General features: G+C 63.9%; 60 protein-coding genes (2 of these 60 only partly in view). 45 read left to right on the top strand and 15 right to left on the bottom strand.

The window, feature by feature from the left end:
• The 4 genes from JGU71_RS07520 to JGU71_RS07505 form a co-directional block, all read right to left on the bottom strand.
• Positions 1-3, bottom strand: the 5' portion of a protein-coding gene (locus tag JGU71_RS07520) for an ABC transporter permease (RefSeq protein ID WP_199703385.1). Its footprint begins 846 nt before the window's first position; only the first 3 of its 849 coding nucleotides appear in the window; its start codon is at positions 1-3; its stop codon lies beyond the left edge, outside the window.
• A gap of 32 nt (positions 4-35) precedes the next feature.
• Positions 36-848 (bottom strand): ABC transporter permease, encoded by an 813-nt coding sequence (locus JGU71_RS07515; protein WP_199703384.1) that lies wholly within the window; start codon positions 846-848, stop codon positions 36-38.
• Positions 845-1807, bottom strand: coding sequence for an ATP-binding cassette domain-containing protein (locus JGU71_RS07510; RefSeq protein WP_199703632.1), 963 nt, complete (start codon positions 1805-1807; stop codon positions 845-847). Before JGU71_RS07510 ends, JGU71_RS07515 begins: the two co-directional genes overlap by 4 nt.
• 100 nt (positions 1808-1907) lie before the next feature.
• Positions 1908-2603 carry a GntR family transcriptional regulator gene (locus JGU71_RS07505; protein ID WP_199703383.1) on the bottom strand — a complete coding sequence of 232 codons (696 nt, stop codon included), beginning with the start codon at positions 2601-2603 and terminating at the stop codon, positions 1908-1910.
• 168 nt (positions 2604-2771) lie between these two features.
• Here JGU71_RS07505 and JGU71_RS07500 point away from each other — a divergent pair, with 168 nt between their 5' ends.
• Together JGU71_RS07500 and JGU71_RS07495 are read left to right on the top strand one after the other, a co-directional pair.
• A complete protein-coding gene (locus tag JGU71_RS07500; protein ID WP_199703382.1) occupies positions 2772-4364 on the top strand; it encodes an aldehyde dehydrogenase family protein in 1593 nt (530 codons plus the stop codon).
• 72 nt (positions 4365-4436) lie between these two features.
• Positions 4437-5213, top strand: coding sequence for an alpha/beta fold hydrolase (locus JGU71_RS07495; RefSeq protein ID WP_199703381.1), 777 nt, complete (start codon positions 4437-4439; stop codon positions 5211-5213).
• A gap of 12 nt (positions 5214-5225) precedes the next feature.
• On the opposite strand, the gene JGU71_RS07490 is transcribed toward JGU71_RS07495, so the two are convergent.
• Together JGU71_RS07490 and JGU71_RS07485 are read right to left on the bottom strand one after the other, a co-directional pair.
• The gene (locus JGU71_RS07490) at positions 5226-6740 is read right to left on the bottom strand and encodes an aldehyde dehydrogenase family protein (protein WP_199703380.1); all 1515 of its coding nucleotides are present in this window, start codon (positions 6738-6740) and stop codon (positions 5226-5228) included.
• Positions 6741-6771: 31 nt separating this feature from the next.
• Complete coding sequence (locus JGU71_RS07485; protein ID WP_199703379.1) at positions 6772-8025, bottom strand: TetR/AcrR family transcriptional regulator; 1254 nt, start codon at positions 8023-8025, stop codon at positions 6772-6774.
• 158 nt (positions 8026-8183) lie between these two features.
• Here JGU71_RS07485 and JGU71_RS07480 point away from each other — a divergent pair, with 158 nt between their 5' ends.
• The 4 genes from JGU71_RS07480 to JGU71_RS07465 are packed head-to-tail and all read left to right on the top strand — an operon-like array spanning position 8184 to position 12670.
• On the top strand, positions 8184-9176 hold the full coding sequence (locus JGU71_RS07480) for an NAD(P)H-dependent flavin oxidoreductase (RefSeq protein ID WP_199703378.1): 993 nt from the start codon (positions 8184-8186) through the stop codon (positions 9174-9176).
• A 5-nt stretch (positions 9177-9181) separates the two neighbouring features.
• Entirely contained in the window at positions 9182-9985 is an 804-nt protein-coding gene (locus JGU71_RS07475; protein WP_199703377.1) for an enoyl-CoA hydratase, read from the top strand.
• A gap of 5 nt (positions 9986-9990) precedes the next feature.
• Entirely contained in the window at positions 9991-11559 is a 1569-nt protein-coding gene (gene fadD5, locus JGU71_RS07470; protein ID WP_199703376.1) for a fatty-acid--CoA ligase FadD5, read from the top strand.
• 52 nt (positions 11560-11611) lie between these two features.
• Positions 11612-12670: an SDR family oxidoreductase gene (locus JGU71_RS07465; protein ID WP_199703375.1), complete on the top strand. Its 1059-nt coding sequence runs from the start codon at positions 11612-11614 to the stop codon at positions 12668-12670.
• Here the strand turns inward: JGU71_RS07465 and JGU71_RS07460 are convergent.
• From JGU71_RS07460 to JGU71_RS07450, 3 genes are all read right to left on the bottom strand, one after another.
• Entirely contained in the window at positions 12667-13965 is a 1299-nt protein-coding gene (locus tag JGU71_RS07460) for an RNA polymerase sigma factor (protein WP_199703374.1), read from the bottom strand. The genes JGU71_RS07465 and JGU71_RS07460 overlap by 4 nt on opposite strands.
• A gap of 18 nt (positions 13966-13983) precedes the next feature.
• Positions 13984-14403: a YciI family protein gene (locus JGU71_RS07455; protein ID WP_199703373.1), complete on the bottom strand. Its 420-nt coding sequence runs from the start codon at positions 14401-14403 to the stop codon at positions 13984-13986.
• A gap of 118 nt (positions 14404-14521) precedes the next feature.
• Entirely contained in the window at positions 14522-15712 is a 1191-nt protein-coding gene (locus JGU71_RS07450) for a lycopene cyclase family protein (protein WP_199703372.1), read from the bottom strand.
• 127 nt (positions 15713-15839) lie between these two features.
• Between JGU71_RS07450 and JGU71_RS07445 the strand changes: the two genes are divergently transcribed.
• On the top strand, positions 15840-16853 hold the full coding sequence (locus JGU71_RS07445; protein WP_199703371.1) for an alpha/beta hydrolase: 1014 nt from the start codon (positions 15840-15842) through the stop codon (positions 16851-16853).
• 26 nt (positions 16854-16879) lie between these two features.
• Positions 16880-17716, top strand: a complete 837-nt coding sequence (locus JGU71_RS07440) for an esterase/lipase family protein (RefSeq protein ID WP_307829542.1) — start codon at positions 16880-16882, stop codon at positions 17714-17716.
• A 4-nt stretch (positions 17717-17720) separates the two neighbouring features.
• Here JGU71_RS07440 and JGU71_RS07435 read toward each other — a convergent pair whose 3' ends face one another.
• The gene (locus JGU71_RS07435; RefSeq protein WP_199703370.1) at positions 17721-18197 is read right to left on the bottom strand and encodes a hotdog fold domain-containing protein; all 477 of its coding nucleotides are present in this window, start codon (positions 18195-18197) and stop codon (positions 17721-17723) included.
• Between the two features lie 496 nt (positions 18198-18693).
• Between JGU71_RS07435 and rpsJ the strand changes: the two genes are divergently transcribed.
• The 11 genes from rpsJ to rpsQ are packed head-to-tail and all read left to right on the top strand — an operon-like array spanning position 18694 to position 23995.
• Positions 18694-18999 carry a 30S ribosomal protein S10 gene (rpsJ, locus tag JGU71_RS07430; RefSeq protein WP_003938093.1) on the top strand — a complete coding sequence of 102 codons (306 nt, stop codon included), beginning with the start codon at positions 18694-18696 and terminating at the stop codon, positions 18997-18999.
• A gap of 17 nt (positions 19000-19016) precedes the next feature.
• Positions 19017-19682 (top strand): 50S ribosomal protein L3, encoded by a 666-nt coding sequence (gene rplC / locus JGU71_RS07425; protein WP_199703369.1) that lies wholly within the window; start codon positions 19017-19019, stop codon positions 19680-19682.
• Entirely contained in the window at positions 19679-20365 is a 687-nt protein-coding gene (gene rplD / locus JGU71_RS07420; RefSeq protein ID WP_199703368.1) for a 50S ribosomal protein L4, read from the top strand. The genes rplC and rplD overlap by 4 nt, the downstream gene beginning before the upstream one ends.
• Positions 20362-20667, top strand: a complete 306-nt coding sequence (gene rplW, locus JGU71_RS07415; RefSeq protein ID WP_199703367.1) for a 50S ribosomal protein L23 — start codon at positions 20362-20364, stop codon at positions 20665-20667. The genes rplD and rplW overlap by 4 nt, the downstream gene beginning before the upstream one ends.
• 30 nt (positions 20668-20697) lie before the next feature.
• On the top strand, positions 20698-21537 hold the full coding sequence (gene rplB / locus JGU71_RS07410) for a 50S ribosomal protein L2 (RefSeq protein WP_199703366.1): 840 nt from the start codon (positions 20698-20700) through the stop codon (positions 21535-21537).
• 17 nt (positions 21538-21554) lie between these two features.
• The gene (rpsS, locus tag JGU71_RS07405; RefSeq protein ID WP_169588057.1) at positions 21555-21836 is read left to right on the top strand and encodes a 30S ribosomal protein S19; all 282 of its coding nucleotides are present in this window, start codon (positions 21555-21557) and stop codon (positions 21834-21836) included.
• Positions 21833-22261 (top strand): 50S ribosomal protein L22, encoded by a 429-nt coding sequence (gene rplV / locus JGU71_RS07400; RefSeq protein WP_199703365.1) that lies wholly within the window; start codon positions 21833-21835, stop codon positions 22259-22261. Before rpsS ends, rplV begins: the two co-directional genes overlap by 4 nt.
• Entirely contained in the window at positions 22261-23055 is a 795-nt protein-coding gene (gene rpsC / locus JGU71_RS07395) for a 30S ribosomal protein S3 (protein ID WP_199703364.1), read from the top strand. The genes rplV and rpsC overlap by 1 nt, the downstream gene beginning before the upstream one ends.
• Before the next feature lie 3 nt (positions 23056-23058).
• Positions 23059-23475: a 50S ribosomal protein L16 gene (gene rplP, locus JGU71_RS07390; protein WP_199703363.1), complete on the top strand. Its 417-nt coding sequence runs from the start codon at positions 23059-23061 to the stop codon at positions 23473-23475.
• A complete protein-coding gene (gene rpmC / locus JGU71_RS07385; protein ID WP_199703362.1) occupies positions 23475-23714 on the top strand; it encodes a 50S ribosomal protein L29 in 240 nt (79 codons plus the stop codon). The genes rplP and rpmC overlap by 1 nt, the downstream gene beginning before the upstream one ends.
• Complete coding sequence (gene rpsQ, locus JGU71_RS07380; RefSeq protein WP_199703361.1) at positions 23711-23995, top strand: 30S ribosomal protein S17; 285 nt, start codon at positions 23711-23713, stop codon at positions 23993-23995. Before rpmC ends, rpsQ begins: the two co-directional genes overlap by 4 nt.
• A gap of 167 nt (positions 23996-24162) precedes the next feature.
• Here the strand turns inward: rpsQ and JGU71_RS07375 are convergent, their stop codons facing one another.
• Positions 24163-24627: an MTB12 C-terminal domain-containing protein gene (locus tag JGU71_RS07375; protein ID WP_199703360.1), complete on the bottom strand. Its 465-nt coding sequence runs from the start codon at positions 24625-24627 to the stop codon at positions 24163-24165.
• Positions 24628-24844: 217 nt separating this feature from the next.
• On the opposite strand from JGU71_RS07375, the gene JGU71_RS07370 reads away from it, so the two are divergent.
• From JGU71_RS07370 to JGU71_RS07350, 5 genes are read left to right on the top strand one after another with little or no spacing between them, the layout of a single operon-like run.
• Complete coding sequence (locus JGU71_RS07370; protein ID WP_199703359.1) at positions 24845-25600, top strand: thioesterase II family protein; 756 nt, start codon at positions 24845-24847, stop codon at positions 25598-25600.
• 25 nt (positions 25601-25625) lie between these two features.
• Complete coding sequence (locus JGU71_RS07365) at positions 25626-26981, top strand: beta-ketoacyl [acyl carrier protein] synthase domain-containing protein (RefSeq protein ID WP_199703358.1); 1356 nt, start codon at positions 25626-25628, stop codon at positions 26979-26981.
• Positions 26974-30081, top strand: coding sequence for a nocobactin polyketide synthase NbtC (nbtC, locus tag JGU71_RS07360; protein ID WP_199703357.1), 3108 nt, complete (start codon positions 26974-26976; stop codon positions 30079-30081). The genes JGU71_RS07365 and nbtC overlap by 8 nt, the downstream gene beginning before the upstream one ends.
• Positions 30078-34541: a non-ribosomal peptide synthetase gene (locus JGU71_RS07355; protein WP_199703356.1), complete on the top strand. Its 4464-nt coding sequence runs from the start codon at positions 30078-30080 to the stop codon at positions 34539-34541. Before nbtC ends, JGU71_RS07355 begins: the two co-directional genes overlap by 4 nt.
• Positions 34542-34595: 54 nt before the next feature.
• Complete coding sequence (locus JGU71_RS07350) at positions 34596-39662, top strand: non-ribosomal peptide synthetase (RefSeq protein ID WP_199703355.1); 5067 nt, start codon at positions 34596-34598, stop codon at positions 39660-39662.
• A gap of 107 nt (positions 39663-39769) precedes the next feature.
• Here the strand turns inward: JGU71_RS07350 and JGU71_RS07345 are convergent, their stop codons facing one another.
• Positions 39770-40747, bottom strand: a complete 978-nt coding sequence (locus tag JGU71_RS07345; RefSeq protein ID WP_233528820.1) for an ABC transporter substrate-binding protein — start codon at positions 40745-40747, stop codon at positions 39770-39772.
• Between the two features lie 285 nt (positions 40748-41032).
• Here JGU71_RS07345 and rplN point away from each other — a divergent pair, with 285 nt between their 5' ends.
• From rplN to map, 13 genes are all read left to right on the top strand, one after another.
• Positions 41033-41401, top strand: a complete 369-nt coding sequence (gene rplN, locus JGU71_RS07340) for a 50S ribosomal protein L14 (protein ID WP_199703354.1) — start codon at positions 41033-41035, stop codon at positions 41399-41401.
• On the top strand, positions 41402-41716 hold the full coding sequence (rplX, locus tag JGU71_RS07335; RefSeq protein WP_199703353.1) for a 50S ribosomal protein L24: 315 nt from the start codon (positions 41402-41404) through the stop codon (positions 41714-41716).
• Positions 41717-41718: 2 nt separating this feature from the next.
• Positions 41719-42285 (top strand): 50S ribosomal protein L5, encoded by a 567-nt coding sequence (gene rplE / locus JGU71_RS07330; protein ID WP_199703352.1) that lies wholly within the window; start codon positions 41719-41721, stop codon positions 42283-42285.
• A 4-nt stretch (positions 42286-42289) separates the two neighbouring features.
• Positions 42290-42475: a type Z 30S ribosomal protein S14 gene (locus tag JGU71_RS07325; protein WP_199703351.1), complete on the top strand. Its 186-nt coding sequence runs from the start codon at positions 42290-42292 to the stop codon at positions 42473-42475.
• Positions 42476-42799: 324 nt separating this feature from the next.
• Positions 42800-43198 carry a 30S ribosomal protein S8 gene (gene rpsH / locus JGU71_RS07320; protein WP_199703350.1) on the top strand — a complete coding sequence of 133 codons (399 nt, stop codon included), beginning with the start codon at positions 42800-42802 and terminating at the stop codon, positions 43196-43198.
• A 14-nt stretch (positions 43199-43212) separates the two neighbouring features.
• Entirely contained in the window at positions 43213-43752 is a 540-nt protein-coding gene (gene rplF, locus JGU71_RS07315) for a 50S ribosomal protein L6 (protein WP_199703349.1), read from the top strand.
• Complete coding sequence (gene rplR / locus JGU71_RS07310) at positions 43753-44166, top strand: 50S ribosomal protein L18 (protein WP_233528819.1); 414 nt, start codon at positions 43753-43755, stop codon at positions 44164-44166.
• A 52-nt stretch (positions 44167-44218) separates the two neighbouring features.
• Positions 44219-44887, top strand: coding sequence for a 30S ribosomal protein S5 (gene rpsE, locus JGU71_RS07305; RefSeq protein ID WP_199703348.1), 669 nt, complete (start codon positions 44219-44221; stop codon positions 44885-44887).
• Positions 44880-45059 (top strand): 50S ribosomal protein L30, encoded by a 180-nt coding sequence (gene rpmD, locus JGU71_RS07300; RefSeq protein WP_199703347.1) that lies wholly within the window; start codon positions 44880-44882, stop codon positions 45057-45059. The genes rpsE and rpmD overlap by 8 nt, the downstream gene beginning before the upstream one ends.
• Before the next feature lie 2 nt (positions 45060-45061).
• Positions 45062-45508: a 50S ribosomal protein L15 gene (rplO, locus tag JGU71_RS07295; RefSeq protein WP_199703346.1), complete on the top strand. Its 447-nt coding sequence runs from the start codon at positions 45062-45064 to the stop codon at positions 45506-45508.
• Between the two features lie 212 nt (positions 45509-45720).
• On the top strand, positions 45721-47043 hold the full coding sequence (gene secY / locus JGU71_RS07290) for a preprotein translocase subunit SecY (RefSeq protein WP_199703345.1): 1323 nt from the start codon (positions 45721-45723) through the stop codon (positions 47041-47043).
• The gene (locus JGU71_RS07285; RefSeq protein WP_199703344.1) at positions 47040-47585 is read left to right on the top strand and encodes an adenylate kinase; all 546 of its coding nucleotides are present in this window, start codon (positions 47040-47042) and stop codon (positions 47583-47585) included. The genes secY and JGU71_RS07285 overlap by 4 nt, the downstream gene beginning before the upstream one ends.
• Positions 47586-47601: 16 nt before the next feature.
• Positions 47602-48399, top strand: coding sequence for a type I methionyl aminopeptidase (map, locus tag JGU71_RS07280; protein WP_199703343.1), 798 nt, complete (start codon positions 47602-47604; stop codon positions 48397-48399).
• On the opposite strand, the gene JGU71_RS07275 is transcribed toward map, so the two are convergent.
• From JGU71_RS07275 to JGU71_RS07265, 3 genes are all read right to left on the bottom strand, one after another.
• The gene (locus JGU71_RS07275; protein WP_199703342.1) at positions 48380-49846 is read right to left on the bottom strand and encodes a hypothetical protein; all 1467 of its coding nucleotides are present in this window, start codon (positions 49844-49846) and stop codon (positions 48380-48382) included. The genes map and JGU71_RS07275 overlap by 20 nt on opposite strands.
• A gap of 110 nt (positions 49847-49956) precedes the next feature.
• Positions 49957-50388 (bottom strand): D-aminoacyl-tRNA deacylase, encoded by a 432-nt coding sequence (dtd, locus tag JGU71_RS07270; RefSeq protein ID WP_199703341.1) that lies wholly within the window; start codon positions 50386-50388, stop codon positions 49957-49959.
• Positions 50388-51071 carry a TetR/AcrR family transcriptional regulator gene (locus JGU71_RS07265; RefSeq protein ID WP_233528818.1) on the bottom strand — a complete coding sequence of 228 codons (684 nt, stop codon included), beginning with the start codon at positions 51069-51071 and terminating at the stop codon, positions 50388-50390. The genes dtd and JGU71_RS07265 overlap by 1 nt, the downstream gene beginning before the upstream one ends.
• A gap of 98 nt (positions 51072-51169) precedes the next feature.
• Here JGU71_RS07265 and JGU71_RS07260 point away from each other — a divergent pair, with 98 nt between their 5' ends.
• The 8 genes from JGU71_RS07260 to rplQ form a co-directional block, all read left to right on the top strand.
• On the top strand, positions 51170-52465 hold the full coding sequence (locus JGU71_RS07260) for a lipase family protein (RefSeq protein WP_199703340.1): 1296 nt from the start codon (positions 51170-51172) through the stop codon (positions 52463-52465).
• Between the two features lie 307 nt (positions 52466-52772).
• Positions 52773-52994, top strand: a complete 222-nt coding sequence (infA, locus tag JGU71_RS07255; RefSeq protein WP_005140011.1) for a translation initiation factor IF-1 — start codon at positions 52773-52775, stop codon at positions 52992-52994.
• A gap of 106 nt (positions 52995-53100) precedes the next feature.
• Positions 53101-53214: a 50S ribosomal protein L36 gene (gene rpmJ / locus JGU71_RS07250; protein WP_024332746.1), complete on the top strand. Its 114-nt coding sequence runs from the start codon at positions 53101-53103 to the stop codon at positions 53212-53214.
• Between the two features lie 196 nt (positions 53215-53410).
• A complete protein-coding gene (gene rpsM, locus JGU71_RS07245) occupies positions 53411-53785 on the top strand; it encodes a 30S ribosomal protein S13 (RefSeq protein WP_199703339.1) in 375 nt (124 codons plus the stop codon).
• Positions 53785-54198, top strand: coding sequence for a 30S ribosomal protein S11 (rpsK, locus tag JGU71_RS07240; RefSeq protein WP_199703338.1), 414 nt, complete (start codon positions 53785-53787; stop codon positions 54196-54198). Before rpsM ends, rpsK begins: the two co-directional genes overlap by 1 nt.
• A 23-nt stretch (positions 54199-54221) precedes the next feature.
• Positions 54222-54827, top strand: a complete 606-nt coding sequence (gene rpsD / locus JGU71_RS07235; protein ID WP_199703337.1) for a 30S ribosomal protein S4 — start codon at positions 54222-54224, stop codon at positions 54825-54827.
• A 117-nt stretch (positions 54828-54944) separates the two neighbouring features.
• The gene (locus JGU71_RS07230) at positions 54945-56009 is read left to right on the top strand and encodes a DNA-directed RNA polymerase subunit alpha (RefSeq protein WP_199703336.1); all 1065 of its coding nucleotides are present in this window, start codon (positions 54945-54947) and stop codon (positions 56007-56009) included.
• Positions 56010-56057: 48 nt separating this feature from the next.
• Positions 56058-56170 carry the beginning of a 50S ribosomal protein L17, sunset domain variant gene (gene rplQ, locus JGU71_RS07225; protein WP_199703335.1) on the top strand. It continues 655 nt past the right edge of the window, so 113 of the gene's 768 nt are visible here — the first part of the coding sequence; the start codon lies at positions 56058-56060; its stop codon lies beyond the right edge, outside the window.

The raw sequence follows: 56170 nt of genomic DNA, 5'->3' as shown, positions 1-56170 counted from the left end.
CATCGGTGTGGACGTTCCGGTCGTTCGGGTCTCGGTCATTCGCGTCTCGTCCCTGCCCAGAGGCCGAGCGGTACGAGTATCGCCGCCAAGGCCCCGAGCCACAGTAGTGCGGGCAACGCCACCTCGGCCGTCACTCCGCCTGCGGCAAGGTCACGTAGAACGTAGGCGAAATGTGTGATCGGCTGGTTGCGGACGAACGGCTCGATCCAGTCCGGAAACCTGTCGACCGGCGTGAAGCCGGACGACAGCATGCCGAGGATGAGATACGGCAACGTGATTGCCTGGCTCACCGCGGCGGGGCTCTTCGTCAACGTGCCGAGCGCATCCGCGCCGAGCGAAAGCACGATGCTGACTCCGAGCGCGAACGCGCAGAACAGCGCGCCCTGCGCCACGTCGTTGAACCGGAAGCCGATCCAATAGCCGTAACCGATCGAGGCACCGAGTGCGACGGACGATCTGACGAACCCACTGACGATGCGCGCGCCGATCATTGCGAGCGGTGCGACAGGCATCGTTTGGATCCGAGCAGTCAGACCGGTCATCGCCTCGGCAGCGGACCGCTGTGCGGTCGACATCGCGGTGAAGCCCATCGACTGCAGCACGATGATCGGCATGACGTACTGCGCGTAGTCGATACCCCCGAGCGACATGACGAACTTCAACGGCAGATAGAAGCTGAGGGTGAAGATCAGCGGAATGATGACCGCGATCAACAACTCGCCCTTGAAGAGCATCATCTTCAGCACGCGGGCGGTGAGCGTCCACCATTGCGACAGGCCGGTAGGTTTCGGACGGTGAGTGAGGTCGTCGCTCCAGATGGACGCCGACGCGAGTGTGGACGCCGTCACGAGTGGGTGCCCGCGTGGCCGGTGATCGACAGGAACACGTCGTCGAGCGAGGGGCGGCGAAGAGCGATGTCGGCGAGTGAAATGCCCGCGGCATCGAGTCTGCGCAGCGCTTCCGACAGGGTGTTTGCGCCGTCGGGAGCGGGGATCGACAGGCGATCCGACCCGTTCAGTTCGGCTCGAACCGTCGCGGGGACGAGTTCACCGAGTGCATCTGCTGCCGCGCCGACCTGCAGGGGATCGAGCGGGACGACCTCGCAGTAGGACCCGCCTGTGCGGGACTTCAACTGATCGGCGGTGCCTTCGGCGATGACGGTGCCCTTGTCGATGACGATGATGTTGTCGCTGAGCTGATCGGCTTCTTCCAGATACTGCGTGGTCAGCAGCACAGTGATGCCCTGCTCCTTCAGTGCGGTGACCAATGCCCACACACCCTGGCGACTACGCGGGTCCAGCCCGGTGGTCGGCTCGTCCAAGAAGACGACCTCGGGCCGAACGACGAGTCCGCACGCAAGATCGACGCGGCGACGCATGCCACCCGAGTAGTCGTGTACCGATCGTCGGCCGGCTTCGACGAGGTCGAATTCTTCGAGCAGATCGTCGGCGCGTTTGCGCGCCGCGCTCTTGCGTAGGCCCATGAGCCTGCCGAAGAGTTCGAGATTCTCGCGCCCGGACAGGTTCTCGTCGAGCGCGGCGTATTGGCCGGTCATCATGATCGAACGTCGCACGGCAGGCGCATCGGAGGTGACGTCGAATCCTGCGACGGTTGCACTGCCGGAATCGGGCCGCATCAGAGTCGACAAAATTTTGACCGTCGTCGTCTTGCCCGCGCCGTTGGGGCCGAGAATTCCCAGCACCTGACCGCGCGCGGCCGAGAAGCTGATGCCGTTGAGGGCAGAGACGTTCCCGAACGACTTGTATACGGAGTCGACGACGACCGCAGCATCCTGCAAGTAGGGCATCAACTCTCCACTGTCGGCCGATCTCGGGTGAATGGCGAGAGCCTCCCGTGTGCGCGGTGTGCTCACGTCGCGAGGCTTCGTCGCTCGATGCTACCCGGCGTCAATCCCACATTCCGGTGGTCTCCAGGTGTGCGACCAATCGTTGCGCGCCGTCGTCGAAATGCGAACGGGTTTCAGCGCCCACCGCGACCGCGTCGCCCGCGGTGATCGCCGCGAGTAGTCGTGTGTGACTCGCGACCGCTTCGACACCCCATTCGGGCGTTGCCGAGTAGAAGCGTGCCGGGGTGTATCTCGTCGCGCTGAGCAGGAACCAGGACAACTTGGACGCATTCGCGACCAGATTCAACTTGCGGTGGAAGGTGAACTCGAGCGTCTCGATTCGTTCGACGTCGCCGTCGGAGACTGCTCGTGCCAGTTGGTTGTTGATCTTCGTCAACTCGGCAATGGTTTCGGGGTCGGTTCGTCCGGTCGCTCGCACGGCCAGTTTCTGCGCGATCTCGCTTTGCAGCCAGAAGAGATCGGTGATGTCGGTGCGATCGAGCGGTGCAACGACATATCCCCTGTGCGGGACCAGTTCGACGAGTCCTTCGCCGCGCAGCGTCAGCAGTGCTTCGCGTACGGGAGTGACGCTGACGCCGAGTTCGGCCGCCGTCTCGTCGAGTCTGACGAAGTCGCCGGGTCGGATCGTCCCGGACATGATGAGGCCGCGAACGTGCGACGCGACGTCGTCGGAGAGTTGCGGACGCCGTCGTAACGCTCCGAGTCCTCGCGACGAAGACGGTACCGAGGCTGACATCGGTTTCTCCTTCGCTGAATTCGATTGGCGAACAAACGTTTTGCGTCGGTCGGGCATGATGGAGGTAGCGCGAAACCTTGGCGAGAGTCGAGAGCGCCACTAGTGTTGAACAGAGCAATCATTACATCACATCACATATATTTGATGTGATCGCCAGGGAGGGAGCCCATGACGGATTCGGCGCAGAATTCCCCGCCCCAGACAGCACCGACAGCGACAGCGACGTCGCCTACGGAGACCGAGCAGACGAAGACCGAGCAGACGAAAGCCACGCCGAACGGCGTCGAGCATCGGTCGCTCGTTCTGACGTCCTACGACCCGCGCACGAGCGAACTGCTCGGCGACTACGCGATGATGGGCGCCGACGAGGTCACCCGGACGATTCGGGAAGCCAAGTCGGCGCAGAGGTGGTGGGCGGGCCTCGGCTCGGCCGGACGCAAGCGCTGGTTGCTCGACTGGAAGAAGGCGATCGCCAAGCGCGCAGCCGATCTCGTCGAAGTTGTCGTTCAGGAAACCGGCAAGCCGCACGACGACGCCTGGCTCGAGGTGATGCTCGCCGTCGAGCACCTCGATTGGGCCGCAAAGAACGCGGGCAAGGTGCTCGACCGCCACAAGGTTCGCTCCGGTCTCGTTGCGATCAATCAGGCCAGCTCGGTCGGCTACGAGCCTCTCGGCGTTGTCGGTGTGATCGGGCCGTGGAACTACCCGGTCTACACGCCGATGGGATCGATCGCCTACGCGCTCGCGGCCGGAAACGCGGTGGTGTTCAAGCCGAGCGAGCTCACTCCGGGAACCGGAACCTGGCTTGCCGAAACGTGGCGCACGCTCGCGCCGAACCAGCCTGTCTTTCAAGTGGTTACGGGCGACGCCGACACCGGCGCAGCGCTGTGCCGATCACGCGTCGACAAGGTCGCCTTCACCGGATCGGCCGCCACGGCGCGCAAGGTCCTTGCAATCTGTGCGGAGTCGCTGACCCCTGCCGTCATCGAGGGCGGTGGCAAGGACGCCATGATCGTCGGCGCCGACGCCAAATTGGACGACGCCGCCGAGGCTGCCGTATTCGGCGGCATGGGCAACGCGGGTCAGACCTGCGTGGGAGTCGAGCGCGTGTACGCCGTCGAGACGGTTTTCGACGATTTCGTCGCATTGGTCGAGAAGAAGGCCCGCAAACTGAAGCCAGGTGCGGACCGTGGCGCGGCGTACGGCCCGATGACTCGCGAAGCGCAGGTCGAGGTGGTTCGCAATCACGTCCGCGACGCTCTCGACAAAGGCGGAACGGCGGTGGTCGGGGGCTTGGACTCGATACGTGAGCCCTACATCCAGCCGATAGTGCTCGTCGACGTTCCCGAAGACAGCATTGCCGTCACCGAGGAAACGTTCGGTCCGGTGCTCGTCATCAACAGGGTGCGTGATCTGTCGGAGGCGATCGCACGGGCGAACGCAACGTCCTACGCGCTGGGTGCCTCGGTGTTCACCCGTGATACCCGGACCGGTCAGTGGGTCGCCGAACGGCTGCGAGCCGGTGTGGTCACGATCAACTCCGTACTCGGCTTCGCCGGTGTTGCAGCGCTTCCGTTCGGTGGTGTCGGCGATTCCGGTTTCGGGCGTATTCACGGCGCCGACGGGTTGCGGGAGTTCTCGCGGGTCAAATCGATTGCCAGGCAGAAGCGTCGCGCGCCGCTGCACCTGTTGACGATGGACCGCAAAGCACGGCATCTGCGATTGTCGAAGTGGGTGTTCAAGACACGGCATGCTCGGTAACGCTGTTGACTGATTGCCAATAATCTCTTCGGCGGCATAGCCTTGGGCGGCCGATCCAGCAGAGGAGCTCACGTGCCGGAGTCGAACGGACTCGTATACAACCGCCGGGGTACCGGTGCACCGCTTGTTCTCGTGCACGGCCTCGGCAGCCGCAAAGAGGTGTGGAACCCCATCGCGCCCGCACTCGCCGAACGCCGCGACGTGATCGCCGTCGATCTACCCGGATTCGGGTCGTCCGCGGTGGACGGTCCGGGCGGGGTGTATCGATACGTCGATCGAGTCGCGAACTTCATCGACGACCTCGGTCTGGAGAAGCCGGAAGTCGCAGGCAACTCCATGGGTGGTGCCATCGCGCTGGAACTGGGTCGCCGTGGGGTTGTCAGCAAGGTGACTGCCGTGTCGCCGATCGGGTTCTGGACCAAGGCCGAACGGATCTGGTGCCAACAGGCCCTTTCGAAGACGCGCGCGCTCGGCAAGCTCGCACCGCTGCAGCTTTCTCGCGTGGTTCACACCCGCGCAGGCGGCAACATGCTGCGGCTCACCTACGGCAAGCCGCACCTCGTCGCCGAACAACAGAAGCAGGGCGACCTCGAAGGTCTGCTGCTGGCAACGGGATTCGACGATGCAGCGGCGTCGTTTGCGGGTTACGACTTCGAGCGTGGCAACGAACTCGACGACGTTGCGGTGACCGTTGCGTGGGGGACTCGCGACGCGCTGCTCTTCTACCGAACGCAAGCCGCGCGTGCCAGGGCGGCGTTGCCGAAGGCCTCCCACGTCGTACTGCGCGGATCAGGGCATGTTCCGTTCGCGGACGATCCGGCGGGATGTGTCGACGCGATCCTCGGCTGACACTCGACGAGCTCAGGTGTGCCGGCCGTGCCGGAAGCCGATGATCTTGCGGATCATCGACACCGTCGATGCCTTCCGCGAGAACGACAGCAGTTCCATTCCTGGTATCGCGAATCGCTGACGAGCGATCGAATGTGAACGAGTGAACTCGCGCATTCCCTCTTCGCCGTGGATCCGGCCGATACCCGATTCGCCGACGCCACCGAACGGCAACGTCGAGATGGCTCCGAATGCCAACACCGAGTTGACCGAGGTCGCGCCGACCCGAAGTTTGCGCGCGATCTCCATTCCGTTCTTACGTGAGTAGACAGTCGAGGCGAGCGCGTAGGCAGAATCGTTGGCGAGTTCGATCGCTTCGTCGATGCTCTTGCACGACCGGACCGTGACGGTCGGCCCGAACGTCTCCTCGGCAACGGCGAGCGAGTCCTCGGGCACGTCGACGAGGACGACCGGTTCGATGTAGGAGCCCTTGATCGAATCGAGTCCACCGACGATCGCGCGACCACCCTTGTCGAGTGCGTCGGCGATGTGGCGTCGAACGACCTCGATCTGGCTCGGCATCGTCATGGGTCCGTACGCGGCCTTGGCGTCGGATCCCGGCTTGATGTTGCGAAGATTCTTCGCGAGCTTCTCGACGAAGGCGTCGTACACACTCTCGACGACATAGATCCGCTCGGTGCCCGCACACGTCTGGCCGCTGTTCGACGCAACCGACCAGGCGATGGCGTCCGCTGCTGCCGTCAGGTCGGCGTCGTCGGCGACGATCGCTGCGTCCTTACCGCCGCATTCGAGTAGGACAGGGGTCAGGTTCGCTGCGGCGGCGGCCATGATGCGTTTGCCGGTCGCGGTCGATCCGGTGAAGGCAATCTTGTCGACCCCGGAGGTCACCAGCGCCGCACCGGTCTCGCCGTAGCCGTTGACTACCGACAGAATGCCAAGTGGCAGTTCGGGATTGGCTTCGGCAAAGGCGTCCGCGTAGAAGTGGCCGATAGAGACCGTGTACTCGCTCGGCTTGAACACGATCGCGTTACCCGCCGCGAGCGCATAGGCGATCGACCCGTTCGGCGTGTAGACGGGATAGTTCCATGGTCCGATGACGCCGACGACGCCGAGCGGACGTTGCTCGATGACCGCTTCGCAGTTCGCCATGAACAATCCCGGCGAGACCTTCTTCGGCGACAACGTTTTCTTGGCGTTCTTCGCGGCCCAGTCGATGTGTTCGAGGACGAGCACCAACTCGAGATAGGCGTCCTCGGCTGGCTTACCGTTTTCGCGGAGCACCAGTTCGCACAGCTCGTCGGCATGGTTGCTCAGATACGACGCCCAACGCAGCAACGCCCGCTTCCGGCCTTCGAAGTCGAGTTCCCGCCAGACGCTTGCGGCGACACGGGCGCGCGACACCGCAGCGGCGACGCCTTCGCTGTCGTGGATCGGCCATTCGGCTATGACGGCACCCGTCGCGGGGTCGATCGATTCGAGGATCGCGGGCCGGCTCGTCCGAGGTGGTGCGACTGGTGCTGAGGTCATCGTGTTCCTTACGTTTTCGTCGGTGTCGGTGTCAGAGCGTTGGTGTTGCTGCGTCGTCGGGATGTGCATCGCTTGCGGGTGCGCCTGCTCGCAGCACGGTCTTCATCAACGTCGCGACGCGTGCACGGCTCTGCGGGGAGTTGTCGAAGCGGATCAACCTGCCGACATCGAGCACGAGTCCGAGTGCAGCGTGCACGCGGAAGCGGGCAGCAACCGTGCCGAGGCCGGGGAACTGCGCCGTCAGCAGGTGCACCCATTCTTCGATGTGCTGGCTCTGTAGGGCACGAAGGTCGCTGCGTTCGCGGGCAGGCAGGTTGCCGAATTCTGCGAAGTAGACGGAGATCAGCGCTGGATTGACGAAGGCGAGGCGCACGTAACGAGTGACCAGATTGTCCATGGCCGCTGCTGGATCGGCTGCTTCGCCGAGGGCGTCCGAGGTCGCAACGGCGAGACGTTCGCTTGCGCGGTAGAACACCGCGGCGAGAATCTCGGCCTTGCCTGCGAAGTAGCGGTACACGCTCGACGCGGTGATGCCTGCAACGACGCCGATCTCCTCGATCGTCGCCTCGTGATACCCGCGTTTGTCGAAGATCTCGAGGGCGGCCGCAATCAGCGACTCGCGTTTCGCTGCGACTGCAAGACCGCCATCGTGTCGGGTCGAGGCCGCGAGTTCGGTTGGTGCAGTAGGGAGTTCGCATTCGAGCACCGAGCGTGCCAGGCCGTCGATCAGCGCTTCGGTGCGGCCGGCGCTCAGTGCGATGCGGTGCACGGTGATGCTCGCGATGACGCTGAGGGTTGCGGCCGCAAGCATGGCGATGTCGCTCTCGGGCAGCCGGGGCCGCAGTTCGTGCAGCGGACGCGCCACCCGCTGGTTCACCTCGTCCCACAGCACGCGAAATCGTTCACGATCGTGGTCGTCGAGGTAGCGCGATTCCCACCGGTAGATACCGCCGGACCGTCGGTTGTCGATCGTCACGGCAACAATTTCGTGCACGGTGGCCGCGAGTCGATCGCGCGCGTCGGGCAGGTGTTGCGGCGCCTCGGTGACGGCGAGCAGGCGGTCGACGATGGCATCCGCAGTCGCGACGAAGAGTGCGTACTTGTTCGGAAAATGCCGGTAGAGAGCTGGTCCCGAAATGCCGATCTCGGCGGCTATCTCGTCCACTCCGACCGCGTGATACCCGCGTTCGCCGAACGCGTTGGCTGCAACTCTGACGATCTGCGCCTTGCGGTCGCGAGGGCGCCGCCTTACCGGAGTTGTCGTCGTCGCACGATCGGTCGTCATCTGCCGCCTCCCTTGCGAATCGTCGAGTTTGCCACACCGCGGCACCTACCGTAGGCCCGGTATTGACAGCCTGCCAAGATGTCCATAAGTTAACCACGATTCGCAAAAAACGGAAGCGGTTCTTTTCGATCCCGCTTTCGACAGCAGAAAGAGATGCAATGTTGCGTACTCGGTTCACAGAGGTGTTCGGTGTCGAGCACCCGATCGTTCAGGGCGGAATGATGTGGGTCGGCCGCGCCGAACTCGTCGCTGCCGTCGCCAATGCGGGCGCACTCGGTTTCATCACCGCGTTGACGCAGCCGACCCCCGAAGACCTGACCAAGGAGATCGCGCGCACCCGTGAGCTGACCGACAAGCCGTTCGGCGTGAACCTCACGATCCTGCCGTCGATCACGCCGCCGCCGTACGAGGAATATCGTCAGGCCATCATCGACAGCGGCATCAAGATCGTCGAAATCGCAGGCGGAAATCCGGCGACTCATCTCTCCCATCTCAAAGACCACGGCATCAAGGTCCTGCACAAATGCACGAGCGTGAAGCACGCGCTGAAAGCGCAGCAGGTCGGAGTCGACGGCGTGAGCATCGACGGTTTCGAGTGCGCGGGCCATCCCGGTGAGAACGACATTCCCGGATTGATCCTGATCCCCGCCGCGGCGAGGCACCTGACGATTCCGATGATCGCATCGGGTGGAATCGCCGACGCCAAGGGTTTGGTCGCAGCACTCGCGCTCGGCGCCGACGGGGTCAACATGGGTACACGTTTTATGTGTACGCAGGAATCCGGTGTGGCACAGAAGGTCAAGGAGCAGATCGTCGCGAACAGCGAACTCGACACGAAACTCATCTTCCGAACGCTGAACAACACCGCCCGCGTCGCCGACAACGCGATCAGCCGCAAGGTCGTCGAGATCGAGAAGGCAGGCGGCTCTTTCGACGACATCCGCGATCTTGTTTCCGGTCAACGCGGCCGCAAGGTCTTCGAAGAGGGCGACCTCGACGCGGGCATCTGGACCACAGGGCAATCGCAGGGTCTCATTCACGACATTCCGACTGTTGCCGACCTGGTGACGCGGATGATCGATGAAGCTGAAGACATCATCACCGGCAGGCTGAACGAAATGGTCGCCGCACCCGTCACAGCGAGGAGCTGACCGTCATGACCGAGACGACAACAACAAAAGCGCCTCGATACACCGCGATCAACGACGACGGCGTACTTCGTGTCACCATCACCAATCCGAAGCGGATGAACGCACTCGACTACGACACCATGGTCGCGCTCGGTGACGTGTTCGTCGGTGTTGCCACCGACAGGTCGGTCCGCGTCGTCGTGCTCACCGGCGAAGGCGATCGTGCCTTCTGTACCGGCGCCGACCTGTCGTCGAGTGTCGCCGAGGCCGGCCGGGGTATCACCCCGGAAATGACCATGGACGCAGCGAATCGTGTTGTGCGAGCGATCATCGACGCCCCGGTACCCGTGATCGCGCGCGTCAAGGGGTCCGCAGCGGGCGTCGGTGTCGCGCTCGCGGTCGCCGCCGACCTCGTCTACGCGAGCGAGGACGCCTACCTGCTCCTTGCGTTCGTCAACATCGGGCTGATGCCGGACGGTGGCGCTGCGGCGATGATCGCGGCAAGCGCAGGCAGAGCACTCGCCGCCGAGATGGCGTTGCTCGGGCAACGATTGCCCGCCGCCGCCGCGAAGGAGGCGGGTTTGTTCGCTGGAGTGCTTCCGGCCGACGAACTCGACGCAACGGTGGACGCCGCGGCTCGCAAGCTCGCGAGTGGACCACGGCGGGCGCTCGAGCTGGCCAAGCAGGCGCTCAACAGTGCGACGCTCCCCGCGCTCGACGCGGCCCTCGAGCGAGAGAAGGTCGGGCAATCGGAACTGCTTACCTCGCCCGACTTCCAAGAAGGCGCGATGGCGATGTTGCAGAAGCGTCCAGCAAAGTTCGGGGCGTAGCCACAATGACCAAACCCGAACTGTCGGAGCCGCTGCGGTCGCGCCGCAATCATTGGAACAACCAGGTCGCGGTGCACGCCCAGATGCGTCCGGATGCAACAGCTTTCCGCTATCTGGGTCAAGACACGAGCTGGCGTCAGTTGCACGACCGCTCGGAGGCTCTCGCAGATGCGCTGTCGCGCCGGGGTGTCACCAAGGGCGACCGCGTCCTGATTCTGATGCTCAACCATCCCGAGTACATCGAATCGGTGCTCGCGATCAACGCCCTTGCCGCCATCGCGGTACCGGTGAACTTCCGGCTGACGCCGCCCGAAATCGGCTATATCGTCGCCGACAGCGGTGCGAAGACGATCATCACCGACACCCCGCTTGCACCATTGGTTGCTGCGGTCCGCGCGCAGGCGCCGGTCCTGTCGACCTGCATCGTCGTCGGTGGTGACACTGCAGAGGGCGTACTCGGCTACGAGGCGTTGGTCGCCGAACAGGGCGAGAGTCACGAACCGCTCGACATCCCCGAAGACACCCCTGCGCTCATCATGTACACCTCGGGGACAACCGGCAGCCCCAAGGGCGCGGTGCTCTCGCATGTCAACATGCAGAGCCAAGCGCTGACCGCGATCCGGGCATTCGAAGCCGTTTCCGACGACGTCGCCTTCTGCGCCGCGCCGATGTTCCACATCGCCGGCCTCGGCAGCATCGCGCCGACCATCCTGCTCGGCGGCAAGACCGTCGTGCATCCGCTCGGCGCTTTCAACGCGACCGAAGTGTTGGACGCCTGGGAGCAGGAGCAGGCGACGTCGGTATTTCTCGTGCCCGCGCAGTGGCAGGTCATCTGCGCCGACGATTCCGTGCCGAATCGCAAGCTCGCGTTGCGGGCGATCAGTTGGGGTGCCGCACCCGCGTCCGACAGTGTGCTGCGCGCCATGTCGGACACGTTCCCCGCCGCCCGCAATGTTGCGGTCTTCGGTCAGACGGAGATGTCGCCGATCACGTGTGTTCTCGAAGGCAAGGATGCGTTGCGCAAACTCGGCTCCGTCGGTCGGGTGATTCCGACCATCGCGGCGCGGGTCGTCGACGACGAGATGAACGACGTCGCACCGGGTGAGATCGGCGAAATCGTCTACCGCGGACCGACGCTCATGCAGGGCTACTGGAACAAACCCGAAGCGACCGCCGATGCGTTCGCAGGCGGCTGGTTCCATTCAGGGGATCTCGTTCGCCAGGACGACGAGGGTTTCGTCTACGTCGTCGACCGCAAGAAGGACATGATCATCTCGGGCGGGGAGAACATCTACTGCGCCGAGGTCGAGAACGTGTTGTTCGCGCACGACAAGATTCGAGAAGCCGCGGTCATCGGTCGTTCGGACGAGAAATGGGGCGAAGTTCCGGTAGCGGTCGTCGCGCTAGCGGGAGCGGACGGAGTCGAACTCGCCGACCTGGAACCCTTCCTGAACGAACGGCTCGCAAGGTACAAACACCCCAAGGACTTGATCGTTGTCGACGAGCTTCCACGCAACGCCAGCGGCAAGGTCGTCAAGCATCAGTTGCGCAAGGAGTACGCGAGCAACCAGTAGGCGAGATCGTCGATCCGACCCGGCGAATCGGCCCGCTGGTTAGGCTTCGACGATGGCATATTTGGTAACGGGGGCTACGGGTTTCATCGGGCGCTTCCTTGTTCCGGAGCTGCTGAAACGTGACGGCGACGTCCACGTACTCGTCCGTGCGGGGTCGGAAGGAAAGCTGGCCAACCGAGCGAAAGCGTGGGGGGCGGGCGACCGAATCAAACCCGTCGCAGGCGATCTCGGCAAAACCGCTCTCGGCATCGATCCGGCGTGGATCGACGCACATCGTGGCGAGATCGACCACATGTTCCACCTGGCGGCAATCTACGACATGACCGCCTCCGACGAGCAGAACGAACTGCTCAACAACGGTGGTACGCGGCATGCCGTGCAGGTCGCGAACGCTCTCGAGGTCGGCACGCTGAACCACACGTCGTCGGTCGCGGCAGCGGGTCTGTACGACGGCATATTCACCGAGGACATGTTCGACGAAGGCCAAGAGCTACCGTCGCCGTATCACCGGACGAAATTCGAGTCGGAGAAGATCGTCCGCGACGAATCGGAACGGCCGTGGCGGGTATACCGCCCGGCAATCGTCGTCGGCAATTCGGTGACAGGCGAGATGGACAAGATCGACGGTCCGTACTACTTCTTCAAGATGCTGCGCTTGGCCGGTCGGCTGCCCGGTCGGGTGCCACTGCTGGTGCCGGATCTCGGCGAAACGAACATCGTCCCCGTCGACTACATCGCCCGCGCGATGGACCACATCGCCCACGTTCCGGGACTGGATCGCGAAGCGTTCCACCTGGTGAACCCCGAGGCCCAGAATTCGGTCGACGTGATGAACCTGTTCGCCGAACAGGCCGGTGCACCGCGGCTCAAGCAATTGCTGCCGAAGCAGGCGATGACCCTCGCGATGAAGGTCCCCGGCGTGCAGAGTGTGCTGATGCCAGGGGTCGGCGTGCCGCCGGAGGTGATCGAGCACACCGAGTTCACCTGTCATTTCGATTCCACGAGAACCGTTGCAGCCCTTGCCGGTAGCGGTATCTCGGTGCCGCCGCTCGCCGACTACGCCGGTGTGCTGTGGCGGTACTGGGAACGCAACCTGGCTGACCAACCCTAGGGCGTGTCTCCGTCGAGGTCGGCGAGCTTGCCTTGCAGCACCGCCCTTTCACGATCGTTTCCGCACCTGTCGATTGCGACGAGCAGCTCGGCACGCGCCTCTTCGATGCGCCCGAGGCGGGTCAGCAACTCGCCACGGACCGTCGGTAGCAGGTGCGAGTTCGCCAACGCGTTCGTCGCAACGAGTCGGTCGACTATCGGAAGTGCCGCGGCAGGTCCCCGCGCCATGGACACGGCGACCGCGCGGTTGAGGTCGACGACCGCGGACGGCGCGAGCCTGCCGAGCGCGTCGTAGACACCGACGATCCGGTCCCAGTCCGTTGCCTCGACCGACTCGGCACTGGCATGGCATTCGGCAATCGTCGCCTGCAGGCCATATGCGCCGAGGCCGCGTCCGACCCGCTCCACGCTGGCAAGTGCGGCGCGTCCCCGCGCGATGGCTGCGTGATTCCAGCGGCTTCTGTCCTGTCTGTCGAGTAGCACCGGCTCGCCGTCGGGCCCGGTCCGCGCCGGAAAACGCGCCGCGGTCAGTTCGAGCAACGCAAGCAACCCGAGTGCCTCCGGCTCGTTCGGTACCAGTCTGGCCAGCACCCGCGCTAGACGCTGCGCCTCGCTCGCCAGGTCGAGGCGAAGCACATCGCGGCCAGAACTGGCCGACGATCCCTCGGTGAAAATCAGATAGATCACACTGAGCACTGTGCCGAGCCGTTCGGCCCGCTCGGCGGCGGACGGCAACTCGAACGGCACCCGCGCCGACCCGAGCAGTTTCTTGGCGCGGGTGATTCGAGCCTGAACGGTGGCGGTCGGGACGAGGAATGCTCTGGCTATTTCGTCACTTGTCAGACCGCCGACCACGCGCAGCGTCAGAGCGACCCGCGCTTCCCGTGCCAGCATCGGGTGACAGGAGATGAACATCAGCGCGAGTACGTCGTCGTCGATTTGATCCGGATCCCACAGCACGTCTTCGACCTCCCTTGCGGGGTCGGCGGGCAGACTGCCTGCTACGACACCGCCCTCGCCCAGGTTGTGGGCGAGGGCCGCGTACTTTTCGTCCAGCGCGGATCGACGCCTGTAGGTGTCGATTGCACGGCGGCGACCGACCGCGAGTAGCCACCCCGCCGGATTGCGGGGTGTGCCCTCGCGCGGCCACGTCACGAGCGCCTCGGCAAGCGCCTCCTGGGCAACATCTTCTGCGAGCGCGAAATCGCCGGTGTAGCGCGCGAGCGCACCGACTATCCGTGCCGAGTCGATGCGCCAGACCGCGCCGACCGCGTCACGACCGGTGTGGTCGGTCATCGATTGACGATCGAGACGTCAGAGTTGCCCGGTGGCTTCACGCCACGCACGCTCCCGCTGGACGTATTCGTTGTCCTGTGGGAATTCGTCGATCGTCGGCACCCGGCGGATCTCGGTCTTGAAACCTCGGGCCAGGACCGGCATCCGCTTCGCCCACTCGACCGCTTCCTCCTTCGATGTGACGTCGAGAATGAAGTAGCCGCCGAACAGTTCCTTGGTTTCTCCGTACGGGCCGTCGCTGACAACAGGTGTTTCGGACGAGTAATCGACGACCACCGTCTCGGCAGGATCGGCGAGACCCTCCATGGCGACGAGGACGCCTGCACGAATCAACTCGTCGTTGAACGTGCCCATGGTTTCGAGCATCGAGTCGAAGTCGACCTTTTCCATCTCTGCGAAGGCTGCATCTGTTCCTCGCATGATCAGCATGTACTTCATCGTTGTCTCCCTCGGATCGTCGTACCGGATCCGCTTTTCGGACCCTTCATCCCTAGGTCGAACGGGCAACGCGGTAGATCGACAACATCGTGCAGAAATTTCTCGACATCTTTTCCGGCTAGTGCTTCGGTGCGTAAACCTGCTGCTGAGCAGTGTATTTACCCCATCGGTTTCGGTTCGACCAGCCGACCAGATCGAATCGCCACCGAAACGGCCAGGTATGCGCGACCGTTCCGACGAGCACGGTCGCGAGCCCGACCGGGTCCGCGTGCTCGGTGAGCAGCGCTCGTTGCTGACGCGGCGAGGCACGGAAGAACGAGTCGAACATCGCGGTCGCCTGTTCGGTGGTGAGTCTGCCCATCCCGGCAAGACCACGCTCGCGCATCCAATAGACGAACCGCGCCTTCGCAGGCCACAACGCGGCTACCGGATCTGTGCCCGACAGCAGCGCATCGACGAACGTATCCGTCAGGGCAAGGGAATCGGCGACGCTGTAGCCGGTACAGGGGTGCATCATGCCGCCACGCGACCCGAAGGCGACGGCCGCCTCCTTGTCACGAAAGCGCCGTGGCGGCGGCTGGTCGAGCGGGTAGTGGCACGACTCGTGCGGCTCGTCGCCGGTCAGCGAAATGCCATGAGCGGCAAGACGAGTCACGACCCGTCGACGAAGTTCGTGCTGCGTCAGCCCACCCGGAACGCCGAGTGTCGTCTCCTCGAAGATCACAGTGCCGTCGCCGATGGGAACCGAGTAGAGGAACGACGGGGGTTCGTCGTTGGTCGCGCCGTTCTCGGGTCGCCAGTCCAGCAGCAAACCTTCTCCTGCGCCGACGTAGTGCTCGACGCGGTGTGCCTCGACGAAGATGCCGTGCGCACTTGCTGCGGGTCGGCGGTCGGTCTTCGGTAAGCCTCTGGTGTCGACGACGATGTCGGCCTCGATGTCGGTTCCGTCCGCGAGCGTCACCCGACGTGCGGTCAGCGCTGTCGCCCGCTGGGCCTCGATATGGACGTCGTCGAGCGGCAAGGCATCGAAGAGTCTCGGCTTGGACAGGACCACGTACGGACGCTCGATCCTGCGTTCGGTGGTGGTCCACACCGTCGGCGCTTCGATCCGCGACGCGACGACCGACGGCGGCAGCCAGGACGGCAGTTCGTCGAGCCAGGCGGAGTAGGTCGGGGTCCAGATTCGGTCGGGCCGTGGATCGACAGCCGCGACCCGCAACCCCGCCTGCGCGCTTCGATGTGCCAGTGCCCGACCGGTCGGGCCGAGGCCGACCACACATACGTCGACTCTTCGCGACCCTGTTCCCATGCCCCCATTCAACTCGAGGCACCCGCGAGCGTGACCGTCGGGGAGCCGCCAGAACCGGGGGCAACGACAATGCTGTCCCAAGAAGATCGGTCGTGTTTTTGGTACGCGCGCCTCATAACGTCGAATTATGCGAATTGCGAGTCTGATTCGGGCCTGCGCGGCCCCTGCGCTGTTGGTCGTCGCGCTCACCAACGGAATCTGCATTCCGATCAGCTCTGCTGACCCGGGGGAGCGATCCCGCATCGTCGACGTCCGCAGCGACAGTGATCGAGACATCACATTGTCCGTCTACTCCGCCGCCATGAGCCGGACCTTCTCGGTCACCGTGCAGCGGGCTGCCGACGACAGCGTGCCGCGCCCGACGCTGTATCTGCTGACCGGGGTCAGCGGTGGGGTCGACGGCACCCAGTGGGGACGCAAGAGCGACGCGCTGCAGTTCCTGCGGGACAAGAACGTCAACGTCGTTTCACCCATCGGTGGACCCTTCAGCTACTACACGGACTGGCGCAACGACGATCCGCTGCTCGGCCGAAACAAGTGGAAGACGTTCCTGACTGCGGAACTACCGCCGCTCATCGACGAGCACTTCGACACCAACGGCAAGAATGCGATCGCCGGTCTGTCGATGTCGGGGGCGTCCGCGTTCGCGCTCGCGGCGGCCGCTCCAGGGCTCTACGCAAGCGCCGCGTCCTACAGCGGCTGCGTCCAGACTTCCGATCCGATCGGGCAGAGTTTGGTCCGCATCGTCGTCGAATTCTGGGGCGGTGCGAACACCCAGAACATGTGGGGTCCGCCGGGGGACCCGATGTGGGCCGCCAACGACCCTTTCGTGCACGCCGCGAATCTGCGGGGGATGGCGCTCTACATCTCCACTGGCACAGGTCTTCCCGGCGAGTACGACGTCTACGGCGGTCCGTACTCGATACCTGGACCCGCGGGTTTTGCGAATCAGCTCACCGTCGGTGGCGTCATCGAGGTTGCGACCGACTATTGCTCGCGCAATCTCAAGACTCGTCTCGACCAACTCGGCATCGCAGCGCACTACAACTTCCGCCCGACCGGAACGCACACGTGGGGGTACTGGCAGGACGATTTCAAGGACTCGTGGCCGGTGCTCGCCGGACCGCTCGGTATCCGATGAGGCGCGCCTGGCGAACCGTTGCGTTGGTGACCGCAACGGTCGCGCTCCTGCTGCCCGGAAGGGTGGCAGTAGCCGAGCCCGGCTTGGCAGGCGCGAACGACTGGACCTGCACGCCGTCGGCGTCGCATCCGCGTCCGGTCGTTCTCGTTCACGGATCGGGTTCCGACATCTACCGCGCGTTTCCGGTGCTTGCGGTGTTGCTTCGAGCCGAGGGGTACTGCGTCTTCGCTCGGAACATCGGCGGCGTGCCTGCCTGGTACGACCCGTCGAAGATCGTCTGGGGGACCGCGGATATTCGCCGAAGCGGGGACGAACTGCGATCCTTCGTCGACGAGGTTCGGGCTCGGACCGGGTCCACTCAGGTCGACATCGTCGGTCACTCGTCGGGTGGGACGGTCGCTCGGCAGTATCTGAAAAATGGGGGAGCGGGTGCGGTGCGGTCGCTCGTGCTGGTGTCGTCGGCGAACAACGGCACCACGTTCGCCGGCCTACGCGGTCTGTACCCGGATCTCGCGTCGCTCGGCATGCGCGAGGACCAGATCGCGGGCCAGGTCTTCGGTGCCGCGGGTACGCAAATGCAGGTCGGTTCGACTCTGTTGGCAGACCTCGACGCCGGCGGGCAGACGATCGCCGGAGTCCGCTACACCGCGATAGCGACGCGCGACGACGAGGTAGCGACCCCGCCGGAGACCGCATTCCTCGCCGCGGCGGACAACGTGCGGAACGTGTGGGTCCAGGACGGTTGCCCGACGAATCGTGTCGCCCACGGCTCGATGCTCATCGATCCGCGCGCATTGCACCTCGTGCTGGCGGCGTTGGATCCCGACTACGGGAGGACCCACACGCCGCCGTGCGCGAGCTGACTGGTTACTTGGGGGTGATCCAGGTGGTGATATCTGCGTGCACGACCTCGGTGCCGTTGTTGTCGTAGATCGCCACGGGGATGACGAGGTCGGTGCCCTCGGTGATCGCAGCGAAGTCGGGCACGGTGTCGAGTTTCGCCACCGCACGCAGACCGCTGTTCGCCTTGCGCAGGTACTGCACGTTCATCGACTTGGGAATCCAGCGATGGGTGTCGGGCACCGTCGCCTCGCTCAGCATTCCCATCGCGACCTCGGCGAGGTTGCACGCCGCAATGGCGTGGAAGGTGCCGAGGTGGTTGTGGATGCCGATCCACTTCGGTGCGCTGACCTCGCAGTGGCCGGGTTCGAGCACGGTCACGTTCGGCAGGATGGTGCCGAAGTACGGGACCCGCGCGACCATGCCGAGCGAAAACAGCGCGTGCCCGATCCTGTTGTCGGGAAGCTTCTTCCAGCCGCGATATGTCGCGCTCTCATTACCCATTCTCCTATCTTACTCCAAAGTAAGATAGGTGGTGCGCGGAGCGCTGCGGACCAGATTTGAACTCACCACCCGCGTGAGGCATACTGTTCAGGTTGCCTTGAACGGGACGCGCTGTTGTGCGGCCTGGATCGGGTGGGAAGAACGCCGATGGAGTCGATCGCAAGATCAGGCCCGGTGGCGAAGTAAGACTTGCAAGAACACCAGCAGTAAAACCCGCGCTCGTACGCGAGCGCATCCGGGACGCATTCGTGTGGCCGCAGATCAAGAAATTGTCTGGGTCGGAGAATGTGCGTTAGGGCGACACGCCCGACCGCGTGGACCGGTGAACAATGACAGATGAACAGCGGCAGCGGATCGAGTCCCCTCGATAACCATGCGTCTGTTCTGTGTCGTGAGTTCGGGTCGAACTGCAACAGACGAGGTGGGTTCAGCCGAAATCGGCGGACCTACAAGATCGGTTTTGTTTCAGACAGCGTCAAGAAAAGGACGGGTTAGCGTGGCGGGACAAAAGATCCGCATCAGGCTCAAGGCCTACGACCACGAGGCGATCGACGCGTCAGCGCGAAAGATCGTCGAGACGGTGACCCGTACAGGGGCCCGCGTCGTCGGCCCGGTGCCGTTGCCGACCGAAAAGAACGTGTACTGCGTCATCCGCTCGCCGCACAAGTACAAGGATTCGCGCGAGCACTTCGAGATGCGCACACACAAGCGGTTGATCGACATACTCGACCCGACGCCGAAGACTGTCGACGCGCTTATGCGCATCGACCTTCCGGCCAGTGTCGACGTGAACATTCAGTGAGCCGGGGACTGAACAACATGACTGACAACAAGAACAGGCCCGCGAAGGGCATCCTGGGCACCAAGCTCGGCATGACTCAGGTCTTCGACGAGAACAACCGGGTCGTCCCGGTAACCGTCATCAAGGCCGGACCCAATGTCGTAACCCAGATCCGTACCGAAGAACTCGACGGCTACAGCGCCGTGCAGGTTGCCTTCGGTGCCATCGACCCACGCAAGGTGAACAAGCCGAACTCCGGCCAGTTCGCCAAGGCAGGCGTCACGCCGCGCCGCCACGTGGTCGAGCTGCGAATCGCCGATACCGCCTCGTACGAGGTCGGCCAGGAACTCACCGCCGAGATCTTCGAAGACGGTGCGTTCGTGGACGTCACGGGCACGAGCAAGGGCAAAGGCTTCGCCGGAACGATGAAGCGGCACGGCTTCGCCGGCCAGGGCGCCAGCCACGGCGCGCAGGCTGTGCACCGTCGCCCCGGTTCCATCGGTGGCTGCGCCACCCCGGGCCGCGTATTCAAGGGAATGCGCATGTCCGGCCGGATGGGCAACGACCGCATCACGACGCAGAACCTCTCGGTCCACAAGGTCGATGCCGAGAACGGCCTGCTGCTTATCAAGGGCGCGATCCCGGGCCGTAAGGGTGGACTGGTGATCGTCAAGAGTGCAGTGAAGGGTGGTGCTCGAGCATGACGAGCGCAGTGAACACTTCCAAGACTTCCTCGAAGCTCAAGGTGGACGTCAAGGCTCCCGGTGGCAAGACCAACGGAACCGTCGACCTCCCCGCCGAGATCTTCGACGTCACAGCGAACATCGCTCTGATGCACCAGGTTGTCGTCGCGCAGCTCGCGGCAGCACGCCAGGGAACGCATTCGACGAAGACTCGCGCCGAGGTCCGCGGTGGTGGGCGTAAGCCATACCGCCAGAAGGGAACCGGCCGCGCCCGTCAGGGCTCGACCCGCGCCCCGCAGTTCGCAGGTGGTGGCGTCGTACACGGCCCGCAGCCGCGTGACTACAGCCAGCGGACACCCAAGAAGATGATTCGTGCCGCACTTCGTGGCGCATTGTCGGACCGGGCCCGCGGCGAGCGCATCCACGTCATCACCGAGTTGGTTGCAGGCCAAGCGCCGAGCACCAAGACGGCACGCTCCTTCCTCGCCGAGATTTCGGATCGCAAGAAGGTGCTGTTGGTCGTCGGTCGCGAAGATGTCGCGGCCTGGAAGAGCGTGCGCAACCTCGATGGTGTGCATGCGATCGCTCCCGATCAGCTCAACACCTACGACGTGCTCAACAGCGACGATGTGGTGTTCAGCGTCGAGGCGCTCAACACGTTCGTGCACGGCCCTGCCGAAGCTGCACAGGAGGAGAGCAAATGAGCACGATCGCCGATCCTCGCGACATTTTGCTCGCGCCGGTCATCTCCGAGAAGTCGTACTCGCTGATCGAAGAAGGCACCTACACGTTCCTGGTGCATCCGGACTCGAACAAGACGCAGATCAAGATCGCCGTAGAGAAGATCTTCGACGTGACCGTGACCAGCGTCAACACCGCCAATCGTCAGGGCAAGCGCAAGCGGACCCGGTTCGGCTACGGCACGCGTAAGAGCACAAAGCGCGCGCTCGTGACCCTGTCGGCCGACAGCAAGCCCATCGAGATCTTCGGGGGCCCGGTCGCGTAAGCGCCGGACTCCAGAAAGAGAAGAGAACTCATGGCTATCCGCAAGTACAAGCCGACTACCCCGGGCCGTCGTGGCGCGAGTGTCTCGGACTTCGCCGAGATCACTCGGTCGACTCCCGAGAAGTCGCTCATCCGTCCGTTGCACGGTCGCGGTGGACGTAACGCACACGGTCGCATCACCACCCGTCACAAGGGTGGCGGTCACAAGCGCGCCTACCGTCTGATCGACTTCCGTCGTAACGACAAGGACGGCGTGCCTGCCAAGGTCGCGCACATCGAATACGACCCCAACCGCACCGCGAACATCGCGTTGCTGCACTTCGCAGACGGTGAGAAGCGCTACATCATCGCGCCGAAGGGCATCGCGCAGGGATCCCCGATCGAGACCGGCCCCACGGCCGACATCAAGCCGGGTAACAACCTGCCGCTCCGCAACATCCCGACGGGTACGACGGTTCACGCCGTCGAGCTTCGTCCGGGTGGCGGCGCCAAGATGGCACGTTCGGCTGGCGCCGGCGTGCAGCTGCTCGGCAAGGAAGGCCCCTACGCCACGCTGCGTATGCCGTCCGGTGAAATCCGTCGCGTCGACGTGCGCTGCCGCGCAACCGTCGGCGAGGTCGGCAACGCCGAGCAGAGCAACATCAACTGGGGCAAGGCCGGCCGTATGCGCTGGAAGGGCAAGCGCCCGACCGTCCGTGGTGTCGTCATGAACCCGGTCGACCACCCGCACGGTGGTGGCGAGGGCAAGACTTCGGGTGGACGCCACCCGGTCAGCCCGTGGGGACAGCCGGAAGGCCGTACCCGCAAGCCGAACCGCCCGAGCGACAAGCTCATCGTCCGCCGCCGCCGCACTGGCAAGAACAAGCGATAACAAGGAGGGAGTGAAGGATGCCACGCAGCCTTAAGAAGGGCCCGTTCGTCGACGATCACCTCCTTGCGAAGGTGGACGTACAGAACGACAAGGGGACCAAGCAGGTCATCAAGACCTGGTCTCGTCGCTCGACGATCATTCCGGATTTCATCGGACACACGTTCGCGGTGCACGACGGCCGCAAGCACGTTCCGGTGTTCGTATCGGATTCGATGGTCGGACACAAGCTCGGAGAGTTTGCACCGACCCGCACGTTCAAGGGTCACATCAAGGACGACCGGAAGGCGAAGAGGCGATGAGCGATACTGTTCAGAACCCGACCGCACGCGCAACCGCCAAGCACGTTCGGGTCACCCCGATGAAGGCACGTCGTGTCGTGGACCTGGTCCGTGGCCGCTCGGTCGAGGACGCACTTGCAATCCTGAAGTTCGCGCCTCAGGCCGCAAGCGAGCCCGTTGCGAAGGTTGTCGCAAGCGCGGCAGCAAACGCCGAGAACAACCTCGGCCTCGACCCGTCGACGTTGGTCATCGCGACCGCATACGTCGACGAAGGCACGACGCTCAAGCGTTTCCAGCCTCGGGCCCAGGGCCGTGCGTTCCGGATCCGCAAGCGCACCAGCCACATCACGATCGAGGTCGAGAGCGTGCCTTCGCAGGGTGCCGCTGGTCGTGCTCGTCGCCGTCGTTCGACCGCAGCAGCAACTTCCGAGGGAGGGGCTCAGTAGTGGGCCAGAAAATCAACCCGCACGGTTTCCGACTCGGTATCACTACCGACTGGAAGTCGCGCTGGTACGCAGACAAGCAGTACGCCGAATACGTGAAGGAAGACGTCGCGATCCGCAAGCTTCTTGCCACTGGCATGGAGCGGGCCGGCATCGCGAAGGTCGAGATCGAGCGCACTCGCGATCGTGTTCGGGTGGACATCCACACCGCACGTCCGGGCATCGTCATCGGTCGCCGTGGCGCCGAAGCAGACAAGATCCGTTCGTCCCTCGAGAAGCTCACCGGCAAGCAGGTGCAGCTCAACATCCTCGAGGTGAAGAACGCCGAGGCCGAAGCGCAGCTCGTTGCGCAAGGTGTCGCGGAGCAGCTTTCGAACCGTGTGGCGTTCCGCCGCGCGATGCGCAAGGCGATCCAGTCGGCAATGCGTCAGCCCAACGTCAAGGGCATCCGGGTGCAGTGCTCCGGCCGTCTCGGCGGTGCGGAAATGTCGCGCTCGGAGTTCTACCGCGAAGGTCGCGTCCCGCTGCACACGTTGCGCGCGGACATCGACTACGGCCTGTACGAGGCGAAGACCACCTTCGGTCGTATCGGCGTGAAGGTCTGGATCTACAAGGGCGACATCGTCGGCGGCAAGCGCGAGATCGCTGCAGCTGCAGCACCCGCGGGTGACCGTCCGCGTCGTGAGCGCCCGACCCGTCCGCGTCGCTCCGGTGCCTCGGGCACCACCGCGACGAGCACCGAAGCCGGCCGCGCTGCGGAAGGCGCAACGGCTCCGACAGAAGTTCAGGAGGTCTGACGCATGTTGATGCCACGTAAGGTCAAGCATCGCAAGCAGCACCACCCGAGCCGTAACGGTGCAGCCAAGGGCGGTACCGCGGTGACGTTCGGTGACTGGGGCATTCAGGCTCTCGAGCCTGCCTACATCACCAACCGGCAGATCGAGGCAGCTCGTATTGCCATGACCCGCCACATCAAGCGCGGCGGCAAGATCTGGATCAACATCTACCCGGATCGCCCGCTTACCAAGAAGCCTGCCGAGACCCGCATGGGTTCCGGTAAGGGTTCGCCGGAGTGGTGGATCGCCAACGTCAAGCCGGGCCGCGTCATGTTCGAGATGACGTACCCCAACGAGGAGACCGCTCGCGAGGCCCTGCGCCGCGCGATGCACAAGCTCCCGTGCAAGTGCAGGATCGTGTCGAGAGAGGAGCAGTTCTGATGGCTACTGGTACCCCAGCCGCAGAGCTCCGTGAGCTCACCGAAGAAGAGCTGATCGCGAAACTGCGTGAGTCGAAGGAAGAGCTGTTCAACCTGCGCTTCCAGATGGCGACCGGACAGCTCGACAACAACCGTCGGCTGCGCACCGTTCGTCACGAGATCGCCCGTGTCTACACGGTCATGCGTGAGCGCGAGCTCGGCCTGGCCGCCGGACCCGTGAGTGATGGAGATGCCGCATGAGTGAGGACAAAGCAGTGAGCACGGAAGAAGTACGTAACCGTCGGAAGGTCCGGACCGGCTACGTGGTCTCGGACAAGATGCAGAAGACGATCGTGGTCGAGCTCGAAGACCGCGTGAAGCATCCCCTGTACGGCAAGATCATCCGTCGCACCACCAAGGTGAAGGCGCACGACGAGAACAGCACCGCTGGTGTCGGCGATCGCGTCCAGCTGATGGAGACCCGCCCGACCTCTGCGACCAAGCGCTGGCGTTTGGTCGAGGTGCTCGAGCGCGCGAAGTAAGAGCAACGACAACGTAAGAGGCCCGTCCCCATGTGGGGGCGGGCCTTTTGCGTTGCCTACGAGTGGTTGGCCGCAACGGGTGGAGCGGATGTCGCATTGGTGCCGGTCGGCGGTACCGATGTCGCATTCGCTCCGCGACTTCTCAGCTCCGTCGTTCTAGTTGGCTATCAGCAGGGCAGGGCGAGGAACTGGCCGAGTGCACACTGGCCTTCACGCGAGAGCTTCCACTGACCGTCGATCTCGCGCCAGGTGAGCTGTGTGGTCCACGGGTCGTAGCCGTCGGTGGCGGTGAACAGTGTCGCGGTTGCGGTGTCGCCGTTCACGTTGACCGGACCGGTGATGTCCCAGCGGAAGCTCGGGGGCGCGGCGGCGAGCAGACCCGCGACGGTGTCGACCTGGCCGAGTCCGGCTTCGCCGGCTTCCAGCGCTGCACCACGAACCGAGCGCGGCAAGCTGATGTCGACGGCGGTTGCGAGATTGGCGCGCAGCTGGCCGGTCGTCGGTGCCGCGACCTGCTGAATGGGGAGTTCGCTCGGTGCTGCCGAGCCGATTGCCGTCGGGCCTGCGAGCAGTCCGAAGGTGGCGATGATCGCCGCGGCTGTGAAGGTTGCCGCTCTCTTCCAGTGAGTCATAGTCGTCCTTGCCAATCTGTGTGTGTCCGCTGTTCTGCGACAGCAGGGTTAGGTAAGCCTACGCATGTTCCCACGCGTGGCATAGGTTATGCTAACCAACATTCGATGAGTTGGACTAGCTAGTCGTTGCGTGCGGTCGGTTCCACCTGTTCCAGCCCGCTGTTCTCGCCGCGGTGGCTACCTCAGGAGTCAACTCCGCTACCGCAGGAGCAGTGATATGCCGAAAACCGTTGGTTGGATTCGCAAGTTCCACAAGCCGAGCTCGACCTCGGCGTTGCCGCTGCTGATCTTCCCGCACGCGGGAACAGGGGCGTCGGCCTATCGGACTTTCTCGAAGGCACTCAGCGCGAACTTCGACGTCATCATCTTCCAGTACCCGGGCCGCCAGGACCGCGGGAAGGAGCCGATGGCGACGAGCATCGGCGAACTTGCTGCCGGTGCGCTCGCGGAATTCGTGACCTCCGAATACAACCGTGACGTTCCCATCACCGTGTTCGGGCACAGCATGGGCGCAATGGTGGGCTTCGAATTCGTGCGACAGGCAGAAGCCGCAGGCATCGAGGTCGGTCTGCTCGGTGCCTCGGGAGCGGTATCGCCGTCGCGGGTGGTCGACATGCCCTCCCATCCAACGCGTGACGAAGACCTGCTGAATCACCTCGCAGCACTCAACGGGACCGGTGCCGCCGTACTTGCCAGTCGCGACGTGATGAAGCTTGCACTGCCTGCGCTCAAAGCCGACTATCAGGCCTTCGACGCCTACGAATGCTCGCCGGAGGTCAAGGTGCGCAGTCGAATTCACGTAATGGGCGGATCCGAGGACGACTACGTCACCGCTCGCGAACTGCACGGCTGGGCCAAGCACAGCGAACAGGACATCGAGGTCACCCTCTTCGACGGCGGGCACTTCTACTTGAACGACAACGTCGACGGCATCGGCGAACTGCTCGAATCCGAAGTTGCGTCCGCACGCTAGTTCGGGTCGACCCGAGAGGCTCACAATGACACCCACTTCACCCGATTCGTCGACCGAAACAGCGTCCGGCGAGGTCGACCACATCGTCATCGCCGGAATGGGCGTCGAAGCGCCGGGAGGCATCGACAGCCTGCCCGCGTACTGGTCGGCGTTGGCCGACGGACGAGATCTGATCGGCCGCTTCCCGCGTGATCGGGAATGGCCACTCGACGAACTCCTTGCCCTCGATCAGGTCGAAGGCTGGGGTGCGGTCCGTGACGCCGGTGGCTTCCTCGACGGTGCGACCGAGTTCGATCCGGCGTTCTTCGGGATCACACCCCGGGAAGCGATCGCGATGGATCCGCAGCAGCGGGTGATTCTGCGCGTTGCCTGGCGAGCACTCGAACATGCCGGCATCAACCCTGCCACGCTCGACGGCGACGAGGTCGGCGTCTTTATGGGAGCGTCGATCTCCGAGTACGGACCTCGGGCAGCCGAAGTGAACGACCTCAGTGGCTATCGCGTCGTCGGCACCGCGTTGGGCGCGGTTGCAGGTCGGATCTCGCACTGCCTCGGCCTCACCGGGCCGTCGGTCACCGTCGATACGGCGTGCGCTTCGTCGCTGACGGCTTTGCATCAGGCTGCCGCTGCGATCCGTGGTGACGAATGCGAATGGGCACTCGCGGGCGCAGTCTGCGTCATGGGTTCGCCCGCAGCGTTCTACGAATTCGCCAAGAACAACGCGCTGGCCACCGACGGTCGGATCCGCGCCTACTCCGAGAGCGCGACCGGAACGGTCTGGGGTGAAGGTGCGGGAGTTGTTGTGGTGGAACGTGAATCGCGTGCCCGCAGCCTCGGTCACCGGGTGTATGGACGCGTGCTCGCCACCCGAATCAATCACAACGGCAAGGGTGCGCCGATCGTCGTTCCCAGCGCTCCCGCGCAGGAGCGGTTGGTGCGCAACACGATTGCCGCGGCAGGGATATCGGCGGAGCTTGTCGATGTCATCGAAGGGCACGGGACCGGAACCCCCGTCGGCGATCCGCTCGAGCTCGATGCGCTGTGCAAGACCTATGGCGACCCGGAACTGTCGACACGCGGACCGCGGCTCGGCTCGGTCAAAACCAACGTCGGCCACGCGCAAGCAGCGGCGGGCATGCTCGGCCTCATCAAGTTGCTGCTCTGCGGCGTTAACGGTCAGATCGCGCCGAGTCTGTACGCGGACGACCCGACGACGGCGACGAATTGGGACGCAACCACCCTGCGTTTGGCCGCCAAGCTCGAACCGTGGGAGCCGCGCGACGGCGTCCGATACGGCGCGGTGTCGTCGTTCGGCGTGGCAGGAACCAACGCTCACGGCATTATCGCGATGCCAGTTCTCGAGGAGTCGAACCTTGTCTAGGTACCTGCTGCCCGACGGCACAACACCGGTGCTGCTCTCTGCGGACACGCGGGAGGCGTTGCAGCGGGAGGCCGTCGCGCTACTCGACTATCTCGCGCAGCGTCCGGATGTGACGCCCGCGCAGGTTGCCGCGACGCTGTTTCGGACACGGACCGCGCGGCGGTTCCGCGCGCTGGCGATGGTTCGTGACCGGAGCGAGCTCGACGCAGCGCTGACGTCGATCGTGGAGGACAGCCCGAATCCGAAAGTTGTCACCTCGATCGGTCCTGCGACGAAGCGGAAGCGGGCCTACGTCTTTCCGGGTCAGGGCAGCCAGTACCCAGGTATGGGGCGAATGTTCTACAGCCAGTCGCCGGTGTTCCGGAAGGCTGTCGACGAAGCGGAAGAGCATTTCGCGCGGTTGTTCGGAATCTCGCCGCTGGCCTACCTGCTGCACGATTCGACGAAGGACGGCGAGCGTCCCGACGCTGTCGAGATCGTCCAGCCTGCTCTGCTGATGCAGATGGTCGGTCTTGCTGCGATGTGGCGCGCCGCAGGTATCGAACCGGCGGCGACGGTCGGGCACAGCCAGGGGGAGATCGCCGCTGTGTACGTGTCGGGGGCGTCCACGCTTGCCGATGCGATTCGGGTGGTCACCATTCGGGCGAATGCGGTTGCCGCGCTGTCCCTTTCCGGCTACTCGATGGCGGTACTCGGCATCGATCGTGACGAGTGCGAAGCGCTGATCGCCAGACAGACCGGGTGGACCGAGCTGTCGGTCGTGAACTCTGCCCATCTGTTGTGCATCTCCGGCGACAGGGACACCGTGTTGCAGATCGTCGAACTGGTCAACGCGCGCGGACGGTTCGCCAAGGAGATTCGGGTTCAGTACCCGGCACACACGTCGATGGTGAACCAGTTCCGGGACCAATTCACCTCGGTAGCAGAGGATTTGGACAACAAGGAGTTCGCGGTTCCCGAGATCGATTGCCTCGGAGCCACACTGGGAGGCGCGATCACGAGTGAGTTCCCCGTCGCCGACTACTGGTTCTGGAATCTGCGAAATCGCGTGCGGTTCGACCTCGCGGTCGCAGGCGCGGCCGACCGCGGTATCGACACGTACATCGAGATTGCCGAACATCCGACCCTGATGCTCGCTGTGCAGGAGACGTTGAGCTCGGCACCCGACCGCGACTATCAGGTGATCGGCACATCGCGTCGCACCGAGACCGACCTGCGCGAATTCACCCGCAACGTCGCAACGGTCGCAGTCGCCGATCTCGACTACTCGTGGGACAGCCTCCGAGACGATTCCACTGCGAGCGCGGCTGTTCCGCCGCTGCGAGACTTCCCGCACACCCAGATGAACTCGCGACACCTGTGGGCGCCCTATGCCCCGCCCGCGCGTGTGGTGTCGGTCTCGGCCACGGCGGCAATGACACCGCCGGCTCGCCTCGTGGAGGAGTGGCCGCGGCTGGCGCGCCGCAAATTGGTTGCGCCACGCACGATCCGGTTGATCGACCCCGACGGCCGAAGCTCGGCGCTGGCCGCGGCCATTGCACAGCGCGCTTCGCGGCATGATGCGACCGTCAACCTCGACGGCGAGGCCGGCGACACCGTGGTGATCCTCGTGCCGCCGACTGCCGAATCAGACTACGCCTCAGCAGTTTCCGAGTTCGCAGACTTCATCGGAAGTCGTGACTGGGCAGCGGTACTCGGCGATGATGTCGACGAGTGGTGGGTCGTGACCAGCGGTGGTGAGGCCGTTGTCGACGCCGAGGTGCCGGGGTCGGTACACAGCGCCGTCGCTGCCGGATTCCGTTGCATCGCAATGGAACACATCGGCAAGACGTTGCGTCACCTCGACCTGCCCGCGGACCTTTCGACGGTCGACGATGTCACGCTTGCCGATCGCATACTCGACGCCGTTCATACCGCGAACGAACCGGAACTCGCTCTGCGCGAGGGCAAGTTGCACGCGAAGCGTCTCGTAGCGACCGACGCGGCACCTGCCGCCGAACCACGAGACCTGCGCAACGTGCTCGTTCTCGGCGGCACCGGTCACGTCGGGCTCGAATTCTGCGAGCAGTTCGTTCGCGACGGCGCCGGGCGGATCACCCTGGTCAGCCGCAGCGGTGAGACTGCGGCGACGGCACAGCGACTTCGGGAGATCCGGGCGCTCGGGTCGACCGAGGTCGTCGTTGTGGCATGCGACATCTCCGACGAGTCGGCGGTCGCGGACCTCGCGGCAGGGTTCGCCGACAATCCTGTGAGCGTTCTCGTACATGCTGCCGTCAACTACGTGTACTCGGTGTCCTCCGATGTCGACGCGCACTCGGCCGTAGCATCCGCGGCGTCGAAGATCATCGGGCTCGACAATGTCGTGAACGCCGTACCGCTCACCGACGATTGCAGACTGTTGCTCTGCTCCTCGTTCGCGGCGACGCTCGGTGGCTGGGGTCAGACGTTGTACGCGGGTACCAACCGCATCCTCGATTCGATCGCCTACCGGCTGCGGGCGCAGGGACGCGACTGCACGTCGGTGCAATGGGGACTGTGGGTCCTTCCTGCGCAGGCCGACGAGTCGGTGCACGCTCGGGTCAAGGGTTCAGGGCTTGTTGCGATGCACCCGGCCGCGGCGATCGCAGCAGGCTTCGACCACACCGACACCAACAGCATCGTCGTCTCTGCGGAATGGTCGCGGCTGCGTTCGATCGCCGATGCGATCGGGTTGGATCCCGTGTTCGCACCGGGTCTCACCGCTGTCGAGCAGGCGGTCGTCGAGGTACCGGCGGTCACCGAGGCGGTGCCCGCCCCTGAGCCTCGTGCGCCGATCGCAGCCGCGTCAACCTCACCTGCGGTCACGCCCGAAGCGGCGGTGGCCTCGTTTGCCGAGCGCGTTCGCCGCGAACTCGACCGGGTGATGGGCGCGGACGGTTCCGACTCGGTCGACGGTTCGACACCGCTCGTTGCGCTCGGACTGGATTCGTTGCAGGCACTCGATCTGCGAAAGCGGATCAAGGTGGAGTTGAATCGCGAGTTGCCTGTCACGGCGATCATGGGTGGTGCCTCGCTCGACGATGTCGTAGCGCTGATGTCCGATGGCGGTGTTCACTCGTGAGCGCACCGGAGATCGAAGACGTTCTCGCACTGAGTCCGCTCCAGGAGGGGCTGTTCTCGCTCGCGCGTCTGGCAGGCGACGACGACCTGTACACGATGCAGTTCGTGATCGAAGTCGGCGGACCGGTAGATGCGGCGTTGCTGCGGCGCTGCGTCGAGGTCATCCTGGACCGGCACGCGAATCTGCGCGCCGCATTCTGGGACCGCGATCTGCCGAAGCCCGTGCAGATAGTCCCGACCCGAGTCGACCTGCCGTGGTTCGAACGTAGTGCCAGCGCAGCGGAATTCGACGCCCTCGCCGAATCCGAAGCGCGCACGGGTTTCGATCTCGCATCCGGTCCCGCGCTCCGCGTCGTGCTGGTGACACTGCCGGACGGCTCACGTCGAATGGTGGTCACCGCACACCACATCCTTATGGACGGCTGGTCGCTCGGCGTCTTTTTCCGTGAGCTGTTCGCGTTGTACGAGGCAAACGGTTCGGCTGCGGCACTGCCCGATCCGCGCCCGTATCGCGACTACATCGGGTGGCTGGCTTCCCGTGACGCCGACGCCGCATCGGCGAAGTGGGCCGACTATCTCGGTGCGGTCAGTGGTCCGCTGATCGTCGCCGACCGGACCGGTTCGACCATCAATACCGTTGTCCCGCAACTCTTCAAGCAGGTCCTCGAGGCTACGGACACCGACCGGCTACAGAGTTGGGCTCGCGCCAACGGCTTGACCATGAACACCGTCGTCCAGTTCGCCTGGTCGGTTGTACTGAGCAGGCTCACCGACCGTCTCGACTTGGTGTTCGGCACGACGGTGTCGGGACGACCGCAGGAACTCGCGGGCGTCGAGACGATGATCGGGTTGTTCATCAACACGATCCCCGTCCGGGTCCTGTTGGAAGACAACAAGTCCAGCGTCGTCTCCCAGTGCGCACGACTGCAGCGTGAATCTGCTGCCATGCGCGACAACGGCTACCTGAGCCTGTCGACGATTCAGCGAGCGGCAGGCAAGGGCGCGCTGTTCGACACTCTCTTCGTCTACGAGAACGCGCCGGTGTCGGATGTGCTGCGGCCGATCACAACCGGCAGTGGAACCCAGTTCCGGCCGATCCATTCCGAAAGTTTGACCCACTACCCGCTTGCGGTTGTGTGCTTCCTGCTCGACGGCGAGCTGACCGTCGTCGTGGAGGCAGTCGAAGAAATGCTGCCGCAGCTTTCGTTGCCCGACATCGGCACTCGGCTGCTCTCGGTGCTTCGCCAACTGCCTGACATCGGTGACGGTGGCCTTGCCGACCTCGACGTGTTGCTGCCGTCGGAACGCCCCGAACAGCCGTTGCTTCCAGCCGCGGATGTTGCGGGTGTGTCGGTCGCCGGCCTGTTCGCTCGGCAGGTAGCCGCGACGCCCGACGCGGTGGCGTTGACGAGCGAGCACGAGCGCTACACCTATCGCGAATTGCACCACGCCGCAACAAGTGTTGCGAGCGAGCTGCTCGCTCGCGGAGTGGAACCGGAAGACGTTGTGGCACTGTCGATGCCGCGCTCCACCCAGTCGATCGTCGCAATACTCGGTGTCCTCTTCGCCGGTGCTGCCTACGTTCCGATCGATATCACCCTGCCGGACGCTCGTATCGAATCGATTCTCGGACGGGCGAAGCCGAAGGTCGTGCTGACAGCCGACGACGTCGCATCGGCGCTCGAAAGCGATGGCGCGCGACATGATTCGGCTGTGGAGATTCGGGCGGATCAGTGCGCGTATCTGATCTTCACCTCGGGCTCGACCGGTGAACCGAAGGGTGTGATGGGCACCCACGCGGCGATAGCAGCCTATTTCGCAGACCACCGCGATCGCGTCTACCGACCCGCCTTCGCCCGACTGAACAGGCCGTTGCGGATTGCCCACGCGTGGTCGTTGAGCTTCGACGCCTCCTGGCAGCCGATGATCGGCCTTCTCGACGGTCACTCGATTCACCTGTTCGATGCCGACGACATGCGCGACGCCGACAGCCTTGTCGCGGGTATCGCGCGCCATCACATCGACATGATCGACACGACGCCGTCGATGTTCACCCAACTTGCGGCCGCAGGATTGACAGGCGAACGCGCACCGCTGGCCGTACTGGCACTCGGCGGCGAGGCGATCAGCGCACCGTTGTGGAAACGGTTGTGCGCGTTGCCCGATACTGCGGTCCACAACTGCTACGGACCGACCGAGACAACCGTCGAGGCCGTCGTCGCCTCGGTGACCGATACGTCCGTCGATCCGACGATCGGGAGTCCGGTCGCCGGGATGACGTCCTACATCTTCGACTCGGGTCTGCGGGTCGTTCCCGACGGCGTGGTCGGCGAACTGTATCTGTCCGGTGCTCAGGTCGCGCGCGGCTACGTCGGTAAGCCCGCGGTGACTGCCGACCGCTTCGTTGCCGATCCCTTCCGCGCGGGGGAGCGGATGTATCGGACCGGAGACCTGGTGCGGCGCTTGCCGTCCGGGGATATCGGCTATCTCGGCCGTGCCGACGATCAGGTCAAGATCAGGGGCTACCGCATCGAGATCGGCGACATCGAGACGGCGCTGCTGCGGTTGTCGGGTGTCGATGCCGCAGCGGTTGTCGTGCTTGCGCGACCGAGCGGACCGACCCTCGTTGGCTTTGCCGTGGGTTCGGATCTGGAGCAGGCTCGATTGCGCGTTGCGCTGTCGCAACATCTGCCCGGATACATGATTCCGTCGCGGGTTCTCACCGTGCCGCAATTACCGGTGACGACAAACGGCAAACTCGACGTGCGCGCTCTGACAAAACTCGCACAGGACGCCTATCGCGTTGCTGCAGGCGTGGATTCGGCGCCACAGACGGCCACGGAGCGCACGTTGTGCTCGGTGTTCGCAGAATTGCAGGGTGGAGCCCAACCAGGCATCGACGACGATCTCGTCGACCTCGGTCTCGACAGCATCGCAGCGATCGCCTTGGTCAACTCGCTGCGGCGTGCCGATCTGGCGATCAGTCCGCGAATGATCCTTGCGGCGCAGACGATTCGCGATCTCGCCGAAGCAATCGACAACCGCTCGGTCGACGACTACTCGGCGGAGTCGTTCGGCTACGGCGATGTGGGTCCGGTGCCGATCGTGTCGTGGATGCACGAGTTCGGCGGCTATCGCAGGCTCGCGTTGAACATGCTTGTCAACCTGCCTGCCGGCATCGATCGGACAGGTCTGGAAACCGTACTGCAGGTGCTGTTGGACGGGCACGACATGCTCCGTTCCCGTTTCGCGGAGACAGCGGACGGTTACACCCTGAGCAGCCGCGAGCCGGGAAGTGTTCGGGCTGCGGACGTGCTGAGCAGAGTCGAGTCCGAGGGCGAGTTCGGGCCGACGCTGCAGCGGCACGCACGTGCGACGGTGGACGAGATCGATCCGCGGTCCGGTTCGATGGTCCGCGCTGTGTGGTTCGCCCGCGACGATGCCGACGACGTTCTGCTGCTGAGCATCCATCACCTCGCGGTGGATCCGGTGTCCTGGCAGGTTGTGTTCAACGATCTCGCACGAAGTTGGGAGCAGTTGGAATCGGGTACCGCGCCGAAGCCGGTCGTCGAGTTCACCGGCTACCGGCAGTGGGCCGACCTGACCCGGCAGCGGGCGGGCACCCCTGAGGTCACCGCGCAACTCGACTACTGGCTGAGTCAGTCCGGCACGCCGGACCCGACACTCGGATCGCGACGAGTCGATCCGCGCACCGATACCTGGTCGTCGTACAGCTTCGTCCCGGCATCGACCTCGGTCGAGGCAACCGCGACGATATTGGGTGGGCTCACCAAAGATATTGGCGTACGGGAGTTTCTGCTCGCTGCAGTCACCGTGACCCTGGCTGCCTGGCGCTCCGAGACCGGCGCAGATCCAGCGGCGGGCGCGTATGTGGCAATGGAAGGCCATGGCAGAGAGGACGCGGTGCTCGGCGACGCCGTCGACACGAGTCAAACCGTCGGTTGGTTCACAAGCGTCTTCCCCGCGCGTTTCGGACACGGCGCAGACGCGGTGAATGTGTTGGCAGCGCAGGCTGATCCGAGTGCGGCGCGTGCTGTGCTGGCCACTGTTGCCGAGCGGGTCGGCGCGGTCCCGAACAACGGCGTCGACTACGGACTGCTCCGCTACATCGATCAGGTCCCCGAATTGGTTGCCGCACCAGAGCCCCAGATCATGTTCGACTACCTCGGCAGGCTCGACCTCGGCATGGCCGGGTCGGTCGGGGCGCCATGGGCACCGATCGGCGATCTGGAACTGCAGCAATATCTTCCGGTCGTCCCCGAGCCGGATTTCCCGCTGCGCTATCCACTCGACGTGATCGCCGGCGTGCAATCCACACCGGACGGACCGCAACTGATCACCCTGCTGCGCTGGAGTGCCGCGGTGTTCACCGCCGAGCAGGTCGAGCGGATCGCCGAACTGTGGCACGACGCCGTGGCCGCACTGACCGCCGCCCTATGACCTGCGCTCTTTACCAGTTGACGAAGTTTTGAACCGATAGAAGGACAGCCAGCAATGTCAGACGATATTCTCGAACGCCGCAAGCAACTGATGCAGCAGCGCTTGCGCGAAAGTGGCTTGGCGACGGCCGAATCGGCACCTGCGCCCAAGCGTGCGGCAGGAACCCCAAGCCCGCTGTCGTCGGCTCAGCACCGCATGTGGTTCGTGCAGAAGCTGGATCCGAAGGACACCACACTCAACGTATGCGTTGCCTTCCGGCTGACCGGTCCATTGGATCCGCAGCGCCTTCGGGACGCGTTCGCCACCGTCGTCGCCCGGCACGAGGTCCTGCGCACGACCTATCAGGTCGACGAGACGGGCGAGCCGTATCAGGTGTCGACGGACGAGGCCGAGTTGTCCTGGCAGCAGCACGATCTCACCGACCTCGCCGAGGACAAGCGGACTCGTCGCCTCGAAGTTCTGGTGCGGCGCAGCTTTGCGCGCCCGTTCGACCTGTCGAAGGATCTGCCGTTGCGGGTCTCGTTGACGCGGGTCGGCGCCGACGAGCACGTCCTATCGATCGTGGTGCACCACATCGGCTGGGACGACGAGTCGTGGCCGGTGTTCTTCACCGAGGTGAATGCGGCCTACAACGGTGCCGAGTTGCCTGATCTCGTCGCGCAATACCTCGATGTTGCAGTCGATACAGGCACAGACGAGTCCGCCGATGCCGCTGCTCTCGACTACTGGCGCAACGTGCTGACGCCGCTGCCGGAGCGGCTCGACCTCCCTGGATCGCAATCAGGTGTGGCCGCGGTGTCGAAGACCGCAGACAAGATCACCGCGCAACTGCCAGCGGAGTTGATGGCACGGGTCGCCGGCTACGGGCAGCAACACTCGGCGACGCCGTTTATGGTGCTGCTCGCCGCATTCGACGCACTGATCTACCGCTATACGGCCGCAACGGATTTTGTGGTTTCGGTCCCGGTGACGACGCGGCGAGGCCGTGGTTCCGATGCGGTCATCGGATATTTCGGCAACGCCTTGCTCGTGCGGTCCGACTTCGGTCGCGCGGATACGTTCGATGCCGTCGTCGATTCGACAAGGGCTGCGTGCAGTGCCGCATTCGCTCACCAGAGCGTCGGTATCGATCGGGTTGTGCGCGAGGTCAATCCAGCACGGGTCGGTGGGCAGGACGGTATCGCGCAGCTTGTTCAGCTGAGCTTCAGTGCACGCGGTAACGCAGACGGTTTTGCCCTCTCGGGTATCGAGTCGACGCAGCTGGAGCTCGGCAGTTCTGTCGCCGCCGAGCCACTCGGGTTGATGGTCGTGTTCGATCAGGCAGGCGGCTCGGCTCGCGTCGAGGCGACCTACCTCGTCGATGCCCTCGACGAAACGCTAGTCGCGCAGCTACTCGAGCACTACGTCGGATTCCTCGAAGCAGCAATCGCAGCGCCGCACAAGCGAATCGGAGACATCGATATCCTCGGGGCAGCCGGACGCGCGGACATCGTCGCCAGCTCGCACGGTGGTCTGGTCGACGAGCCTGCAACTACGTTGACCGCGATGTTCGAGGCTCGAGTTGCTGCAACACCGGATCCGATCGCGTTGGCGTCCGACGACGTCGAGCTCAGCTACGCGGAGTTGAACGCGCGAGCCAATCGGTTGGCGCACTGGCTGATCGGTCAGCGGGTCGGCCCGGAAGACGTCGTTGCGCTGCAGCTGTCAACCTCTGTCGAGTTCGTTGTCGCTGCCCTTGGCGTACTGAAAGCAGGCGGCGCCTACCTCCCCATCGATCCTGCCTATCCGGATGATCGCGTCGACTACCTCGTCGACGACGCCCTACCGAAGCTGGTCCTCGATGTGGCGGGACTCGCCGCAGCGGAGGACGCCGCGACCGCATTGTCGGACGCGAACCCCGTCGATACCGATCGGGTCGGGGCGTTGGTCCCTTCGAACATCGCCTACGTCATCTACACCTCAGGCTCGACCGGCAAGCCGAAGGGTGTTCCGGTGCCGCACAACGCGATTGCCGAGCACCTTGCCGGTTTCACAGCGGAATGGGGTCTGACCCCCGCGGACCGCGTTCTGCAATCCACGTCGGTCAGCTTCGACGCGTCGATGATGGACATTTTCGTGACGCTGACTCTCGGTGCGCGCGTTGTGGTTCCGAAGCCGAACGCGTTCCGCGATCTGCCCTACGTCGCCGACCTCGTCATCAGGCACGGTGTCACCGTCGTGCACATGGTGCCGTCGATGCTCGCGACGTTCCTGCTGATGCCGAAGGTCAAGGAATGGCAGACACTTCGCCACGTGCCCGTCGGCGGCGAAGCGCTCCCCGGGGAGGTCGCCGACAGGTTCGCAACGATCTTCGAGGCTGAGCTCCGCAACCATTACGGACCGACCGAAGCCGTCGTCGCGTCGACGCACATGGAGGTCGATGGACCGCAGGGAACCGGCATCGTGCCGATCGGTATCCCGAACCGCAACGTCTACCTCTACCTGCTCGACGACGCGTTGCAGTTGGTGCCGACCGGCGTCGTCGCCGAGATCTATCTCGGTGGTGAACAACTCGCGAGGGGTTACCTCGGGCGGCCGGGCCTGACTGCCGAGCGTTTCGTCGCCGATCCGTTCCTGCCGGGCAAACGGCTCTACCGAACCGGCGATCTTGCTCGACGAAATACCAACGGAGACATCGAATTCGTCGGCCGCGCGGACGAGCAGGTCAAGATCCGCGGCTACCGCATCGAGCTCGGTGAGGTCGAGGCTGCGGTCGCAGCGCACCCAGGCGTCGCACACTGTGTGGTCGTCGTGTCGGAGAACAAGACCCTCGGCACGTTCCTCGCTGCGTATGCCGTACCGGTGGCAGGACTCGAGCTGGACATCGATCAGGTCAGGGGCTACGTCGGGGCGATACTGCCGGAGTACATGGTGCCCGCGTCGATCGCCGTGATCGACGAGATCCCGCTCACCGCACACGGCAAACTGGACCGGCGTGCATTGCCGGCGCCCGTGCTGAGCGTTGTCCGCGAATACCGGGAACCGATGACGCCGACCGAGATTCGGGTCAGTGCGCTCTACGGCACCATCTTCAATTGCGATCGGGTCGGCGCGGATGACTCGTTCTTCGAACTCGGCGGGCACTCGCTGCTTGCGGCACGTCTGGTCACGATGATTCGCGCCGAATTCGGTCTGGAGATCGACGTGCGCGTTCCGTTCGACACTCCGACGGTCAGCGGTCTCGCCGGCGTGCTCGTCGAGCAGTTCCGCGAGGAATACGACATCGATCTCGACGAGCTCGAAGACGAAGGCCCCGACCCCGACATCGGCGCCGAGGTGCGGGCGTCCGGTCGTCCGGCGGTCGGCAAACGCGAACGGGGAGAACATGTTCCGCTCGCCTACTCGCAGCGTGCCTATTGGTTCCAGCGCAAGCTGGAAGGCGCGGGCCAAGGTGAGAACGTTCCGTTCGGGCTGCGGTTCGACGGACCACTGGACCGGGCCGCGCTGATCACTGCGGTCGGCGACGTCGTCGCCCGCCACGAGTCGCTGCGCACGACCTTCCTCGAACACGAGGGCAATCCGTACCAGTTCGTGCACCCGATCGACGAGTTCGTCGTGCCGATCGTCGAGGTCGACAGTGTCGAGGCGGTCGACGACGAGCTGGCCAGCGACGTCAAATACGACTTCGACCTGTCCAACGAGCCGCTCGTTCGGGTGCGTCTGTTCGCAGTGGACGCGAAGACGCACGTGCTGACCGTGCTGATGCACCACATCATCGCCGACGATCGGTCCAACAAGATCTTCGTCGAAGACCTCACGGTCGCCTATCGGGCCAGGCTGCGCAACGAGGCGCCGACGGCGTGGCCGACACTCGACATTCAGTACGCCGACTACGCGATGTGGCAGCGCGAGATGTTCGACCACGCGCCCGGCGGCGGCGAATTGAGCCCGTTCGGTCGCGGGCAGATCGACTACTGGCACAAGGCGCTTGCCGATGTCCCGGCAGAGATCACGGTCGCTCGGGACCGGGAACGGCCCGCTCGGCTCGGGCGCACCGGAGACATGGTTCGCCGCACTGTTCCAGCGGCTACGTGGACCACGTTCAAGGCGCTCGCCGACGAGATCGGTGCGACCGAGTTCATGGCGTTCCAGTCGGCCGCGGCAACGATGATGGCTGCGCTCGGCGCAGGCGAGGACACGACTATCGGTGCAGCCGTTGCCAATCGGGTCGGCGACACGACCAACGATCTGATCGGCCTCTTCGCCAACGTCGTCGTGTTGCGTACCGATCTGTCGGGTGATCCGACGCTGCGGACCGTGCTCCGGCGCGGCCGTGACGCAGCGCTCGGGGCGATCAGCCATCAGGACACGCCGTTCGAGCGGCTCGTCGAGACGATCAACCCTGCGCGCTCCCTGTCTCGGAACCCGCTGTTCCAGGTCATGATGCACTTCCGCTACCGCGGTCAGCGGATGGCTTTCTCCGAAGACGGCAGCACGACGATCGTCTCGAAGTCGCCGGACTACGTCGTCGCGTTTATGGACTTCCATCTCGACTTCGTCGTGGAGGACAGCGGTGAGGTGACGGTGCGGGTTGTCGTCAACTCCGACATCTACGACGTCGCAACTGCGGACGTCATTGCCGACACATTGGTAGGTGTGCTCGACGCGTTCGCTGCGACACCCGATGCGACGTTGAGCGGCTTGGACGTCGTCCCGGCCGGCTGGGATCCGAATCGGACGCCCGCGCCGCGCGCGGACAAAGTTGTTCGTCCGGTTGGTGAGTCGGGCGTGGCATCGACCTCCGACACCGAACGCCAGCTCATCGCGATCCTCGAGGAGCTGCTCGAGATCGAGGACGTCGACGGCGAGGACGGGTTCTTCGCGCTCGGGGGCGACAGCGTGATCTCGATTCAGTGGTCCGCGCGTGCGATCGAAGCGGGTCTGCCGCTGACGCCGCAGCTCGTGTTCGAGCACCTCACGATCACCGAGCTGGCGGCGGCGGTCGACGACGCGATCGCGAACCCGCCCGAGGTCGAAGAGGCAACCGAGGCGGGGGAGGACCACCGCCACGAGCCGATGTCGGCATCGGGCCTGAGCGCGGATGCACTTGCGGGTCTGCAGGCGTCGTGGTCGTCGCGCTGACGAACTGACGACTGTGACGAACTGACAACAAAGGCCGACGGAGTCAGGGGTGACCTCGACTCCGCCGGCCGATGTGAGGGGAGCCCTCACGCCGCGCTACTGAAGTATTACTTGGCGGCATTCGCGAGCGCAGGCTCGAGTTTCTTCAGCAGGTACGGCAACGACAGCGGCGTCGGCTGGTTCAGACCGCTGATATCGACGATGTCGAGGAAGATGATGCTGCCCTTCTCGACCGACGGCAGCGTCGCGTACGCGGGAAGCTTCTTGTACGGCTCCTCCTGACCGGTCGCGACGAGCAGGTCGGAGGTCAGATCGCCGAAACGTTCAGGTGACAGCGCCAGCCGTCCGCCTTTGCTCGATTCCTCTGCCAACTTCGGTGGCACCGACATGCCGAGCTTGATGAACATCTCGCTACTGCCGTCCTTGGGATCGGCGAGCACCATCAACTGCGTCGCGCCCGCGAGGAAGCATGTCAGGAAGGTCTTGCCCTGCAGGCCGGGGTACTTCTTCGCGACCGCATCGATCTGACCGTTGACGTCCGCGATGACCTTCTCGGCCTCGGCTTCCTTGTTCAGAACACGGCCGAGTGTCGAGACTTGATCTCCCCAGGGATCGACCTGCGCGGACCCGATGTCGCTGATCGTCGGTGCCAGCTTGCTCAGCTGGTCGTACTTGGCCTGATCGACGGCGAATCCTGATGCGAGAATCAGATCCGGGTTCAGTGCTGCGATCTGTTCGACCAGCTCGGCGGTCGGTTTGAGGGACTCGCCGTCCTGCAGTGCTGCGGGTTCCCACGGCGCGGACTTGCCGCCGCCGACGACGGCGATGTTGTCGACGTAACCGACCGGTGTGACGCCGAGGGACAGTGTGGCGTCGATCCACTGGTTGCCGATCGCAACGATCCGGGTGGGTGTGCCTTCGATCGTCGTCTCGCCCTTTTGGTGCTTGATGGTGATGGAGTTGTCGGAGTTACCCGCCTCGCCGGTGTCGGAACCACACGCCACGGCGGTGAGCGCGAGTCCGCTCACCAGCATCGCGGCCGCGACCTTCCGCCACCCGCGCGCGGATGTTCGATTTGTGCTCAACGGCTACTCCTGGTTCGTTGCATCGACGAATGTCGAACGCGGTGGACTGCAAAACGTGCCCGATGTAGGTAAGGCTAAGCAAGTATATGGGACCCGGATTTGGAGGAGACCTGCGGATTCGCCTACACTCGCTTGGTTGCCTGTGGACAGTTATGTCCACGATCCGGCAGTGAACCCCCTGTGGTCGTCAAACACCGCGGGCAGGCGCGCGTCCGGTGGCGGCACGACCATGTCCGCCGGGTCGGAATCCGGCGTACACCAAATCCAGGTCAGGGAGTAGACCAAGTGATTCAGCAGGAGTCGCGACTTCGCGTCGCCGACAACACGGGCGCCAAGGAAATCTTGTGCATCCGCGTTCTCGGTGGTTCGTCACGTCGCTACGCCGGGATCGGCGACATCATCGTCGCCACCGTCAAAGACGCGATCCCAGGCGGCAACATCAAAAAGGGTGAGGTCGTCAAGGCCGTCATCGTGCGCACCACCAAGGAGCGCCGCAGGCCGGACGGTTCTTACATCAAGTTCGACGAGAACGCAGCCGTCCTCATCAAGCCGGACCACGATCCCCGTGGCACCCGCATCTTCGGACCGGTCGGTCGCGAACTGCGCGACAAGAAGTTCATGAAGATCGTGTCGTTGGCACCGGAGGTGGTCTGAGTGAAGATTCATAAGGGCGACACCGTGCTCGTCATTTCTGGCAAGGACAAGGGCGCGAAGGGCAAGGTCATTGCGTCCTACCCCGCGACCGACAAGGTCCTCGTCGAGGGCGTCAACCGCATCAAGAAGCACACCGCAGTCTCCGCCAACCAGCGTGGCGCGCAGTCCGGCGGAATCGTGACCCAGGAAGCCCCGATCCACGTCTCGAACGTGGCAGTCGTCGATTCCGATGGCAACTCGACTCGAGTCGGCTACCGGACGGACGAGAACGGCAAGCGGGTCCGGATTTCCCGTAAGAGCGGGAAGGACATCTGACTATGACCACTACCGAGAACAAGGTTCAGCCCCGTCTGAAGCTGCGCTACCGCGCGGAGATCAAAGACGCTCTGAACGAAGAGTTCAACTACGACAACGTCATGCAGATCCCCGGCGTCGTCAAGGTCGTCGTCAACATGGGTGTCGGCGACGCCGCCCGTGACGCGAAGCTGATCAACGGCGCGGTCGCAGACCTCGCACTGATCACCGGCCAGAAGCCCGAGATCCGCAAGGCTCGCAAGTCGATCGCACAGTTCAAGCTGCGCGAAGGCATGCCGATCGGCGCACGCGTCACACTTCGTGGCGACCGTATGTGGGAGTTCCTCGATCGCCTCACCTCGATCGCACTGCCCCGCATCAGGGACTTCCGTGGCCTGTCGCCGAAGCAGTTCGACGGCAACGGCAACTACACGTTCGGCCTCAACGAGCAGTCGATGTTCCACGAGATCGACGTCGACAACATCGATCGGCCCCGCGGTATGGACATCACCGTTGTGACCACCGCGACCAACAACGACGAAGGCCGTGCATTGCTCAAGCACCTCGGCTTTCCGTTCAAGGAGAACTGAGTACATGGCGAAGAAGGCGCTGGTCAACAAGGCCAACAAGAAGCCCAAGTTCGCAGTGCGTGCATACACGCGCTGCCAGCGATGCGGGCGACCGCACGCGGTGTTCCGCAAGTTCGGACTGTGCCGCATCTGCGTGCGCGAGATGGCGCACCGCGGCGAACTGCCGGGCGTTCGCAAGAGCTCCTGGTAGACAGCTTCAGCTGAACGAAGGCACGGACTCCCTGTGGAGTCCGTGCCTTTCGGCGATTTAGGGCGCCTCGCGCCTCGTGAGTGTTTTCGGAGGGCAGCACCACCAAAAGGACTCACGAGGCTGATGTTCTGCTCGATTTGGACTGAGTGCAAGGTTTGCCTACACTAGAGCGGTTGCCCAGGCTCGTGCTGTCCAGCCATGCCTGTGCTCCGAACTCATGCCGGTTAGGCAATTGCCTCCCGGCCAGCCGAATTGTTGTAGGCCCACGACCGTGCGAACGGTGTTGGATGGGAACCGCAGCGAGAAAGGTGTCGAGGTCGAACCATGACCATGACCGATCCGATCGCAGACTTTCTGACACGTCTGCGCAACGCCAACTCGGCGTACCACGATGAGGTGAAGCTGCCGCATTCGAAGATCAAGGAGAACATTGCCGAGATCTTGAAGCGCGAGGGCTACATCTCCGACTACCGCACAGAGGCAGCCGAGGTGGGCAAGACCCTCATCGTCGACCTCAAGTACGGCCCCAGCCGCGAGCGCAGCCTCGCCGGCGTCCGTCGCGTCAGCAAGCCCGGTCTCCGGGTCTACGCGAAGTCCACCAACTTGCCCAAGGTTCTCGGCGGCCTCGGCGTGGCGATCATCTCCACGTCCACAGGTCTGCTCACGGAGCGTCAGGCAGCCAAGCAGGGAGTGGGCGGGGAAGTTCTCGCCTACGTCTGGTAAGGGAGGCTACGACAATGTCACGTATTGGAAAGCTCCCGATCACCGTCCCTGCGGGCGTTGACGTGAACATCGACGGCCAGAACGTTGCAGTCAAGGGTCCCAAGGGATCTCTTGCACTCACGGTGGCCGAGCCGATCAGCATCGCCAAGGGCGAGGACGGCGCGCTCAGCGTCACTCGGCCGGACGACGAGCGTCGCAGCCGTGCGCTGCACGGTCTGACCCGCACCCTCGTTGCGAACCTGATCACCGGTGTCACACAGGGTTACACGCGGAAAATGGAGATTCACGGCGTCGGTTACCGTGTCGCGCTGAAGGGCCAGAACCTAGAGTTCGCGCTCGGCTACAGCCACCCGGTCCCGATCGAGGCTCCCGAAGGCATCACGTTTGCCGTCGAGACGCCGACCCGATTCTCGATTTCCGGTATCGACAAGCAGAAGGTCGGCCAGATCTCGGCCAACATCCGTCGCTTGCGTCGTCCCGACCCGTACAAGGGCAAGGGCATTCGCTACGAGGGTGAGCAGATCCGCCGCAAGGTCGGAAAGACGGGTAAGTAAATGACAACATCCGCGAAAAGCACAGCAGCGCCGAAGCGTACGCCGCTCGGCAAGGATGCCTCGACAGTCCGTCGACTGTCGAAGGCTCGTCGTCACTTCCGTCTGCGCAAGAAGATCTCCGGCACCCCGGAACGTCCGCGTCTCGTGGTCAACCGGTCTTCTCGCCACATCCACGTCCAGCTGGTGGACGATCTCGCCGGCCGCACCCTTGCGGCCGCGTCGACGACCGAAACCGACCTGCGTGGCGCCGAAGGCGACAAGAAGGCCCTGAGCGCGAAGGTCGGTCAGCTGATCGCCGAGCGCGCCAAGGCTGCCGGTGTGGACACGGTGGTCTTCGACCACGGTGGCCACGGCTACCACGGCCGCATTGCAGCGCTTGCAGACGCGGCCCGCGAAGGTGGGTTGAAGTTCTGATGCGCACTTCTATCAACAAGTCAGCACAATTGCAGAACGGAAGGAAAGCCTGATGCCGGGACGTCAAAGGCGTGACGGCGGAAGCGGACCCGCCGGAGCAAATGGTCCGAGCACGGATAACCGTGGTGGTGGCGGTGGACGCGAAGGCGGCCGCGGCGATCGTCGTGATTCCCGTGGTGGCAACGCCGCAGAGAAGAGCAATCATCTCGAGCGCGTCGTAGCCATCAACCGTGTGTCGAAGGTCGTGAAGGGTGGTCGTCGCTTCAGCTTCACCGCCCTCGTGATCGTCGGTGACGGCAACGGATTGGTCGGTGTCGGTTACGGCAAGGCCAAGGAAGTTCCCGCAGCCATTCAGAAGGGCGTCGAAGAGGCACGCAAGAGCTTCTTCCGCGTTCCGATGATCGGCAGCACCATCGTGCACCCGGTTCAGGGTGAGGCCGCGGCAGGCGTTGTCATGCTGCGTCCGGCCAGCCCGGGTACCGGCGTCATCGCCGGTGGCGCGTGCCGTGCCGTGCTGGAATGCGCAGGAATTCACGACATCCTGTCCAAGTCGCTCGGTAGCGACAACGCGATCAACGTCGTGCATGCGACGGTTGCAGCACTCAAGTCGCTGCAGCGTCCGGAAGAGGTTGCGGCCCGTCGCGGTCTGCCGATCGAGGACGTTGCCCCGGCCGGCATGCTGCGTGCGCGTGCACAGGCAGGAGCAACAAGCCATGGCTGATCTCAAAGTCACACAGATCAAGAGCAAGATCGGCGCCAAGAAGAATCAGCAGGACAGCCTTCGTACCCTCGGTCTACGGGGTATTCGGCAGACTGTTGTACGCGAGGACAACGCGCAGAACCGTGGCTTGATCAACACGGTGCGCCACCTCGTCACAGTTGAGGAGGTCTGAAAATGACCATCAAGTTGCATCATCTCAAGCCTGCGCCGGGTGCCAAGACCGACAAGACTCGCGTCGGTCGTGGTGACGGCTCGAAGGGCAAGACCGCGGGCCGCGGTACCAAGGGCACGAAGGCACGTAAGAACGTGCCTGCGCGTTTCGAGGGTGGGCAGATGCCGCTGCACATGCGGCTGCCCAAGCTCAAGGGCTTTACCAACCCCTTCCGCACCGAGTACCAGGTCGTCAATGTCGGCGCGATCGCCAAACTGTTCCCACAGGGTGGCACCGTCGGTATCGAGGAACTCGTCGCAGCCGGAGCGGTTCGCAAGAACCAGCTGGTGAAGGTCCTCGGCGAGGGAGACATCGACGTTGCCATCACGGTAACCGTCAACAAGGTCTCCGCCTCGGCGAAGGAAAAGATCACCGCAGCAGGTGGCTCGGCCACCGAGCTCGGAAAGTAGCTCGATTCGATCGGCCGTGCGGCAGCTTCGTGCTGTCGCACGGCCCTTCGGTTGTCATGACCTGATCGTGGCAGCGAAGCCCATCGAAGCCACTGTTAGAGTTCAAGAGTTGTCTGTCTAGACGTGCCAGGTATTGGCTCTGTCGATCGAGCCACGACGCGGCGGTGTTGAGGAGCTAGCTCCTTACTACACCCCGCCCGCTAGGAGGATCTGTGCTTTCCGCCTTCGTGTCGGCTTTCAGGACCCCGGACTTGCGGCGGAAGATCCTCTTCACGCTGGGGCTTGTTGCCTTGTATCGCTTCGGTGCGGCTCTGCCGTCGCCCGGTGTCGACTACGGAAACGTCCAGGCGTGTATCGAGCAAGTCTCCGGCGGCGACTCCGCTGGTATCTACCAGCTCATCAACCTTTTCTCGGGCGGCGCACTGCTGCAGCTGTCCGTTTTCGCGATCGGCATCATGCCGTACATCACCGCGAGCATCATCGTTCAGCTCCTCACCGTGGTCATTCCGCGGTTCGAGGAACTCCGCAAGGAGGGCCAGTCCGGCCAGGCGAAGATGACGCAGTACACGCGCTATCTCTCGATCGCCCTCGCCATCCTGCAGGCGACCGGCCTTGTTGCACTCGCGTCGCGCGGTCAGCTGCTGCAGGGTTGCCAGCAGGACATCATCGCTGACCAGAGCATCTTCGGTCTCGTCATCATCGTTCTCGTCATGACTGCGGGCGCTGCGCTCGTCATGTGGTTCGGCGAACTGATCACCGAACGTGGCGTCGGCAACGGCATGTCGCTGCTGATCTTCGCGGGCATCGCATCGCGTATCCCGACCGAAGGCAAGTCGATCCTGGACAGCCGCGGCGGGCTGGTCTTCGCGCTCGTCTGTGTTGCCGCTTTCCTCATCATCACGGCGGTCGTATTCGTCGAGCAGGGTCAGCGCCGGATCCCGGTGCAGTACGCCAAGCGGATGGTCGGTCGCAAGATGTACGGCGGTTCGTCGACGTACCTGCCGTTGAAGGTCAACCAGGCCGGCGTCATCCCCGTGATCTTCGCGTCGTCCCTGCTTTATCTTCCCAACCTGATCGCGCAGCTCACGGCGTCGAACACGACGCCTGATCCAAGCTGGTGGCAAAAGCTGATCCAGCAGTACCTCGTCAACCCGAGCAACCCGGTGTACATCGCGATCTACTTCGGCTTGATCGTCTTCTTCACCTACTTCTATGTGGCGATCACGTTCAACCCAGAAGAGCGCGCCGACGAAATGAAGAAATTCGGTGGCTTCATCCCGGGAATCAGACCGGGACGACCCACCGCTGATTACCTGAATCATGTTCTGAGTCGCATTACGCTTCCTGGCTCGATTTACCTCGGTACCGTTGCCGTTCTGCCCAACTTGTTCCTCGACATCGGTTCGTCGGGCGGACCGCAGAACTTGCCGTTCGGTGGCACGGCGGTGCTCATCATGGTGAGCGTCGGCCTCGACACCGTGAAGCAGATCGAAAGCCAGCTGATGCAGCGCAATTACGAAGGGTTCCTCAAGTGAGACTTGTACTTCTCGGGCCTCCCGGTGCCGGCAAAGGCACACAGGCTGTTCTGATTTCCGAAAAGCTCGGCGTTCCGCACATCTCGACCGGTGACCTCTTTCGCGCGAACATCGGCCAAGAGACGCCTGTCGGCCTCGAAGCGAAGCGCTACCTCGACGCCGGCGACCTCGTCCCCAGCTCGATCACCAACCGCATGGTCGAAGCACGAGTAGCAGAACCCGACGCCGAGAACGGCTTCGTCCTCGACGGCTTCCCGCGCACGGTCGATCAGGCCGAAGCACTCGAAGGCATCCTGCAGAACTTGGGCAACAAGCTCGATGCAGTGCTGTCCCTCTCGGTCGACGAAGACGTCGTCGTCGAACGCATGCTGGCACGTGGCCGTGCCGACGACAGCGAAGACGTGATTCGCAACCGCCTCCGGGTGTACCGCGAAGAGACCGCTCCACTGCTCGACCACTACGACGGAATTGTCGTGACCGTCGACGGGATCGGCGAGGTCGAAGAGGTCAACGCACGAGCACTGGCCGCGCTGGGCCACTGATGGGCTCGAGTAACTGATGGGTTTGGGCCGCAAACGTAAGGTCGTTCCGTTCCGGTCGGCCGGCGAGCTCGATGCCATGGCTGCTGCGGGCGCAATCGTCGGCGCGGCACTTGTTGCCGTTCGCAAGCACACCAAACCGGGGGTTTCGACTCTCGAACTCGACGCGGTCGCCGAGCAGGTGATCCGTGATGCAGGTGCGGTCCCGTCGTTCAAGGGCTACCACGGCTTCAGCGGCTCGATCTGCTCGTCCATCAACGAGCGCGTCGTGCACGGCATCCCGTCTGCCGACGACATCATCGTCGAAGGTGATCTCGTCTCCATCGATTGCGGTGCCATCCTCGATGGTTGGCACGGCGACTCGGCGTGGACCTTCGGCGTCGGCGAGATCATCGAAGCCGACCGGCTGCTCAGCGAAGCCACTCGACTGTCGATGGACGCCGGAATCGCCGCCATGATCGCGGGCAATCGACTCACCGACATCTCCCACGCCATCGAACTCGGAACGCGGGCGGCCGAGGTCGAGCACGGTCGCAAGTACGGAATTGTCGACGGCTACGGCGGGCACGGTATCGGCCGCAGCATGCACATGGACCCGTTCCTTCCGAACGAAGGCGCACCCGGAAAGGGCCCTGAGCTGGTAGTCGGGTCGGTGCTTGCCATCGAACCGATGCTCACGCTCGGGACCACACGCACTGCCGTTCTCGACGACGACTGGACCGTCGTCACCACCGACGGCAGTCGCGCAGCGCACTGGGAACACACCGTCGCGGTCACCGAAAACGGTCCGCGGATTCTTACGCTTCGTCCGGAGTAGCCGGCGTTTCGGGTTGTCGACTTTTCGGCAGTGTCACGATGCCGACGACGCAGAACGCGATGGCAAGCAACATTGCCACTGGGCCGAGGTGGTCGTCGAGGGTTGCCGGTTGCCTGGGAAGCGACACTCCGCGGCCGATTATCATCTCGCCGTCCATTGATGTGGAGTCTCCCCGCGCTTGCAGTCGAAGCGTGATGCCAGCGCTCAACTCCTGGGTGACTTCCTGTGACGCCGGCACACCAATCAGGGGTTCGTACGAGCCTTTGTAGGACGTCGTTCCCTCGATGACATACCTTGGCGGGCCTGCCGCAGCCACGGTGAAAACCGTTGCGGCATAAGGAATTGCTAGTCCGAAGGTCGCGAATGCGGAGTCTACCGCGAAGGTCGAGCCGAGTGCGTGCGCGGCGCCGAGTGCGACGATTGCAACACGGACCACGAGCAGCGGGCCGTCGGTTCCGAAGCCGGGCCAGATCGCCGCGACTAACGGCACGACAGCCACAACGCCGAGACCCGCGATGGGGTGCTTCCAGAGCACCGAAATTCGTAACCCCACAGCGACGGCGACGATTCCGACGATGACGATCCACCAGGTGTCGACCGTCAGGTAGGCCTGGCGAATATCGTTGAGGACGAGCGTCGCGCCGGCAGCGACGGCGGTAGCAACAAGCAGGAACTGCCCGTTGGGTCGCGACACAGCGCGGGCAAGCAGATCGACGAGCACAAGCACGACTGCAATCGAGATGCCGATGACAACCCAAGTTCCGAACCTCGAGTCCAGTGGCTGATCGGTGATCCAGGAGAACAGCAGTCGATTGACGACGACGAAGGCGATCGCAGCGGCTACCGCCCACCTGATCGTTGTCGCGTCGAGGCGCTGCAGCCGATACGCCGATTGCGCCGTCACGGCGGCCGCAACAGCCAGGGCGATGGCAACGAACATCAGTGTCCTTGGCGGATCGCCGAATTGTGCTGCGGCAGCAGCGAGATCGCCTGACTTGATCCATGCTCGGGCAAGGAGATACGCCGACAGTGTGCCGATCGCGACTGCAAGCTGACCGCTTATACGACCCCACACCGCAGCCGTGACGCAACCGAGTATCAAACCTGCCGCGCCAGCTCGGACGTATTGGACGGCGATGGCGAAATCGATGGTGGCTCCGTCTGCGCGACTGATCGTGAGTCCTGTGACGATCAATGCGAGTACGACGATCGATATCCAGGCAAGCCGCCGAGAACCCTTATACGCGATCAGGGCACACGCTGGTATCGCGAGCGCGATACCTATTGCAACGCTGTCCGGGACGCTCGCCTGCCATCGTTCGATCTGACCCGGGCTCGCGACGAATCCCCACGTCCCGCCGCGGGCGTCCGCCAGGACGAAGCCGGCGAGTGCGCCGGTGGCGAGGGCGGCGAGGGCGTTGATCAGCTCACGGAGGTTCGGCGACACCCGCTGAACCTACCTGTGACGCGATTCGGGTGATCAGGATGCGTGCATTCGGGTCGGAGTGCATCCGACCCGACGCATCCCGACCCGATTGCATGCACTCCGATAGCTCGTCACGTTTCGAGGAGCACCGTCACCGGCCCGTCGTTCACGAGGCTGACCTGCATGTGTGCGCCGAAGGATCCCGTGGCGACGCTCGCTCCGAGCGAGCGTAGTTCGGCAGCGTAGGCGTCGACGAGCGGTTCGGCGACCGGGCCGGGGGCGGCGTTCGACCAGGAGGGACGTCGACCCTTGCGGGTATCGGCGTAGAGCGTGAACTGGCTGACGACGAGGATCGGCGCACCGATGTCGGACGCCGATCGTTCGCTGTCGAGGATGCGGAGCGTCCACGTCTTGCGGGCGAGCGTCTGCGCGTCGTCGACCGAATCCGTGTGCGTCACTCCGACGAGCGCCACCAGCCCGTGGCCGTCGGGTTCGATGGCGCCTACCTGCACGCCCTCGACCGTCACCGACGCCGCCGTGACCCGCTGCAGCAACACCCGCATCAGCGTGTATCGGCGTCGGCGATTCCACGACGCACCGTCGCGGCGAACGTTGTCAGGTCGTCGACGAGGCCTTCGACGGTCGACGAGTTGCCGTCTGGCTGCAACCAGTCGGCGACGAGTTCGAACATTCCGCCGATCGTTGCGATGGCGAGCGCGCGGTAGTCGGTGGTCGTCGAGTCCGCGTCGTACTGCCGCCACAGTTGTTGGAGGAAGGCGGCCGCCCAGCGCCGATTTTTTCGGCGTTGCCGTTCGACGGCGGGGGAGATGCCTGCTGCTTCACCGAAGGTGACGCGAGCAACGCGAGGATCGTCGACGAGCGCGTGCGCGAACGCCGAGATCACAGATGTGACGGCGTCGGCTTCGTCGTCGGGAGCAACGGCGAGTTCAGCGACCACACGTGCTTCGATCTGCTCGCTGACCTGCGCAAGCAGCGCAATATAGAGGGCTTCCTTGTTTTCGAACAGTTCGTAGAACGCTTTGGTCCCGACGAAGGCGTTCTGGCAGATCTGTTCGATGGCCGTGTTGTGGTAGCCACGTTCGGCGAACAGCGCGGTTGCTGCGTCGAGTAGGTGATCGCGGCGTTGCAATCGGCGCTGATCGGCGTCGAGGCCGCGGATTCGTCGACCTTGCGTCGGCTGCCCAGCGGTGACGGTGGCTGAAGATCTTGCGGCGCTGACCATCATTCGAAACTACTTTATCTTTTATGAACAAGATGCCTTGTTTATAACTGTTGACCGTGTTGTAGCGTGAGCCTTACCGTACGCGCGACGATGGGGTTGGCATGCGATCTTCCGGCGATCGACGCAGGTTCGGAATCGGCACAGCGCTGGGGGCTGTGCCGCTTCTGGCCTCGGCGCTGGTGTTGGCGGCGCTGTTCGCGCCTTCCGCCGCAGCCAGGGACTTTCCCCTGCCGCCACTGCCCAACGAAGCCGATATCTATCCCTTCGTGCCCGTACCCGTTCCAGCCAAGGATGCGTGGTACGACGATCCCGCCGATTTCGGCCCGCTGAACAATGGCGACATCATCCGTACGCGCGAGATTCAGACCTACTTCCTCGCGATCCCGATCCCCGTGTACGCGAAGCAGTTGCTGTACCGGAGCACGGATGCGCGCGGTAATCCGCTTGCGACGGCGACAACCGTTCTCGTACCCGGTATTCCATGGATCGCTCCGGGGGAGCGTCCGTTGATCTCCTATCAGGAGGCGATCGACGGCCTCGGCTCGCATTGCAATCCGTCGTTCACCATTCGCGCCGGTTTGATGAAAGAGACGTCGTTGATGGGCCAATTCCTTGCCGCAGGGATGGCCGTGACGATGCCCGACTTCGACGGCAAGAAGAACACGATCATGTCGCCGAGCGAGGGGTACATGGTGCTCGACGGGATTCGTGCGACGCAACGCGCGGGACTCGGTCTCGAACGTGCGCCGATCGGCATGTGGGGCTACTCGGGCGGCGGAAATTCGACGGCGTCGGCTGCCGAAGCTCACGGTTCCTACGCACCCGAGTTGAACATCCGTGCCAGCGCCCAGGGCGGTGTGCCAGGCGACAAGGTCGAGATCGCTCCGTTCGCGATGTCCGGCAAACAGTTTCAAGCGAACTTCACCGGCTGGCTCGCGGTGTCCGGACTTGCGCGTGAGTACCCGGACTTCGACGAGGTGCTGCGGTCGAACCTGACCGAGGACGGATTGCGGGTTTTGGAGGACCTCAGCGATCGCTGCCTCTACACAACCTTCCTCACCACGCTGCCACGTCCCGTCGGCGAGTACCTGAAGGACCCGGCTGTCCTGCAGAATCCGGTTTTGCAACGTGTTTTGCGGGAATCGAGCCTTGGCCAGCCTGCGGTGATGCCCCGGATGCCGATCCTGATGTGGCATTCCACGACGGACCAGTTGTTGCCGGCCGAGTTCGCAAGCGATCCCGTCGCGGCGAAGTACTGCGCAGCCGGGGTGGACCTCCGATATATAAAGGTGCCCGCGACCGAACACATCAGTGCCGAAATCATCCCGGAGCTAGGTACCGTCGCGTGGTTGACGGCAGTCGTCGCCGGTGCGGATCCGGGTCCTCGTGTCTGCTGATCGCACCCGGCGTGGCGTCGGTGCAGTTGGCATCCTCACCGGACCGTCTCGCCAGGTCTCGATCCCAGGGTGAGGCCATTTGGCCTGGTGGGCAAATGCCGGTATCGTAGACCAGCGGTGCGCTGTGCGTGCCGGTTGTTTGCGTGCCCACGTCAGGTTTGCGTTCTTTCTCGACGTTTTTCCTGTTCCGGCTTACGTTCGTAGCCGGCGTTCGTGGCCTGTCGGACTCGATGTTCGCGCACCGAACCAGCAGTACAACAACATGAGCAATCGAACTAGGTTTTAACGAGCCAGGATCGCGGAGGATATGGCGAAGAAAGACGGGGCCATCGAAGTCGAGGGACGCGTGGTCGAGCCCCTGCCCAATGCGATGTTCCGCATTGAGTTGGAGAACGGACACAAAGTTCTCGCGCACATCAGTGGAAAGATGCGGCAGCACTACATCCGCATCCTTCCCGAGGATCGGGTGGTCGTCGAGCTTTCGCCCTACGACCTGACTCGCGGACGCATCGTCTACCGCTACAAGTAGTCAACGAGTCGGAGCAATCGGCCGACCCACAAGCTTCCCGCGTCTTCGCAGGCGCGGGAGAACCATGTCCACCCCAACGGTGGACGTCGACAGAGATTGGACAGACGTGAAGGTCAACCCAAGCGTCAAGCCCATCTGCGAGAAGTGCAAGGTGATTCGCCGTAACGGGCGAGTCATGGTGATCTGCGAAAACCTGCGCCACAAACAGCGCCAGGGCTGACGTACGACCATCGTCCGAGCACCGATCGCCAAGATCGGCTTGGTCTTAAAGAAGACCTCTCAACGCCATCCACGCAGTGCGGATTTCCGGGCTTGTCCCGGGCTGCGATGGACTACCCCCGGACCAGAGGCCGGGGCCCCGATAAGAAGGGGGACGGCATGGGAGCAGACCTCTGCTACAAAAGGAAAAGCGCCAAATGGCACGTCTTTCTGGTGTAGATCTACCCCGCGAAAAGCGGATGGAGATCGCACTGACCTACATCTACGGCATCGGCCGTACCCGCTCCAAGGAAATTCTTGCGGCAACCGGCGTCAACCCGGATCTGCGCAGCAAGGACCTCGGCGACGACGATCTCGCGAAGCTTCGCGAGTACATCGAAGAATCGCTCAAGGTCGAGGGTGACCTGCGCCGCGAGGTTCAGGCTGACATCCGTCGCAAGATCGAGATCGGCTGCTACCAGGGCCTTCGCCACCGCCGTGGGCTGCCCGTTCGTGGCCAGCGCACCAAGACCAATGCGCGCACCCGTAAGGGCCCCAAGCGCACCATTGCCGGCAAGAAGAAGGCGAAGTAATGCCCCCTAAGTCACGCACTAGCGGCCCGAAGAAGACTCAGAAGGCCCGCCGCAGGGACAAGAAGAACGTCCCGCACGGCAACGCACACATCAAGAGCACGTTCAACAACACGATCGTTTCGATCACCGATCCGGCAGGCAACGTCATCTCCTGGGCGTCCTCGGGCCACGTCGGCTTCAAGGGCTCGCGTAAGTCCACGCCGTTCGCCGCTCAGCTCGCCGCCGAGAACGCTGCCCGCAAGGCGCAGGAGCACGGTGTCAAGAAGGTCGACGTGTTCGTCAAGGGACCCGGCTCCGGCCGTGAGACCGCGATCCGCTCGCTTCAGGCCGCTGGCCTCGAGGTCGGCACCATCTCCGATGTCACTCCTCAGCCGCACAACGGTTGCCGTCCGCCCAAGCGGCGTCGGGTCTAGCGGGAAAGGTTAGGAACTAGAAAATGGCACGTTATACCGGACCCATGACCCGCAAGTCGCGTCGTCTGCGCGTCGACCTCGTTGGAGGCGACCAGGCATTCGAGCGTCGTCCCTACCCGCCCGGCCAGCACGGCCGCGCGCGGATCAAGGAGAGCGAATACCTGCTCCAGCTGCAGGAGAAGCAGAAGGCTCGCTTCACCTACGGAGTGATGGAGAAGCAGTTCAGCCTGTACTACAAGGCCGCGAACCGCCTAAAGGGCAAGACTGGCGAGAACCTGCTGCGTCTGCTCGAGACCCGTCTCGACAACGTCGTGTACCGCGCCGGACTGGCCCGTACCCGTCGTCAGGCCCGTCAGCTCGTCAGCCACGGCCACTTCTTGGTGAACAACAAGAAGGTCGACGTCCCGAGCTACCGCGTCACCCAGTACGACATCATCGACGTTCGCGAGAAGTCTCTCTCCACGCTGCCGTTCCAGATTGCGCGCGAGACCGTCGGCGACCGCCCGGTTCCGGGTTGGCTCCAGGTCATCCCGGGCCGCCTGCGGATCCTGGTCCACCAGGAGCCGGAGCGTGCACAGATCGATGTGCCGCTGACCGAACAGTTGATCGTCGAGTACTACTCGAAGTAGGCCTATCGACTCGTGAGTCTTTTCGGAGGGCCTGCCCTCCGAAAAGACTCACGAGCGGCGAAGCCGCCTCATCGTTGGGCGTCAAATAGCGGACGTCCTCAACAGAAGGAAACACACATGCTCATTTCTCAGCGGCCAACACTGACCGAAGAGGTCATCGCTGACAATCGCTCGAAGTTCACCATCGAGCCGCTCGAGCCTGGCTTCGGGTACACCCTCGGCAACTCGCTTCGCCGCACGTTGCTCTCGTCGATCCCGGGCGCAGCTGTCACAAGCATCCGTATCGACGGCGTTCTGCACGAGTTCACCACCGTCCCCGGTGTGAAGGAAGACGTCACCGACATCATCCTGAACCTCAAGGGCCTCGTGGTCAGCTCCGAAGAGGACGAGCCGGTCACCATGTACGTCCGCAAGCAGGGTCCGGGAACCGTCACCGCGGGAGACATCGTCCCCCCGGCCGGCGTCACCGTCCACAACCCGGACATGCACATCGCGACCCTGAACGACAAGGGCAAGCTGGAAATCGAGCTTGTCGTCGAGCGTGGCCGTGGCTACGTTCCCGCCGTGCAGAACAAGGCGTCCGGCGCCGAGATCGGCCGCATTCCGGTCGACTCGATCTACTCGCCGGTCCTCAAGGTCACGTACAAGGTCGAGGCAACTCGTGTCGAGCAGCGCACCGACTTCGACAAGCTGATCCTCGACGTGGAGACCAAGAACTCCATCACCTCGCGGGACGCGCTCGCTTCGGCGGGTAAGACCCTGGTCGAGCTGTTCGGTCTGGCTCGTGAACTGAACGTCGAAGCCGAAGGCATCGAGATCGGACCCTCGCCCGCCGAGGCCGATCACATCGCGTCGTTCGGTTTGCCGATCGAGGATCTGGACCTCACCGTCCGTTCCTACAACTGCCTCAAGCGTGAAGGCGTTCACACCGTCGGCGAGCTCGTGGCACGTACCGAATCGGACCTGCTCGACATCCGCAACTTCGGCCAGAAGTCCATCGACGAGGTGAAGGTCAAGCTGCACTCGCTCGGCCTCTCGCTCAAGGACAGCCCTGCGTCCTTCGATCCCTCGAGTGTTGCGGGATACGACGCTGCTACCGGGACCTGGAACGACGCCGAGGCCGGCTCGTTCCACGACAACGACAGCACCGACCAGGACTACGCCGAGACCGAACAGCTTTAAGACCTCGAAGGACGCGTCGCCGCGTTCTTTACAACAGGAGAATCAATCATGCCCAAGCCCAGTAAGGGTCGCCGTCTCGGCGGGTCGGCTTCGCACCAGAAGGCGATTCTGGCCAACCTGGCCACCGCCCTCTTCGAGCACGGTCGCATCACGACGACGGA

It is taken from the genome of Antrihabitans stalagmiti (assembly GCF_016482825.1).
In the GTDB taxonomy this organism is placed as follows: domain Bacteria; phylum Actinomycetota; class Actinomycetes; order Mycobacteriales; family Mycobacteriaceae; genus Antrihabitans; species Antrihabitans stalagmiti.
The sequence above is the reverse complement of the archived record's forward strand: the minus strand, read 5'-3'. Positions and strand labels throughout refer to the sequence as shown.

What these genes read in the sequence shown, in the direction of transcription:
- JGU71_RS07510 (WP_199703632.1), bottom strand. Translation starts at nt 1,807, where the DNA reads ATGCCCTACTTGCAGGATGCTGCGGTCGTCGTCGACTCCGTATACAAG.
- JGU71_RS07505 (WP_199703383.1), bottom strand. Translation starts at nt 2,603, where the DNA reads ATGTCAGCCTCGGTACCGTCTTCGTCGCGAGGACTCGGAGCGTTACGA.
- JGU71_RS07500 (WP_199703382.1), top strand. Translation starts at nt 2,772, where the DNA reads ATGACGGATTCGGCGCAGAATTCCCCGCCCCAGACAGCACCGACAGCG.
- JGU71_RS07490 (WP_199703380.1), bottom strand. Translation starts at nt 6,740, where the DNA reads ATGACCTCAGCACCAGTCGCACCACCTCGGACGAGCCGGCCCGCGATC.
- JGU71_RS07485 (WP_199703379.1), bottom strand. Translation starts at nt 8,025, where the DNA reads ATGACGACCGATCGTGCGACGACGACAACTCCGGTAAGGCGGCGCCCT.
- JGU71_RS07480 (WP_199703378.1), top strand. Translation starts at nt 8,184, where the DNA reads ATGTTGCGTACTCGGTTCACAGAGGTGTTCGGTGTCGAGCACCCGATC.
- JGU71_RS07475 (WP_199703377.1), top strand. Translation starts at nt 9,182, where the DNA reads ATGACCGAGACGACAACAACAAAAGCGCCTCGATACACCGCGATCAAC.
- fadD5 (WP_199703376.1), top strand. Translation starts at nt 9,991, where the DNA reads ATGACCAAACCCGAACTGTCGGAGCCGCTGCGGTCGCGCCGCAATCAT.
- JGU71_RS07465 (WP_199703375.1), top strand. Translation starts at nt 11,612, where the DNA reads ATGGCATATTTGGTAACGGGGGCTACGGGTTTCATCGGGCGCTTCCTT.
- JGU71_RS07460 (WP_199703374.1), bottom strand. Translation starts at nt 13,965, where the DNA reads ATGACCGACCACACCGGTCGTGACGCGGTCGGCGCGGTCTGGCGCATC.
- JGU71_RS07455 (WP_199703373.1), bottom strand. Translation starts at nt 14,403, where the DNA reads ATGAAGTACATGCTGATCATGCGAGGAACAGATGCAGCCTTCGCAGAG.
- JGU71_RS07450 (WP_199703372.1), bottom strand. Translation starts at nt 15,712, where the DNA reads ATGGGAACAGGGTCGCGAAGAGTCGACGTATGTGTGGTCGGCCTCGGC.
- JGU71_RS07445 (WP_199703371.1), top strand. Translation starts at nt 15,840, where the DNA reads ATGCGAATTGCGAGTCTGATTCGGGCCTGCGCGGCCCCTGCGCTGTTG.
- JGU71_RS07435 (WP_199703370.1), bottom strand. Translation starts at nt 18,197, where the DNA reads ATGGGTAATGAGAGCGCGACATATCGCGGCTGGAAGAAGCTTCCCGAC.
- rplC (WP_199703369.1), top strand. Translation starts at nt 19,017, where the DNA reads ATGACTGACAACAAGAACAGGCCCGCGAAGGGCATCCTGGGCACCAAG.
- rplD (WP_199703368.1), top strand. Translation starts at nt 19,679, where the DNA reads ATGACGAGCGCAGTGAACACTTCCAAGACTTCCTCGAAGCTCAAGGTG.
- rplW (WP_199703367.1), top strand. Translation starts at nt 20,362, where the DNA reads ATGAGCACGATCGCCGATCCTCGCGACATTTTGCTCGCGCCGGTCATC.
- rplB (WP_199703366.1), top strand. Translation starts at nt 20,698, where the DNA reads ATGGCTATCCGCAAGTACAAGCCGACTACCCCGGGCCGTCGTGGCGCG.
- rpsS (WP_169588057.1), top strand. Translation starts at nt 21,555, where the DNA reads ATGCCACGCAGCCTTAAGAAGGGCCCGTTCGTCGACGATCACCTCCTT.
- rplV (WP_199703365.1), top strand. Translation starts at nt 21,833, where the DNA reads ATGAGCGATACTGTTCAGAACCCGACCGCACGCGCAACCGCCAAGCAC.
- rplP (WP_199703363.1), top strand. Translation starts at nt 23,059, where the DNA reads ATGTTGATGCCACGTAAGGTCAAGCATCGCAAGCAGCACCACCCGAGC.
- rpmC (WP_199703362.1), top strand. Translation starts at nt 23,475, where the DNA reads ATGGCTACTGGTACCCCAGCCGCAGAGCTCCGTGAGCTCACCGAAGAA.
- rpsQ (WP_199703361.1), top strand. Translation starts at nt 23,711, where the DNA reads ATGAGTGAGGACAAAGCAGTGAGCACGGAAGAAGTACGTAACCGTCGG.
- JGU71_RS07375 (WP_199703360.1), bottom strand. Translation starts at nt 24,627, where the DNA reads ATGACTCACTGGAAGAGAGCGGCAACCTTCACAGCCGCGGCGATCATC.
- JGU71_RS07370 (WP_199703359.1), top strand. Translation starts at nt 24,845, where the DNA reads ATGCCGAAAACCGTTGGTTGGATTCGCAAGTTCCACAAGCCGAGCTCG.
- JGU71_RS07365 (WP_199703358.1), top strand. Translation starts at nt 25,626, where the DNA reads ATGACACCCACTTCACCCGATTCGTCGACCGAAACAGCGTCCGGCGAG.
- JGU71_RS07350 (WP_199703355.1), top strand. Translation starts at nt 34,596, where the DNA reads ATGTCAGACGATATTCTCGAACGCCGCAAGCAACTGATGCAGCAGCGC.
- rplE (WP_199703352.1), top strand. Translation starts at nt 41,719, where the DNA reads ATGACCACTACCGAGAACAAGGTTCAGCCCCGTCTGAAGCTGCGCTAC.
- JGU71_RS07325 (WP_199703351.1), top strand. Translation starts at nt 42,290, where the DNA reads ATGGCGAAGAAGGCGCTGGTCAACAAGGCCAACAAGAAGCCCAAGTTC.
- rpsH (WP_199703350.1), top strand. Translation starts at nt 42,800, where the DNA reads ATGACCATGACCGATCCGATCGCAGACTTTCTGACACGTCTGCGCAAC.
- rplF (WP_199703349.1), top strand. Translation starts at nt 43,213, where the DNA reads ATGTCACGTATTGGAAAGCTCCCGATCACCGTCCCTGCGGGCGTTGAC.
- rplR (WP_233528819.1), top strand. Translation starts at nt 43,753, where the DNA reads ATGACAACATCCGCGAAAAGCACAGCAGCGCCGAAGCGTACGCCGCTC.
- rpsE (WP_199703348.1), top strand. Translation starts at nt 44,219, where the DNA reads ATGCCGGGACGTCAAAGGCGTGACGGCGGAAGCGGACCCGCCGGAGCA.
- rpmD (WP_199703347.1), top strand. Translation starts at nt 44,880, where the DNA reads ATGGCTGATCTCAAAGTCACACAGATCAAGAGCAAGATCGGCGCCAAG.
- rplO (WP_199703346.1), top strand. Translation starts at nt 45,062, where the DNA reads ATGACCATCAAGTTGCATCATCTCAAGCCTGCGCCGGGTGCCAAGACC.
- map (WP_199703343.1), top strand. Translation starts at nt 47,602, where the DNA reads ATGGGTTTGGGCCGCAAACGTAAGGTCGTTCCGTTCCGGTCGGCCGGC.
- dtd (WP_199703341.1), bottom strand. Translation starts at nt 50,388, where the DNA reads ATGCGGGTGTTGCTGCAGCGGGTCACGGCGGCGTCGGTGACGGTCGAG.
- JGU71_RS07265 (WP_233528818.1), bottom strand. Translation starts at nt 51,071, where the DNA reads ATGATGGTCAGCGCCGCAAGATCTTCAGCCACCGTCACCGCTGGGCAG.
- JGU71_RS07260 (WP_199703340.1), top strand. Translation starts at nt 51,170, where the DNA reads ATGCGATCTTCCGGCGATCGACGCAGGTTCGGAATCGGCACAGCGCTG.
- infA (WP_005140011.1), top strand. Translation starts at nt 52,773, where the DNA reads ATGGCGAAGAAAGACGGGGCCATCGAAGTCGAGGGACGCGTGGTCGAG.
- rpsM (WP_199703339.1), top strand. Translation starts at nt 53,411, where the DNA reads ATGGCACGTCTTTCTGGTGTAGATCTACCCCGCGAAAAGCGGATGGAG.
- rpsK (WP_199703338.1), top strand. Translation starts at nt 53,785, where the DNA reads ATGCCCCCTAAGTCACGCACTAGCGGCCCGAAGAAGACTCAGAAGGCC.
- rpsD (WP_199703337.1), top strand. Translation starts at nt 54,222, where the DNA reads ATGGCACGTTATACCGGACCCATGACCCGCAAGTCGCGTCGTCTGCGC.
- JGU71_RS07230 (WP_199703336.1), top strand. Translation starts at nt 54,945, where the DNA reads ATGCTCATTTCTCAGCGGCCAACACTGACCGAAGAGGTCATCGCTGAC.